30 protein-coding genes and 2 tRNA genes are annotated in these 44683 nt (G+C 66.3%); 7 read left to right on the forward strand and 25 right to left on the reverse strand.

The genetic code is table 11. The features are described from left to right. The 4 genes from tkt to lysF all read right to left on the reverse strand — a co-directional run. A partial coding sequence (gene tkt, locus QF819_08015) for a transketolase (protein ID MDP6803105.1) occupies positions 1-1991 on the reverse strand: 1991 nt, incomplete at its 3' end. Then, a complete protein-coding gene (locus QF819_08020) occupies positions 1988-3580 on the reverse strand; it encodes a citrate lyase subunit alpha (protein MDP6803106.1) in 1593 nt (530 codons plus the stop codon). The genes QF819_08020 and tkt, both read right to left, overlap by 4 nt. After that, positions 3573-4808 carry an aldolase/citrate lyase family protein gene (locus QF819_08025; GenBank protein ID MDP6803107.1) on the reverse strand — a complete coding sequence of 412 codons (1236 nt, stop codon included), beginning with the start codon at positions 4806-4808 and terminating at the stop codon, positions 3573-3575. The genes QF819_08020 and QF819_08025 overlap by 8 nt, the downstream gene beginning before the upstream one ends. Continuing rightward, positions 4805-6769, reverse strand: coding sequence for a homoaconitase (gene lysF, locus QF819_08030; protein ID MDP6803108.1), 1965 nt, complete (start codon positions 6767-6769; stop codon positions 4805-4807). The genes QF819_08025 and lysF overlap by 4 nt, the downstream gene beginning before the upstream one ends. 140 nt (positions 6770-6909) lie before the next feature. Here lysF and metX point away from each other — a divergent pair, with 140 nt between their 5' ends. Continuing rightward, positions 6910-8001 (forward strand): homoserine O-acetyltransferase, encoded by a 1092-nt coding sequence (gene metX, locus QF819_08035; protein ID MDP6803109.1) that lies wholly within the window; start codon positions 6910-6912, stop codon positions 7999-8001. Positions 8002-8004: 3 nt separating this feature from the next. On the opposite strand, the gene QF819_08040 is transcribed toward metX, so the two are convergent. Both QF819_08040 and QF819_08045 read right to left on the reverse strand, forming a co-directional pair. Beyond that, entirely contained in the window at positions 8005-9252 is a 1248-nt protein-coding gene (locus QF819_08040) for a glycine C-acetyltransferase (GenBank protein ID MDP6803110.1), read from the reverse strand. A 1-nt stretch (position 9253) separates the two neighbouring features. Next, positions 9254-9505 carry an acyl carrier protein gene (locus QF819_08045; GenBank protein MDP6803111.1) on the reverse strand — a complete coding sequence of 84 codons (252 nt, stop codon included), beginning with the start codon at positions 9503-9505 and terminating at the stop codon, positions 9254-9256. 187 nt (positions 9506-9692) lie between these two features. On the opposite strand from QF819_08045, the gene QF819_08050 reads away from it, so the two are divergent. Together QF819_08050 and QF819_08055 are read left to right on the forward strand one after the other, a co-directional pair. After that, positions 9693-11174 (forward strand): FlgD immunoglobulin-like domain containing protein, encoded by a 1482-nt coding sequence (locus tag QF819_08050; protein MDP6803112.1) that lies wholly within the window; start codon positions 9693-9695, stop codon positions 11172-11174. After that, positions 11171-12748, forward strand: a complete 1578-nt coding sequence (locus QF819_08055; protein ID MDP6803113.1) for an NAD(P)/FAD-dependent oxidoreductase — start codon at positions 11171-11173, stop codon at positions 12746-12748. Before QF819_08050 ends, QF819_08055 begins: the two co-directional genes overlap by 4 nt. Here the strand turns inward: QF819_08055 and QF819_08060 are convergent. Beyond that, positions 12741-15041, reverse strand: coding sequence for a hypothetical protein (locus QF819_08060; protein MDP6803114.1), 2301 nt, complete (start codon positions 15039-15041; stop codon positions 12741-12743). The two genes, QF819_08055 and QF819_08060, sit on opposite strands and share 8 nt — an antisense overlap. Before the next feature lie 120 nt (positions 15042-15161). Then, a complete protein-coding gene (locus QF819_08065; protein ID MDP6803115.1) occupies positions 15162-18398 on the reverse strand; it encodes a S41 family peptidase in 3237 nt (1078 codons plus the stop codon). Between the two features lie 212 nt (positions 18399-18610). On the opposite strand from QF819_08065, the gene topA reads away from it, so the two are divergent. Then, a complete protein-coding gene (gene topA, locus QF819_08070; GenBank protein ID MDP6803116.1) occupies positions 18611-21349 on the forward strand; it encodes a type I DNA topoisomerase in 2739 nt (912 codons plus the stop codon). Positions 21350-21380: 31 nt separating this feature from the next. Here the strand turns inward: topA and QF819_08075 are convergent, their stop codons facing one another. After that, positions 21381-23084 carry a hypothetical protein gene (locus QF819_08075; protein ID MDP6803117.1) on the reverse strand — a complete coding sequence of 568 codons (1704 nt, stop codon included), beginning with the start codon at positions 23082-23084 and terminating at the stop codon, positions 21381-21383. A 202-nt stretch (positions 23085-23286) separates the two neighbouring features. On the opposite strand from QF819_08075, the gene QF819_08080 reads away from it, so the two are divergent. Both QF819_08080 and QF819_08085 read left to right on the forward strand, forming a co-directional pair. After that, the gene (locus QF819_08080; protein MDP6803118.1) at positions 23287-24228 is read left to right on the forward strand and encodes a T9SS type A sorting domain-containing protein; all 942 of its coding nucleotides are present in this window, start codon (positions 23287-23289) and stop codon (positions 24226-24228) included. A 344-nt stretch (positions 24229-24572) separates the two neighbouring features. Next, positions 24573-24752 carry a FlgD immunoglobulin-like domain containing protein gene (locus QF819_08085; GenBank protein MDP6803119.1) on the forward strand — a complete coding sequence of 60 codons (180 nt, stop codon included), beginning with the start codon at positions 24573-24575 and terminating at the stop codon, positions 24750-24752. Positions 24753-24804: 52 nt separating this feature from the next. On the opposite strand, the gene QF819_08090 is transcribed toward QF819_08085, so the two are convergent. After that, positions 24805-27114 (reverse strand): matrixin family metalloprotease, encoded by a 2310-nt coding sequence (locus tag QF819_08090; GenBank protein ID MDP6803120.1) that lies wholly within the window; start codon positions 27112-27114, stop codon positions 24805-24807. 2 nt (positions 27115-27116) lie between these two features. Continuing rightward, positions 27117-27671 (reverse strand): hypothetical protein, encoded by a 555-nt coding sequence (locus QF819_08095; GenBank protein ID MDP6803121.1) that lies wholly within the window; start codon positions 27669-27671, stop codon positions 27117-27119. 243 nt (positions 27672-27914) lie between these two features. On the opposite strand from QF819_08095, the gene QF819_08100 reads away from it, so the two are divergent. Continuing rightward, entirely contained in the window at positions 27915-29717 is a 1803-nt protein-coding gene (locus QF819_08100) for a T9SS type A sorting domain-containing protein (protein MDP6803122.1), read from the forward strand. 62 nt (positions 29718-29779) lie between these two features. Here QF819_08100 and QF819_08105 read toward each other — a convergent pair. The 14 genes from QF819_08105 to QF819_08170 all read right to left on the reverse strand — a co-directional run. Then, positions 29780-29856, reverse strand: a tRNA-Asp gene (locus QF819_08105). 78 nt (positions 29857-29934) lie between these two features. Continuing rightward, positions 29935-31266: a SpoIID/LytB domain-containing protein gene (locus tag QF819_08110; GenBank protein MDP6803123.1), complete on the reverse strand. Its 1332-nt coding sequence runs from the start codon at positions 31264-31266 to the stop codon at positions 29935-29937. Beyond that, entirely contained in the window at positions 31263-32465 is a 1203-nt protein-coding gene (locus tag QF819_08115; GenBank protein ID MDP6803124.1) for an anhydro-N-acetylmuramic acid kinase, read from the reverse strand. Before QF819_08115 ends, QF819_08110 begins: the two co-directional genes overlap by 4 nt. Continuing rightward, a complete protein-coding gene (locus QF819_08120) occupies positions 32462-34255 on the reverse strand; it encodes a Na+:solute symporter (GenBank protein ID MDP6803125.1) in 1794 nt (597 codons plus the stop codon). Before QF819_08120 ends, QF819_08115 begins: the two co-directional genes overlap by 4 nt. Before the next feature lies 1 nt (position 34256). After that, complete coding sequence (murQ, locus tag QF819_08125) at positions 34257-35183, reverse strand: N-acetylmuramic acid 6-phosphate etherase (GenBank protein MDP6803126.1); 927 nt, start codon at positions 35181-35183, stop codon at positions 34257-34259. A gap of 34 nt (positions 35184-35217) precedes the next feature. Then, positions 35218-39213, reverse strand: coding sequence for a C25 family cysteine peptidase (locus QF819_08130; GenBank protein MDP6803127.1), 3996 nt, complete (start codon positions 39211-39213; stop codon positions 35218-35220). A gap of 179 nt (positions 39214-39392) precedes the next feature. Then, positions 39393-39992 carry an Ig-like domain-containing protein gene (locus QF819_08135; GenBank protein MDP6803128.1) on the reverse strand — a complete coding sequence of 200 codons (600 nt, stop codon included), beginning with the start codon at positions 39990-39992 and terminating at the stop codon, positions 39393-39395. A gap of 464 nt (positions 39993-40456) precedes the next feature. Then, positions 40457-40534: transfer RNA gene (locus tag QF819_08140), tRNA-Val, on the reverse strand. A gap of 54 nt (positions 40535-40588) precedes the next feature. Next, the gene (locus QF819_08145) at positions 40589-40804 is read right to left on the reverse strand and encodes a hypothetical protein (GenBank protein MDP6803129.1); all 216 of its coding nucleotides are present in this window, start codon (positions 40802-40804) and stop codon (positions 40589-40591) included. 45 nt (positions 40805-40849) lie between these two features. Next, on the reverse strand, positions 40850-41713 hold the full coding sequence (gene larE / locus QF819_08150) for an ATP-dependent sacrificial sulfur transferase LarE (GenBank protein ID MDP6803130.1): 864 nt from the start codon (positions 41711-41713) through the stop codon (positions 40850-40852). 59 nt (positions 41714-41772) lie between these two features. After that, entirely contained in the window at positions 41773-42795 is a 1023-nt protein-coding gene (gene mltG / locus QF819_08155; GenBank protein MDP6803131.1) for an endolytic transglycosylase MltG, read from the reverse strand. Beyond that, a complete protein-coding gene (gene ruvX, locus QF819_08160) occupies positions 42795-43217 on the reverse strand; it encodes a Holliday junction resolvase RuvX (protein ID MDP6803132.1) in 423 nt (140 codons plus the stop codon). The genes mltG and ruvX overlap by 1 nt, the downstream gene beginning before the upstream one ends. 11 nt (positions 43218-43228) lie before the next feature. Further along, positions 43229-43753 carry an ATP-binding protein gene (locus QF819_08165; GenBank protein ID MDP6803133.1) on the reverse strand — a complete coding sequence of 175 codons (525 nt, stop codon included), beginning with the start codon at positions 43751-43753 and terminating at the stop codon, positions 43229-43231. Then, positions 43750-44683: RluA family pseudouridine synthase (locus QF819_08170; protein MDP6803134.1), on the reverse strand; the 934-nt coding region annotated here is incomplete at its 5' end. The genes QF819_08165 and QF819_08170, both read right to left, overlap by 4 nt.

The raw sequence follows: 44683 nt of genomic DNA on the forward strand, positions 1-44683 counted from the left end.
CCCAACAGCGCCGCGACCTTCGCTCCGGGCGCGGACGCGCCGAACCGCCCGATCCCCAGATACGCGTCCTGCGGGCGCACCCACGCCTGCCATGTGGCGCCGGTCCCCGCCTCCACCACGACGCGCGGCAACCGCTCGGGGAGAATGGCCGCCCGGTCCGTCGCCGGGGCCGCCGCGAAGGTCTCCAGGCACGGAACGGACACGACCCTCGCCTTCACGCCGCACCCCTCCAGCGCCGCCGCCGCCTTCACGCAAAGCGACACCTCCGACCCCGACGCCACCAGCACCACCGCGGCCTTCCCGTCCTCCGGTTCCCGCACGATCCCGGCGCCGCCGACCGCGGCCGGGACCCCCGCCGCCTCCACGCGATCCAGCACCGGCAAGCCCTGCCGCGTCAGCACGATCACCGTCGGCCCGTCGGTCCGCATGAGCGCCGCGCGCCATGCGTCCGCGGTCTCGCGTGCGTCCGCCGGTCGCGCGACATGCAGCCCCGGAATCACGCGCAGCGAGTCCAGGTGCTCCACCGGCTGGTGGGTCGGTCCGTCCTCGCCGACATGCACCGAGTCGTGCGTGAACACATGGATCGCCGGCAGCTCCATCAGCGCCGCGAGCCGGATCGCGGGGCGCATGTAGTCGCAGAACACCAGAAAGGTGGATCCCACCGGACGCACGCCCCCGTGCAGCGCCAGCCCGTTCACGATCGCGCCCATCGCGTGCTCGCGAATGCCGTAGTGAATGTTCCGCGCGGAGTAGTTCCCCCGCGACACCGCGCCACTTCCGTCGATCCAGGTCAGGTTCGACCCCGCCAGATCCGCCGATCCCGTCGTGATCGCGGGGATGCGCATCGCCGCTTCCTGCAGGGCCGTCTGCCCCGCCTTCCGCGTCGGCACCATCTCCCCCGTGTCCCACGACGGGCCGGGTGCGAGCAGGTCGGGCGGCGTCTTCCCCGACAGCGCTTCCTCCCACAGGAGCGCGCCCTCCGGGTCTTCCTCCGCGAAGGCAACCCGCCTCGCGTCCCACGCCGACGACTCCCCGGCGCGCGCCTCCCGCCACGACGCGAACCACTCCGTCACTTCCTCCGGCACGAAGAAGTCCACATCCGGATCCAGCCCGAACGCCTTCTTCACCCCGCGGACCTCATCCACCCCCAGCGGCGCGCCGTGCGACTTCGAGCTTCCCTCAAACCGCGCGCTTCCCTTCGCGATCGTCGTGCGGCAGATGACCAGCGACGGGCGCTCCTCCTCCGCAAGCGCCTCCGCGATCGCCTCGTCGACGGCGTCCATGTCGTGCCCGTCCACCGGCTCGGCCACATGCCACCCGGTCGCCTCAAACCGCCCGCCGACATCCTCCGACCAGGTGATGTCGGTGGACCCGTCGATCGTGATGTCGTTCGAGTCGTAGAGCGTGACCAGCCGACCCAGCCCCAGGTGTCCCGCGAGCGCCGCGGCCTCCATGGCCACGCCTTCCATCAGGTCGCCGTCTCCCACGATGCAAAATGTCCGGTGTCCCGGTGCGCCATCCGGGTTGTCGGGAAACCGCGCCGCAAGCACCCGCTCCGCAAGCGCCATCCCCACGGCGTTCCCGAATCCCTGCCCCAGCGGACCCGTCGTGGTCTCTACGCCGGGTGTCATGCCTCGCTCCGGGTGGCCCGGCGTCCGCGACCCCCACTGCCGGAACTGCTTGATCTCCTCCAGCGGGATGTCGTGCCCCGACAGATGGAGCAGCGCGTACAGGAGCATCGATCCGTGTCCCGCCGACAGCACGAACCGATCCCGGCCCGGCCAGTCGGGGCGCTCCGGATCCACTCGAAGGTGGCGCGTCCACAGCACGGTCGCCAGGTCCGCGGCCCCCATCGGCATTCCCGGGTGGCCGGAGTTGGCCGTCTGCACCGCATCCAGCGCCAGCGTTCGCACGGTGGTGGCGATTGCCTGCTCGATTCCCTCCGGTGGCGTCTCGCGCCGCGCGAAACCCCTGCCCTCTCCCGTCGTCATCCGCTCTCCTTTGCGGGCCGTTCCACCCGGCGTACCGCGTCAATGACGGTTCCGTCCACCCAGTGAATGGCCGCGATGACCTCCTCGCCCAGGTCCGGAGGCGAAGGCGGGCCGCCGCACAGCTCTTCCACCTCCGCCTTGATGTCCGCAATGCTCCGAACGGGAAGGTCACTCCCGCACAGATCCTCCAGCAGGTCCTCCCGGCGCGGGTTCACGGCCACGCCGCGCTCGGTCACCACGACATCCACCAGTTCCCCGGGACCGGTCAGGGTCGTCACGCGGTCCACCAGCACGGGAATCCGATCGCGGAAGGACGGCAGCGCCAGCACCGTGCACTTGCCGAAGAGGCAGTTCTGCCAGCCGCCGATCCCGTGCAGGAGACGCCCGTCGGAATGGGTCACGACATTCGCGTTGAAGTCCGTGTCCACCTCGGTCGCGCCGAGCACCACCACATCCACCATCGACGCGAAGTTCCCCTTGCCGTGGTAGTTGTAGCTCGTGAACGGGCTCGTGTTCGCGTGCGCCGCGTTCTCGCGCATCGACCGCACGCCTTCCAGATCGAAGGTCTGCCCGTCCAGGATGCACTTCGTCAGGCCGCGCTCCAGCATTTCCACGAGATACTGCGTGCTTCCGCCTCGCACGAATGACGCGGTGATGTCGCGTTCCAGCATCATCTCCTTCAGCTTGAGCGCGAACGCCAGCGCAATCCCGCCGGCACCCGCCTGAAAGCTGAATCCGTCGCGCAGGATCCCGGAGTCGCGAACGAACCGCGCGACATACTCCGCAATCAGGAGCCGGTCGGGGCTGGTCGTGACGCGCGTCGTGCCGCTGACGATCTTCGACGGATCTCCCACGCGATCGACCACGACCACCTGGTCGACATCGTTCCCCTGGATCTGCCACGGGAGACACGGAAACGGCACCAGATTGTCCGTCACCACGATCACATGATCCGCGTACCGGCTGTCCGCCAGCGCGAATCCCAGGAGCCCGCACGCCGACGGGCCGCGGTCACCGGTCGCGTTCCCGAACGCGTCGGCCGTCGGCGCCGCCACGATCGAGATGTCGATTCTGAGCTCCCCGTCCTGGATCGCCTGATACCGCCCCCCGTGCGAACGAAGGACTCCCGTCCCGCGCATCCCGCCGCCGGACGCGAAGTCTCCGAGCGGGCCGTTCATCGACCCCTCGATGTGATGCACAACGCCGCTCTCCAGATGCTTCACGATCGGGGCGTGGCACGGGAAGGACGCGCTCGGCGCCCACACGAGATCCTTCATGCCCAGTTCCGCCGCGATGTCGAAGATCTGCACCGCGATGAGGTCTCCGTTGCGGAAGTGGTGATGCGTGGAGATGACCATGCCGTCGCGAAGTCCCGCCGCCACCAGTGCTTCCTTCAGCGACCCCGCGCGCTTGTCGCCATCCGCCGGGTAGTCCGCGCACGAACGCACCGGCGGCGCGTGTCGCGTGCCATCCGGGCGGTGCGCATGAACGCCCGCGAAGGGAGTGCGCGGCACCCCGTTGACGATCGTGGGAACTTCGCGCCCCGCGGCGTTCGTCGTCCGTGCGGCCTCCGTCACGCTCTCAGGCATTCTCTCCCTCCCTCCAGCCGGAGGAGAGAATCCCCGTCCCCACGGCAAGGTCCACCGTTCGAAGCGCGCGCTTCACAACCGGCGGATCGATCATCCGGCTCCCCAGCGCCACCACGGCCGATCCTTCGCTCAGCGCCTTCTCAAACGCCACGACCACCGCCTTCGCGTGCGCCAGTTCCTCCGCGGTCGGCGCGAACGCTTCATGCACCACGCGAATCTGCCGCGGGTGAATGCAGCCCTTTCCGTCGAACCCGAGCGAACGCGCCTCGCGCACGGCCTCGCGCAGTCCGTCTTCGTCCGCCACATCCGAATGCACCGAGTCGAGCGGCTGCACACCCGCCGCACGCGCCGCCGCCACCACGCGGCAACGCGCCCACAGGCTCTCGCGCCCGCCGGCTGTCCGCTGGGCGCCGATGTCCGCCGTGTAGTCCTCCAGCCCGATCGTGACCGCCGCCACCGTGGTGTGCGCCGCCGCGATTTCGGCCGCGGCCAGCACGCCTGCCGCGCTCTCCAGAATCGGCAGAATCCAGGGCGCACCCTCTCCGCACCCGTGCGCGAGGCGCGCGCACTCGGCCGCGACCTCCTCCACCTGGGCCGCGGACTCCACCTTCGGAATGAGGATCATCTGCGCCCCGTGCCCCACCGCAAACGGCAGGTCACGAATCCCCCCCGGCAACGGGTTGATCCGCACCATCCGCTCCGCGTCTCCCCAGTCCAGCGACCGAAGCGCGCAGCGCACCATGACCCGCGCCGCGTCCTTCTCGGCAGGGGCCACGCTGTCCTCCAGGTCCAGTATTACTCCATCTGGTGCGTGCAAGTGCGCGTTGGCCATGAAGTTCGGCCGCCCGCCCGGAACATACAGGCGGGTTCGCCGGTGTCGTCCCTTCTCCGAGGGCCCCCGGTTTCCCGGGCGGCGCGCAAGAAGAAACTCCGCGTTCGGGGTGCCGCACTCCGCCCGCCGGACGGCGGCCTCCAGCCGCGCCGCCAGCACAAAGGGGAGCGCGCCACCGTCGTCCACGATCACGCGCGCATGCTCCACGCCGAGCGCCGCGCATCCTTCCGTCATCTGGGCCGTGATCGCGTCTCCATAAAGCGACGCCACCTTCCCGCGCACCGTCACCACCACCTTGCCGGAAGTCTCCGGCTCCACGCGCACGCACGCGTCGGAGCGCACCTTCTCGCCCCGCGGCCCCGCCTCCGCCGCCGTCATGGTCTTCCCGTGTTTCATGCGGATTCCGTCTCCTCTCCCGCGAGCATCCTCTCACGAACGAGCGCCTCCGTCCCTCCCGCGACCACCAGTTCCTGCGGGACACTCCCGAGCGAAGGAAACGCGTACTCCGCGCCGTCCACGCGGATCACCGACGCGCGAAAGTCCACCTCCGCGTGGATTCCGGTTCGGATCGTCGGCGCGTCTCCCGTTCCCACTTCCTCCAGCAGCCATTCGACCAGCGCCGGGCACTCCACCAGCGGGAATCCGTTGTTGAATGCGTTTCGCTTGTAGGTCTGCGAATACGACGCCGCGATCACCAGCGGTATCCCGAAGTGCTGAATGGCGGTGGCCGCCTGTTCACGGCTCGATCCCGTGCCGAAGTTCCGCCCGCCGACCAGGAGATCTCCCGGACGCGCCGTCTCCTGGAATGCCGGGTCGTAGTTGCGAAACGCGTGCCCGGCCATCTGCGCGGGCGTGAGGTCGTCCCGGTAGGTGACATCCTTGCCGTAGATGCCGTCGGTGTTGAGATTGTCGCGCGGGAGCAGCACGATCTCGCCCGAGAGCGATTCCGGAAAGCCCGGGAGAATCTCGGTGGCCGGGCGTGGCACGCTCTCCGCCGGGTGCTCCACCATGTCCGTCACCAGTGCGCGTGACTCAAACTCCACCGGTCCGGTGATCTTCCCCGCCAGCGCGGACGCCGCGACCACGGCGGGACTGGCCAGATAGCACTTCGACTCGCGTGATCCCATGCGCCCCTGGAAGTTCCGATTCGTGGCGGAGATCCCCGTCTCCCCCGCAGCCAGCGTCCCTTCGCCAAGACCGATGCACGGCCCGCATCCCGGGGGCAGCGCAATGGCCCCCGCCGAGAGAAGCGCGTCCCATGCGCCGCTCTTCCGTGCGCGCGCCTCCACTTCCGCGCTGGCCGCCGCCAGATAGAACTTCACGCCGTCGGCAAACGACTTCCCGCCCGCGACCGCCGCCGCTTCCTCAATGTCCGACAACCGCGAGTTCACGCACGACAGGAGATACGCCCGGTGCACCACAATCTCCTCCGCCGCGATCTCCGGCAACGGGCGCACCGCCTTCACCTCGTTCGGTCCCGCCACCTGCGGCACCACGCACCCGAGGTCGATCGTGATCTCCTTTGCGACCGGCGCGTCTTCGTCCGCGGCGGGAACCGTCTCCCTCATCCGGTCGACCATGGCGCCCGTCAGCCTCGGCGACGCATCGCCGCGCTCCGCGAACACCCGCGCGCGTTCCCGCAGGTAGGCCTCCAGCGTGTCGTCGAACGGGAAGATCCCCGCCAGTGCGCCCCACTCGGTCGTCATGTTCGCGATCGTCATGCGCTCGTCCATCGTCAGCGCGGCCACCCCTTCGCCGCAGAACTCCAGCACATGGTTCAGCACCTCGTCGTTGCGGAACGCCCCGATCAGCGCCAGCACCGCATCCTTGCCGGAGACCGCCTCCGGGAGCGCGCCGAGAAGCCGGACTCGCGCCACCGGCGGAACTTCCCACCAGGTCTCTCCCGTCGCCCAGATTGCCGCGGCGTCCGTGCGCACCACCGGCGTTCCCACGGCGGCCATCGCTCCATAGATGTTCGAGTGCGAATCCGAGCCCACGACCAGAGTCCCCGGATGGACGAAGCCCTCCTCCGCCATGATCTGATGCCCGATCCCCGTGCGTGCCGGGAAAAACGCCACCCCGTTCTCTCTCGCGAAAGCCTCGATGCGGGCGTACTTCTCCAGATTCCCGGGCGATTCATTCTGAATGTCGTGATCCAGCGCAAAGACCGGCTGCTCCGGGTGCCGGACCGCGCCCGCACCGATGGCGCGGAACTTGGGAATGACCGCGCCCGTGTTGTCATGCGTCATCACATGAAACGGACGAACCCGTACGACATCTCCGACACGAACCCCGGCCCCGTCGGGGAGCCCGACCGCGAAACGCGCGGTCACCTTTTCGAGAAATGTGCGAGCCATGGCCTCCCTCTTCCGATGAGTTCCGGCAGCGTGTGCAGGCTATCAGGGGGTCGCGCGCGGGGCAACCGACGAGGGAGCGCCCGGGCAGAGCTTGGCGAAGCACGCCACCTGTGCGACGCTCCCCCACTCGGGAGGGGAGCATGGAGGAATACCGCGAACTCTGGTCTCCCACGGCCGCGCCCGAGCGCGTGCGGACGGTGCGGATCGAGCCGCCCGGGGGCTTCCCGGCGGCGTACGGCGGTCGGCTGGATTCCTTCCACATGGCCTATGAATCCTGGGGCCGCCCCGACGCACCCGGAGGAACCGTTCTCCTCGTCCACTTCCTCACCAGCGACACCCACGCCACCGGCGAATACGACGGCACGCCCCGCGGCTGGTGGGAGGATCTCGTCGGGCCCGGCCGGGCCATCGACACGGACCGCTTCTTCGTCGTCTGTCCGAACCTTCTCGGCGGATGCCACGGTTCCACCGGTCCGCGCTTTCCCGCCCCGGACGGAGACGCCTGGCTCGATCGCTTCCCCCTGCTCACCCCGCGCGATCTCCAGCGTGCGCAGCGGCTCTTCCTCCATGAAATCGGCGCGGGAAAGCCCACGCTGGTCGTCGGCCCCAGCATGGGCGGCATGATCGCGTGGGAGTGGGCGGCGGACCCGGGGGCGGCGGAGCGAGTCGTGTCGGTCGCGGCCCCGGCCGTGGCCTCCCCCCACCAGATCGGCCTCAACTGGCTTCAGCGACGCGCCATCGCGCTCGACGGCACGGAAGGCGAAACCCCCGCTTCCCGGCGCGGTCAGGCTGTCGCGCGCGGGGTCGGGATGCTGGGGTACCGCGCACCGGAAGGTCTGTGGGAGAAGTTCGGGCGCAGCTGGTTTCGCGAACCCGGACCCGATCTGGCCAGCCCCGGGCTCTTCAATGTGGAGTCCTGGCTTCATCATCACGGTCGGAAGCTGCCGAAAAAGTTCGACGCGCGGACCTGGCGTCTCTTCGCGCGTGCCATGGACCTTCACGACACGGGCGAAGGGCGCGGGGGCGTGGCGAGAGCCTTCTCCGAAGACGGCACGGCCGAGTTCCTCGCCGTCGGTATCTCCAGCGACCACCTCTATCCGGCCGCCGAAATCCGCCGCAGCGCGAAGGAAGCCGGAGCGACCTACCGCGAGATCGAATCCCCGCACGGGCACGACGCCTTCCTGCTCGAAACCGATGCGCTGGCGGGACTCCTGGCCGACTTTCTCGCCTGACGCCTAGAGTCCGAACTTCCCGACGATCCCCTTCTTGTCCAGCCCCAGAATGCCGTGCTTCTCCCCCACCTCACGGAAGGCCTGGAGCGCGTGGTCCAGCGTGGCGAGGTCGTGGTCGGCGGAGAGTTGCGTGCGAATGCGCGCCTGTCCCTGCGCCACAACCGGGAAGAAGAACCCGATCACAAAGACCCCCCGGTCGAAGAGATCCCGCGCGATATCCTGACTGAGCTTCGCGTTGAACAGCATGACCGGCACGATGGGGCTGCCCCCCGGTTTGATCACGAAGCCCGCGTCCACCAGCCCCTTCCGCCAGAAGGCGGTGTTCTCGTGCAGGCGGTCGCGCCGCTCCGTCGTTTCCGAAAGGATGTCGAGAACCGCCATGGCCGACACCACAATCGGGGGCGGCACCGAGTTGCTGAAGAGATACGGCCGCGCCCGCTGCCGACACAGTTCCACGATCTCCGTCCGTCCGCTCACGCATCCGCCGCTGGCACCGCCAAGCGCCTTCCCGAGCGTCGTGGTGATGATGTCCACGCGATCCATCACGCCGAAGTGTTCGTGCGTGCCGCGGCCCGTCTTCCCGATGAAGCCGCTCGCGTGGCTGTCGTCCACGAGGACCAGCGCGTCGTACCGGTCCGCAAGGTCACAGATGCCGTCCAGAGGGGCCAGGTCCCCGTCCATGCTGAACACGCCATCGGTCACGATCATCCGGATGCGCCGGTCGGCGTGGGCCGCCAGCTTCTGCTCCAGGTGCGCAAGGTTGGAGTGCTTGTAGGTATCGTGGGCCGCCTTCGAGAGCCGGATTCCGTCCACGATGCTCGCGTGGACCAGCCGGTCCGAAATGATGACATCCTCCGGGCCGAGCACCGCCTCGAAGACGCCCGCGTTCGCGTCCAGACAACTCGCGAAGAGAATGGTGTCCTCCATGCCGAGGAACGCCGTCAGCTTCTCCTCCAGTGTCCGGTGAATGTCCTGCGTCCCGCAGATGAAGCGCACGCTCGACATCCCGTAACCACGCTCGTCCAGTCCGCGATGCGCCGCCGCCACCACATCCGGGTGGCTGGAAAGCCCCAGATAGTTGTTCGAGCAGAGGTTGACGACTTGAGACGGCGCGGACCCCGCCGGAAACTCCACCGAAACGCCGGAGGCCTGAGGCGATCGGAGGAACCGCTCCTCCTTGAACAGCCCTTTCGAGCGAATCTCATCCAGTTCCGCCCGGTGCGTGTCCCGAACCGCTCCGGAGTATGCCATGTCAGTCTCCCTTCCGAAGGGTCTCCACGACATGAACGATGGAGGCCACCGTGTCGAAGACATCCGGCGTGGCGTCTTCGTCGGGGATGGTGACTTCGTAGTGCTCTTCCACGAATCGTTTGAGACTGACCATGCTGAAACTGTCGACAATCCCGCTGGTGATGAGTGGCGTTTCCGCCGTCAGTTCGATGTCCTCTTCGTCTTCTTCGTCGAGGTACTCGTTCCGGATGAAGTCGAGAATGTCCTGCTCCACGAAAGCCTCCCCGGTGGATGGGTCGTGAACGCTCCCGGCGCCACTGCGCCGCGACTGGCAAAGCTACCCGCTTCCACCGCCTTGCGCCACCGGTTCCCCGGCGCCTGCCCCGCTATGCCGCCACCCCCGCCGGATGATACAATCCGCTCAGCCCGTGCACTTCGCTCCTTCCGCCCGGAGGTTCCTCTTGCGTCTTCCCGCGGCGCTTCTCGCGCTTCTGCTTCTGGCTTCCACGGCCGCCGCCCCGTCCGCCCGGGCGGCCTCCCTGGTTTCCGCGCAGCTCATCTCCTCCATGTCGCGCCTGCAGGTCCGCAGTCTCCTCAACCTGTACGGGGCACCCGGACCGTCGGCTGCCAACGGCGTCGACCAGTACCACATCGTCTACAACACCACCGATGCGCACGGCCTCCCCACGGTCGCATCCGGAGCGTTGCTCGTTCCCACCGGCACCGGAGTCCCGGATCCCGTGCCGCTCGTTTCCTACACGCACGGCACGGTCCTCCTGAAGGCGTCGGTGCCGTCCCGACTCTACGCAAACAACGCGCAAGGCCTCTTCTTCGCGGCCTTCGGCTATGTCGCCACGATGACCGATTACCTCGGCCTCGGCGACAGTCCGGGCCTGCACCCCTATCACCACGGCGACACGCAAGCCTCCGCCGCCGTGGACCTCATTCGTGTGGCCCGCCCCTTCCTTGCCGACAGCCTCGGCGTCACGCTCGACGGATCCGTCTACCTCACCGGCTATTCACAGGGTGGGCACGCCGCCATGGCCACTCACAAGTATGTGGAAGAGAACGGCCTCCTTGGCGAGTTCGACATCCGCGGCTGTGCGCCGCTCTCCGGCGCGTACTACCTGTCGGGCGGGCAGTTCACCTTCGCGTTTGAGTACTACGCCTATCCGGGCTATGTCGTGTACCTCTTCGAGGGGCTGCAGACCGTGTACGGGAATCTCTACGCCACGCGTTCGGAGTTCTACGACGCGCCCTACGACACCACCATCCCAACCTATCTCGACGGGATGAGTTCCATGGGAGCGCTCCACGCGGCACTGCCCGACTCCGTCCACCTCTTCATGCAGGACAGCGTTCTGGTCAACGCGCTGGCGGACCCCTCGCACCCGGTGATTCTGGCGGTCACCGACAACGACAATCACAACTGGCTGCCCGCGCGCCCCGTTCGCATGGCCTACTGCGAAGGCGACGAGCAGGTGAGTTACCTGAACGCGATCGCCGCGGAAGACACCATGACGGCACTGGGCGCGGCGTCGGTCGAAGCCGTCCGCGTCGGGGGACCGGCCGTTGACCACTCGGGCTGCTTCTGGCCCGCCATGGAGGACGCGCGCAACTGGTTCGACGCGCTCCGCGCCGCCTCCTCGGCCGCGATCCCGGGTGCAACGCCCGCCTCGCTTTCAGTCCGGCCGAATCCCGCGACAGGCGACGCTGTGATCGCCTTCTCGCTGCCGAGCGCCGGGCGCGCCCGCCTGAGTGTCTACGATGTCGCCGGGCGCCGGATCCGAACCCTCCTTGACGCGGAATGCACCGAGGGGAACACCCGGGTCCGGTGGGACGGGCGTGACGCGTCCGGGCACCCGCTACCCGCCGGGGTATACTTCGTTCGCATGTCCACGAAGGACGCACGCGCCACGGCGCGCGTCCACCGCATCCGTTGACGAAGCGCGCCTCCGGCGGCGATCACTTCGACGCGATCGTCATCGGGTCCGGTGCGGGCGGATTGTCGGCAGCCATCACCATGGCGCATGGCGGGCTTCGCACGCTCGTCCTGGAGGCGCACTCGCTTCCGGGCGGGTGGTGCCATACCTTCGCGCTGGAGGGCTTCCGGTTCAGCCCGGGAGTCCACTACCTCGGAGAGCTGGGCGAAGGCGGAGCGCTCCGGGGGATGTTCGCGGAACTCGGGCTGGGCGAGGCCCTCTCCTTCCGCGAGATGAATCCGGACGGCTACGATCATCTCGCGATCGGCGGCGAACGGTTCGACATCCCCGCGGGGGGCGAACGCTTCCGCGACCGCCTGCACGCCCGCTTCCCACGCGAGAGGCGCGGCATAGACCGATACCTCCGCCGGGTCGATCGCGTCTTCCGCGATCTTCGTCGCTCCCGTCCCGGCACAGGCGCGAAGGCGCTTCTCTCCACGGCGGTCCGCGCGCCGAACTTGGCGCTGCACGGACTTCGCCCGACAGCGGGCCTCATCCGGCGCCACGCGCGGGATCCGCTCCTTCAGGCCATTCTCGGGATCCGCGCGGGGAATCACGGGGTGGCTCCCTCGCGCGTGCCCTTCGCGCAGCATGTCGCCATCGAGGGGCACTACCGCGAAGGCGCGTGGTACCCCAGGGGCGGGGGCTCCGCCATCCCAAAGGCCATGATCCGGCGACTCCGCGAACTCGGCGGCGAGATCCGGTTGCGCGCGGAGGTCGATGAAATTCTCGTCGACGGGACCGGCCGCCACGCACGCGCCGAGGGAGTGCGTCTGGTCGACGGAGAAGAACTTCGCGCGCCGATCCTCGTCTCCAATGCGGACGCGCACCGAACTTATCTGTCACTGGTCGGGCGCGAGCACCTCCCCGCGCGACTCCTTCGGAAGCTCCACCGAACGCCGCACTCCGTCTCGGCGGTAAGTCTCTTTCTCGGAATCGACATGGACCTCGCCGCCGCCGGTTTCGACTCGGGCAACTGGTGGATTCAGCGCGGCCCCGATGTCGAAGAGACCTATCGATACGCGGCCCGCGCGGACCTCCCCGGGGCGGGAGATCCACCGGGCGTCTTCCTCTCCTTCCCCACGCTCAAGGATCCGTCGATCCGCCGGGACGGGCTTCACACGGCGGAAGCGTTTGCGTTTGTCTCACGCGAGGCCTTTCGCCCGTTCGACCACACCGAACACGCCCGGCGCGGCATCGCGTACGAGGAGTTCAAGGCGGACCTTTCGGAGCGCATCATGCGCCGCATCGAAACGGTGGCGCCCGGGATCGGTTCGCGTGTGGTGTTCTCCGCACTCGGGACGCCGCTGACCAACGAGCACTTTCTACTTGGAACGAACGGCAGCCTCTACGGACCGGAGAAGACCGCGCAGTGGATCGGACCGTTTGCGTATCCCATGGAGACGCCCGTTGGCGGGCTCTTCCACTGCGGAGCCAGCACGCTCGGGCATGGCGTCATGGGGGTCGTGGGGTCCGGAATGCTGGCGGGAGGGCGCGCACTCGCACGCGCGGGACGCGCCCTCTCCGTCACCTGAGAAGCAGCGCTCTCCCGGTCGCGACCGCGTCGCCGGACTCCAGCCGCAGAAGGTAGACTCCCGGGCCGAGCCGCGATCCGTCATCGGCAAGGCCATCCCACTCCACGCCGCCGGACGCGGGCGCGACCCCGTCGAGAAGCACGCGCACACGCCTTCCCGCGATATCATGCACCGAGAGCCGTGAAGATGCGTTCGCCCCCGCGGACCATGAGACGCGTGTCGAACCCCGGAACGGATTCGGCGCGATGAGTTCGATTCGCGGAAGAACGCCCCCGGAGAATCCGGGCAGTTCCCCGGCACCCGTCTGCTCCGCATAGCCGATCTGCATCATGAGAAAGATCCCCGCCTCGGTGGAGATGGCCCCGTGTTCCTCGTTCGCCGTCGTCGTCGGGAAGTACACCGCGTCGAAGGGAGTCTTGCTCAACAGGTCCGGATCTCCCGCGACATCGTGGAAGAGATCCAGCGGATATCCTCCCGCCGTCTGAAGATCCAGCGAACTGATCGTCGGCACGAAGCAGTGATTGGGATAATTGGTGGTGATGTCCCCGAGCGTCACCGTGCTTCCGAGAATGTCGGCCGTCGGGGTCTCGGCCGCCGCTGTTTCCATCATGTTGAGCCACCCGCCCGGCGCGTTGTCGTACGGCTTCGAGTGGGTGAAGTAAACATCCAGCGAAGTGTCCGGAAGCGGCCAGATCTGGTCGATCTCTCCCTGGAAGATCCGTGTCTGCGGCAGGTAGTCCGGCACCGCCCACACATTCCCGATCACATCCACCAGCCAGTTGTAATACTCCCAGTCGATGATCCGGCTTCCCGGCGACATCTGTGACGAGTACCCCATCTGCGACGCGCCCGCCCCGGCCCCGCTTCCGTCAGCGATGGCCACCTTCCAGATTCGCGGATCGGACGGGTAGTTTCCCATCGCGTTCAGCTCCGCGAAGAGGTCCTGCTTCAACGGATCGACCCCCGGGTTCGGCGTCTGGTTGTAGTGGTAGTAAAGCATCTGCCTGGTGGCCGGACGATCCAGCAGGCTCAGGTAGTAGCTCGCCACATCCGACCAGTCCGCAAAGAACATGATCCAGTACTGAAGGCCGAGCGGAATGTTCGCGCCCTGCTGCGGACCATCGACCGAGATCAGCATCTTCGTGTTCGAGTCGAGCCCGTTGTCCTCCATCCACACCGTGGCATACCGTGCCACCAGTCCTCCCAGACTCGCTCCGCCGAGGAAGATCTCCCGCTCGACCGACATCTCCGCCGTGATGCGCTCCAGCAGCCCGGCAAGACCCAGTGCATTCCGCTGAATGTAGTCCGTGGCGTCGCCGAAGTTCATGAGCACCACATCGAACCCGGACGCCAGCAGAAGTGTCAGCATTCCCTCCGCGTCGAAGAGTTCCACAATCTCCGGCCAGCTCATGGTGTTGTCGATGTCGAAGCCTTCCACCATGACCAGCGGCACCTCGATGGAAGCATGCCCCGCGCCCAGGAAGACATAAGCGTCATAGGTGGCCGTGCCGCCCGCGTAGGAATACGGCGCGGTCTGGTTCTCCCAGTAGAGATCCGGGACCAGAACCATGGCCGCGCGAATCTCCAGCGGGAACGAACTCACGAGCGTCTCGCCGTCGCGCGTCGCCCGCAGGCGAAGCGTGCGCTCTCCCGGATCCGGGTAGGTCGTCTCGACGGCGACACCGGGCCGAATCGGACGGAAACCCCGTCCGTCCGCGAGATCAATGGCGTAGTTGACGGCGCCGCCCCCGGCGTTCGACAGAAGAAGCGACTCCTCCAGCCGAAGAGCCACCCGCCCGGCCCGCGCGGTTCCGGTGAGGGCGGATGCGGCGAAGACGCGAAACTCCTCGAACGCCGGGGATCCCCCGGCCGGGATCGCGTCGCGAAGGCGATTCATGCGGAAGTCGAGAAGACCAACGGCCACGACGCCGTCTTGCGCGGCGGCGCGCGTTCGCGTGCGCACTTCCACCGGTGCGGGCACCGACGAGGGGTCCGCATGCGAATTCCGCACTTCGAGGCAAGCCTGCCGCCAGTCACCCGCACGAACCGACGGAGCGTCCGCGCTTCCGTCGAGCGCACCGAGATTCATCAGGGAGACGGTGCGTTCGTGGAGCAGTCCGGTCGAGAGACGCGAAAGATCCAGGCTGGAAAGTTGCGCAGCTCTCTCCGCGCGGACTTCGTCCGGAAGGGCTCCGGAGATCCGCACCTGCGGAGGTTCGGTGGCGAATGCGGCCGTCGCAAGAAACGCGACTGTAGCCAGAATCGTCAGAGCCCTCTGCTTGTCCCTCACCATGACTGCCTCCCGCGCCGGTTCCCGGTCATTGGCCAGGGGCCTGTCCAGCCCCACGAAGAATCCATCATCCCCTATCCGCCCTCGCCAACGCAACTGCGGCGTTCTATGGCGGTTCTCCGCCTATTCCGGCAGGAAGGACTTGTCCGGATAAGGGGGTGCTGTCACCTCCTCCACCGGATCTTCCCGCATGCGGGCCAGCAGGTGTTCCACGGCGGCGTCCAACTGCGCGTCGCCCCCGAGGTGCGTCGCATGAGGGAGATTGTCCACCACGATGTCAGGGTCCACGCCGTGTCCCTCGATCAGCCAGTCACCCTCCGGCCCGAACACCCCCCACGCCGCTGCCGAAGCGATCCCTCCGTCCGCCAGCCAGTTGTTGAACGACAGCCAGATTTCTCCGCCCTGGGTCCGCGTGCCGACGATCGCCCCGATCCCGAGACGGCGAATCCCTTCCGTCAGGATTTCGCCGTCGGAGACCGTTCTCTCATTGCACAGCACCACGACATGCCCCCGGAAGGCGTACTGCATGTTCAAGGTCGGCCGCCCGACTCTCCCCTGCCAGAAAAACCACGCGGGCCGAAGGAGCTTCTCCAGAATCCAGCTGTCGATGTTCCCGCCGCGATTGTGGCGTGCGTCGATCACCAGCCCTTCACGACGAAACACGGGATAGAACCCGCGCGCCCAGCGTGTGTAGTCCGCGGTCCCCATCGCCCGCAGGTGAACATAGCCCACCCGCCCCGACCCGCGTTCCTCCACCCGCAGCCGCCTCGACTCCTCCCAGTCCCGATACCGAAGATCGCGCTCCTCGCCAGCCGTCATCGGTTCCACGACGACGCTCCGCGCGTCTCCCTTCCCTTGCGGGAGAATCCGCAGCAGCACCTGCTTTCCCGCCTGATTCCGCAGCATGGCGCCGGCGTCGTCGGCACCCTCGCACGACACGCCGTTGATCGCCGCGATCACATCACCGGAGCGAATGTCCAGATCCGGCCGTGCCAGCGGCGAGAAGCGTTCCGGGAGATCGGGATCGGACCGGAAGATCCGCTCAATGCGGAAGCCCTTCGCTTCGGGCGCAAGCGTCGCCCCGAGAAATGCCGGGCCGACATGTTCGCTTGCCTCGCGAATGTCCCCGCCGAACACATAGGTGTGCGACGCGGACAGCTCACCCACCAGTTCGCGCAGGAGATCGGCGAACTCGCGTCGGTCCGTCACGCGATCCACCAGCGGAAGGTACTTCCCCAGGATCGCGTCCCGGTCGATCCCGTGAAGGGCCGGATCGTAGAAGTAGTCGCGTTCCAGCCGCCACGCTTCGACGAACATCTGCCGCCACTCCTCGCGCGGATCGAGTTCGATCGCCCACCCGGACAGGTCCACGCGCCCGTCTTCCAGCGCCTCCGCGACCCCTTCGCCCGCATCCACCACATGGAGCGAAGCCTCCCGCCGCACCAGGAGCTTCTGCCCGTCGGCGGACAGTTCGAAGGAGGCCATGTCTTCCGCCAGTGTCACCGCTTCCGCCTCACCCGACTCGATCGACGCACTCCTGAGCGACTTCTCCCGATCGAAGGAGGTTGCCGTCTCGATCCAGAACAGCCGCTCCCCGTTGGTCGCAAGGGATCGCCTGTTGGCGGACTCCAGCGGCACGCGATGGATGCGCTGCGGCAACCCCGCCTGCTCGATCCGCACCTTGATGTCGTCCTCGTCTTCTTCGGAGTCGTCCTCCGCCTCCGCCTCATCCCGTGCGGCGGCACGCGTCAGTTCGTTCTCCTCCTGAAACGGCGACGCCATCCCGCCCGCGAGGTCCGCGACATAGACTCCCGTGGGACGATCGATGTGCGGTTCCGGCTGGTACGGACCCCACGGATTCCTCACGAGCGAGCGAAGGTCCCGGTCGGAGAGGAAGTACAGCCACGCGCCGTCCGGCGACCATGCCGGGCTGAAGCTGTTCACCCGGTCGCTGGTCAGCGCAAGCGATTCCCCCGTACGGATCCGGCGGAGATGGATACGACTGAAGTGATTCGGCGCCACCTTGACATACGCCAGCCACTCGCTGTCGGGCGACCATGCGAAGTCGCTGAAGCCATCTTCCTCCGAGGTGTCGATGCGTTCGGTGCGCCCGCGCTCCACATCGTGAATCCACAGTTCCTGGTTCTTGTCGTCGAAGACAAGGGTGCGCCCATCCGGCGACGGCACCCCATCCGCCCGGAAGACACGCGCGTCCCGCGTCAAGGGTTCCGCCTCTCCGGGACGCTCCGGGTCGAGCCGGTGGAACTCGACTTCGCCCGTCCGGTCCGAAAGCGCAACCAGCCCCCCTCCGTCCCCGAGGAACCGTGCGCTCCGCCAGCGTGCGCCTCCGTCCGGAGTCACCGTAACGATCCGCCCCGCCGCCGCCGGTGCGACGAACACACGCCCGCGTGCCGTCAGCGCCACCTGCTCTCCATCGGGCGAGACATGGGCGGAGGTCAGGTACTCCATCGGATCGGTGACCCACCGGGAACGCGACCGCTCGAAGTCGCTGGGGAGAGACACCTCGACCCGCCAATCTTCTCCGGTCACGAGATCCTGCACGCGAAGGTCCGCGCCGTGCTGGTACACCACACGGTCGCCGGAAATCTCCGGGTCCTTCGCATCAAAGTCCGTGTGGGTCGTATGCTGCCGGAGGTCCGATCCATCCTGCGCCATCGACCACAGGTTCATCACGCCATCGCGATCGCTCACGAAAAGAACGCGCCCGGCCCACCATCGGGGACTGCGGTCCGCCCCGTCGAAGTCCGCGGTCAAACATGCGGCTTCCGTATCTCCGTCGGCGAAGCGCCACACATCCTGCGCCATCCCGCCGCGGTACCGCTTCGTGCTGCTGGATGTCGGCGCAAACCGGTTGAAGAAGAGCGTCCCCGCGCCCACACACCCGTCCGACGCCTGATGCAGTGGATAGACCCGCGAACGCCCGGTCCGTGGATGGACGGCCGCCATCTGCCACTGCGGAAGGGTCGAGTGATGGCGCGTTGCGTAGAGCACCTCTCCGCCGGGGGTCCACCCGACCACGCGCGCTCGTTCCCCCTCGCAGGTCAGCGGCTTCGGCACCCCGCCCGCAAGCGGCATGACGAACACCTCCTCCGGCCCGTCATACGACGCGCTGAACGCCACCCACGCACCATCGGGAGAGATCGCCCCGCGCGACTCCTCCCCCGCGTGGGAGGTCATTCGCACCGCCGTGCCGCCGGAAACGGAGACTCGCCACAGGTCCCCCTCCGCCGTGAAGACGAGGGTGTCCTCGAAGATCGCCGGGTGCCGGTAATACCCTTCGCGTGCGAACGCGGGAAACGCAACGACGAGAACCGCCGCGATTGCCAGAAGTGGTCTCATGAAGCTCCTCATGCGCAAACGCGCAGAATCGGGTTCGTCGGGGTCTTTGACGCGATCAGACTAAACCAAGCGCGCCCGTCCGTCGCGCACTTCGAGAATCCGCACTTGACAGCGACTCGCCGGAGCGGCTACAGACTTCGCCCTTGTGTCTGGACGCACCCCTTGAGTTGAGATGGCTGAAGGGTGCGTTCCTCGCTCCCGTGGAGGCCTGCATGGCAAAGCTTGTCGTCGTCGAGTCGCCTGCCAAGGCTCGGACCATTTCCCGCTTTCTCGGGGATGGCTATGCCGTGGAAGCCAGCTTCGGCCATGTCCGGGACCTTCCCGGCGGGGCGAAGGAAATCCCCGCACGCTTCAAGAAGAAGGAGTGGGCGCGCTTTGGAGTGAATGTAGACGCCGACTTCGAACCGATCTGGGTCATCCCCGCCGGCAGTCGAAAGCACATCCAGATCCTGAAGAAGGCGCTGGCCGGAGCGGACGAACTTCTCCTGGCCACGGATGAGGACCGCGAAGGCGAGAGCATCAGCTGGCATGTCATGGAGATACTCAAGCCGAAGGTGCCCGTCCGGCGGATCGCCTTCCACGAGATCACAAAGACCGCCATTCAGGAAGCGCTGGAAAACCCCCGGGACATCGACTTGAACCTCGTGCAGGCGCAGGAGAGTCGCCGCATTCTGGACCGGCTCTTCGGGTACGAACTGTCGCCCCTCTTGTGGCGGAAGGTCGCATCGGGATTGTCTGCGGGGCGCGTTCAGAGTCCGGCCGTTCGGCTGTGCGTCATGCGCGAGCGCGAACGGATGGCATTCCGCGCGGCCGGGTACTGGGATGCCGAGGCCGAGTTCACGAAGGACAGCCGGAGTTTTACGGCCCGCCTCTCCCGGATCGACGGCACGAAGGTCGCGACCGGCAAGGACTTCGACCCGGACACCGGGGCGCTCAAGAAGCGATCGAAGGCGCTGTGGCTGAAGGAGGAGGGCGCGAAGAGCCTCGTGGCGGGGCTGGACGCGCAGCCGTTTGCCGTGACCTCCCTCGAAGAGAAGCCCGTGAAGCGTCGTCCCGCGCCGCCGTTCATGACCTCGTCGCTTCAGCAGGAAGCCAACCGCAAGCTCGGCATGTCCGCACGCAACACCATGCGCGTGGCACAACGCCTCTACGAAGGTGTCAACGGTCTCGACGGACTCATTACTTACCACCGTACGGACTCCACCACGCTGTCGAAGAAGGCTCTGGGCGAAGCCGAACGCACCATCCGCAAGCTCTACGGCGAAGACTACACGGACGGCTGGCGCTTCTACGCCACGAAGGCAAAGAACGCGCAGGAAGCGCATGAGGCCATCCGCCCGACAAATGTGGCGCGCACGCCGGACTCGCTGGCCGGGCGCCTCAAGTCGGAGGAACTTCGCGTGTACGAACTCATCTGGAAGCGGATGATCGCCAGCCAGATGACCGACGCGCGGCTTCTGCGGACCACCGTGGAGCTGACGGCAAAGGAGTCTGGAGGCGAGGAACGCGAGGCCGTCTTCACCGCCACGGGCCAGTCGATCGACTTCCCGGGATTTCTGCGCGCCTATGTCGAAGGCTCCGACGACCCGGACGCGAAGATGGCCGATCGCGAGGTGATTCTCCCTTCGCTCGCCATCGACGAGTCACTCCGGCCGGATAGCCTGGAGGCGTGCGGACACGAGACCTCGCCGCCCGCACGCTACACGGAAGCCAGCCTCGTGAAGAAGCTGGAAGCGGAAGGCATCGGCCGCCCGTCCACCTACGCCTCCATCCTCGAGACGATCCAGGCACGCGGATACATCACCAAGCGCGGGAATGCGCTCGTCCCGACTCCGGTCGCCTTCTGCGTGACCATCCTCATGGAGGACCACTTCGCCGAGTTCGTGGACATCGGCTTCACGGCCCGGCTGGAGCAGATCCTCGACGACATCTCCAACGGGGAACGCGACTCGCGCGACTTCCTGAACGCGTTCTACTTCGGAGATGACACTTCGCCGGGACTTCGCAGCCGCATCCACGATGAAGCCGACAGCATCGAGTACCCCGCACTGAACATCGGACAGGATCCGAAGACCGGACACGCTGTCGTGGTGAAGGTCGGACGATTCGGCGCTTATCTTCAGATGGGCGGCAACGGGAGTGGCTCGGAGGGCCAGGACGCTGACGACCGCGTCACCGCGCCGCTTCCCGAGGACACCGCGCTGGCAGACTTCTCGCTGGAAAACGCGCTCGAACTGCTGGAACTCAGCAAGCGAGGCCCGGAAAGCCTCGGGACGGACCCTGCAACCGGACTGGATGTCTTCGTGCTGTCGGGGCGCTTCGGCCCTTATGTGCAACTTGGTGAGACCCCCGAAGACCGCAACGCGGAGAAGCCCCGTCGCGCGTCCGTACCCAAGGGCCAGTCACCCGACGAAGTGCTCCTTGCCGACGCCCTTCACTGGCTTTCGCTGCCGCGCACGCTGGGAACGCACCCCGAGACCGGCGAGGAAGTGATCGCCGCGACCGGAAGGTTCGGACCCTACCTCCGCTGCGCCAAGGAGACGCGCTCCCTCACCGCGGACGACGATGTCTACACCATCGAACTGGAACGCGCCCTGGCCATTCTTGCGCAACCGAAACTCAGGCGGGGACAGCGTGCCGCCAAGGCTCTCAGGGAACTGGGGAAGGCGCCGGGAACCGAGACGGACATCCGCATTCTCGACGGCCGCTACGGTCCGTACATCACCGACGGCGAAGTGAACGCATCGCTGCCGAAGTCCGCTTCCGTGGAGGAGTACACTTTGGACGAAGCCGTCGCGCACCTTCGCGAAAACGGGAAGGCCCCGAAGAGTCGCCGGAAGAAGAGCGCCGCGAAGAGCAAGAGCAAGGCGAAGCGGAAGACAAAGGCGAAGGCGAAGAGCAAGACGAAAGCGAAGCGGAAGACAAAGGCGAAGCGGAAAGCGGACGACTAGCCGCCCGCGCCGCCCCACTCCTCCGCCGTACTCAGCGAACCCGCAGACAGCGCCCCGTGGCCTCCCCCGCCTCCGATTGCGCGCGCAGGAAGTAGACTCCCGCCGGAACGGCTCGACCCGCTGCGTCCCGACCGTCCCAGGTGTGCACGCTCTCCCGCAGGCGCACGCGATGCACGAGACGCCCGGAGACATCGTGGATCGTCAGCATGCTCGCCGGGTCGCTTCCCGCCGGGGTGCGGATCATCACGCTCTCCCGAAAGGGATTCGGGTGGATGGCGAGCCCCGGGGCCGCAACCGCAACTGCCTCGGCCGAAGTCCCGGTCACCAGCGGCGGGAAGGGGTAGGTGAACACCTCCACCGTGAGATCGCAGTTCCAGTCACCGGCGTTGAACGCATAAGTTCCGGCTCCCGTCACCGGTACCGTCACCGTCCCGGTTCCCATGGCGTCGATCTCGGAACCGATGCCGATCGTCTCCGTCACTTCGTACTCCAGGAGCCAGTCGAGTTCTTCCGCCCACAGGTCGATCCTCAGTTCCGTCTCGTCCTCCCGGAGGAAGTCGTCGAAGACGATCTGCCCGAGCACCTGTGTGTCTCCTTCGGCGTTCCAGTCGTACAGTGGCGCGTTGATGCCGTCCCGGTGGCGTATGGAAACGGGCCCCACCCCCTCCGCCTCCAGCAGCGGTGAGAACACTCGACTCTGCACGAGGATCTCCGCCGGGGTCCAGTCCCACCAGGGCAGATCCGGCTCGTGGATATCGGTGACCTGCATGCGGTCAATCCGCACCGTCACACGACGCGCCCCCGTGAGAAACTCCGCGGACTGCGCCCACGCCGCCGGGCAGTCCGCGAGTGTGTCGTGTCCCTCGTGGTACCAGCTTTCGGTCGGCATCTTCCCGAGAAAACGCGCAGCGGGAGCCACCGTGGAGAAGTGCGAGTCCGCGAGCGTTACGACGCCGTCGTTCGCCTGAGGTTCTCCTTCCAGAAGCAGCGCATCGGAAAGCGTACCGTCGTTGGTTTCTCCATTCACCGAACCCATCGACCCCATGAGGATCCCCGCGTACAGCGGACTGTCCGCGTCGGTGCGCGGCGAGTGCAGGTTGGCCTCGCACCACGCATAGTCCATCTGGTCGGTGTCGATGGAAGGCGTCCCGTACTGATCCCACAATCCGGAAAGGACCCCGTTGCTCGCGACCCAGTTCCCGCAGAGAACTCCCTCCGCCGACAGCCACCGCGCAATGGCCCCCGAACCGGCCAGGCCTTCCACATCTTTTTCGATCAACCAGTGCGTGACATAGGTCCCAAAGCTTCCACTGAAGAAGTTCACCTGTGACGCACCGGTCCGGGCCAGGAGGTGTTGCGCGTACTTCGCGACAATGAGCGCGTACCTCGGGATCCCTCCCCCCCACTGCGCGGTGACGGCATCCAGTTCCGCAATGTCCGAAGGCGTGTAGTAGGAAGGCACCGTGTCGCCGTAGTACTCCGTCGCCGCGACGACATTGGGCAGATTCTCCTCTCCCGGCTGGCCGATATTGGGAAGGCCCGCTGCGTCGCTGAAGGGTGTCATGCTCGCGTCCCAGGAATCTTCCCCGAAGACGCCGGCCTGCGCCGGCCCGTCGGAGTCGAAGCCGTGCACCCAGATGGTCACGGTGGTGTTGGGATCATGGGTGGCGAATGCGGGGGCCGCGTGGAGAAGAGCGACTACAACGGCCAGTGCCGGGCTCTGAGCAACGCGCATCAGGACCTCCTGCGTGAGCGGATGAACGGGAGGAGTCACGCGAGCAGCGTAGTCGATCCACCGGCGATATGGAAGGTCCCTGGCGTGCACAGCCCCTCGCGCGGATGAGCGGCGGATCAGGCCGATTGCCCGATCCGGGTGCGTTCGCCCGTGGAGGAATGCTACAATCCAGTGTCCTCGGTCCCGTTCACCCGTGAGGTAGATGATGCGTCCCCTCTTGCACCCCTGTTCCCTTGCCGCTCCGCTCTCGCTGATGGTGTGCCTGCTTCTCGTACACACTCCCGCTCCCGCCGAACAACTTGGTGCCTACGCCGAAGGATCTCTGTCGTTTCATTACCAGCAGTGGCCCTTCGGTTCCTTCTCCGGCGACTTCTCCGCAACCGGCACCGTGCTGGACACGACCGGATGGCAGAACGGCCAGACGGAAAGTTGCGGAGGATCGATCAGCGCCGCGGCGGACTCCTTCACTGTCTGGGGCTACGGAGCCACACTGAACGCGGACTCCACCACGGATCTGGCGGGCATCTGGGTGCGCACTGTCGGAGCACCGCAACCGGGGAACTACGCCGTCGACATGCAGGACTTCACCGCCGGTTTTATCTTCTTCGACAACATCTCCGGGTTCACCCCGCCGGCAGACTCGACGGACCCCGCCGCCTGGCTCGACGGCATTGTGGCCGATCACAAGTTCGCTGCAAGCGGCGGCTCCATTCAGGTGTCCGCAGTCGCCGACACCGTGTTCCTCGGTTCCTTCTCCGGGTCGATGGTGGATCCAAACACCTTCATGATCATCAGCGTGTCCGGCGGATCCTTCGACTTCACCGGGCCGCCTCTTCCCACGGCCGCGCCCCTGAGCGGAACCGCTTCCCTTGCGGACCACTCCGTGCATCCCAGCCCTTTCTCCGGGCACACGCGCATTCGTTTCTCGCTCGATGCCCCCTCCCACGCACGGGTCTCCATCTTTGATGTCTCGGGACGGCAGGTGGCCGTGCTCTTTGACAGGGCGGTCCCGGAAGGGGAGCACTCCGCACACTGGTCCGGAATGAATGCGGAGGGGTTCTCCGTGCAGCGGGGGTTGTACTTCTACCGAATCCAGACCGGGCAGGGAACCGTCGCCTCCGGGAAGGTCGTGCGGGCGCCGTAGGGCAGCTCGGGGCGGTTCCACTCTACCGCGACGGAAGCCCCCGGCCCATTCCGGGCGGCTCGACTCCTATTTGGAGATTCTGGACCTGTTTGGCTTGAATGGACCCCGCCGATTCGCTACGCTGTCTCACCGCTTCCCTTCCCCCCCTTTCTCCTTCCATGATCTGGAGGATTCCCCCATGACAAACCGCCCCTCTTGCAAGAGGGCGTGGAGCCGCTGGATGCTGCACGCGTGCGCACTTGCGCATCTCATCATCCCCGGCGCCTCATCCGCATTGACGCTCGATCTCTTCGTCCGCGAAGGCGTTCTCACCACGACCGACGCCCACCGGTGCCGGCCTGCGCGTGCTCGATGTTCGGGGGGCCGTCGTTCACACGGCGTCCATTCCGGCAGGCCGGACTTCCGGAACCTATCGCTGGGACGGGAGGAACAACGCCGGGCGCCAGTGCGCGGACGGCGTGTACTACATTCGTATGGAATCGGAGAGCGGACACGCCACGCGTGCGGTCAGCCTGCTTCGGTAAGCGACTACGGTGCGGGCGCCGGGCCAAACCCCGACGCCCGCCTCCCCGCAGTCTACTTCATGAGCACCATCCTGCGTGTGTCGGCGCCCTGCGGAGTGTCCAGCCGGTAGAAGTAGACGCCCGCCGATGCCGGCGTCCCGTCCGCTCCCGTTCCGCGCCATACCACCGTCCGAACGCCTCCGACCGACTCTTCGTCATCCACCAGCGTGGAGACGAGGCGGCCGGCTACATCGTACACGGACAGCCTCGCGGGTGAACCCGCCAGCACCGCGAACCGGATGACCGTCGAACCGTCAAACGGGTTCGGCGAGTTGCCCAAAAGTCCACTGAGCCCGGACACTCCGGCCTCCCCCGCGCCCGTGGCGCCGGAGAGGTCTCCGCCACCCCTCGGCAGGAGAACCGGCGTACCCCCCATCACCGAGACGACCCCGAAGATGGTGTAGTAGTTCCCCTTCTTGATCGAGGTGGGATCGATTCCGGTATGAGGATCGATCACGACCTTGATCCCTGTTGAGGGATGCAGAGCCATCTCCTGCACAAGCGGGAAGTCCCCGGGAGCGCCATCCGCCCCCGCGTATCCACGCACACCAATATGCAGCCCGATGTGCTCGCACAGCTTCGCGGTGCCCGGCTCCACGATCGGCGCCTGAATCGGGGCCGTAGGCCCGAACTTCTGGACCTGGTAAATCTGGCTCAGCATGATCTCCCCGAACGGTTCGACCACGACACCAGACACCTGCACCGAATCTCCGATGTCCAGCATCGGCAACTGCGAACCCTCGACGCGAATCCCGCCGGTGCAGTTCTCCACATAGATCACGCCGGGTCCCAGCGATCCGTTGCGAACGGTCACCGTTCCCTGAACCATCGCTTCCGTCCCCGACCAGGGGGAGTTCGCGAAGCAACGCCCGGGAGCGCCCGTGTACTCCTGGATGGCGTCGATGTTGTTGCCGCCCGGGTAGCAGTCGGGCGGGTTGCGGCGGATCTTGCCGGTCCGCCCGATGTGGGTCTGGATCGCCGCGCGGGCCTCGTACAGGTTCTGGGAGGAGGATGCGTCAAAGTACAGCCCCCCCGTGCGCGCCGCGAGGTCTTCCAGGTTCTCACTGTCTGTAGCGCGGAACGGCGCCACATCTTCCGTCACGGGAAGCCCCGGGTTTGCGTCCGGACCGTAGTAGTTGGTCATATCAATCACATAAACAACCACATCCGCGGCAGCAGCGGCGGTCGCCACATCCGCGTAGGTCGTGCATCCGCAAGTTCCGTCGCTGGAGTTCTCCCCGGTGTCCGTATAGACCACGAGATTCGCCGGAGCCTGTTCCTGTGCCTTCGTGATGGCGCAGCACGCGGACTCCCACAGCGGGGTCATCCCGCACGGGTAGGTGGACTCTACGGCCGTGTGCAAGAGGGCCGTATCGGTCGTCCAGTCCTGCAACAGTTCGTACCCCGGTCGGGAGACGCACGAAGAGCAGCTCGACGCCGTTCCCTCTCCGAAGGCGGCCACCGAGATCAGGTTGTCCGCAAACGCATCCACGAACGCGTGGGCGGACGCCTTCGCGTCATCCATGCGAGAGGACACGCACATCGATCCTGTCTGATCGATCAGAAGCGTGGTCGGGTACTCCGGATAGAGACAGACCGCCGCCTCTTCGTCGTCCGGCTCCAGGCTGCGGCCCGCCGCCGTACCGGCATTGCAGAAGTAGTACGCGTACATCGTCGGACGAAGGTCCTGGTCTGCCGAGTACTCATCGGAGTGGTGAATCCCGATCGAATGTCCGTACTCGTGCGTCAACACCGTCTGCAGCTCAAACTCGGAACAGTCGTCGTTCCAGAGCCAGGTGTCCGCGGAATCCATGAGGACATCCACATCCGTGATCTCGCCGGAGGAGACGATCTCAGTGATAATCGTGATCGCCAGCGTTCCGGAGGCTGATCCCACGACTCCGTCCACGCAGTCTCCCGCGTCGGACGCCGCGTTGTAGAACACGGTGGTGTTGGCGCCGTCAAGACCGGACAGACGCTGCGAAGTGGCCCCCTGGTAGCTGAATCGAATGATCGCGCCGTCGACATCTTCCCACGACTGATAAGCCGCCTGGGCCGCAGACTCAATGTCCGCCTGCGTCAGGCCCGCGTCGGAAGCGTCCGCCTCTGCGTCCACATTGACCCAGAAGGGGACATTGTATTCGAAGAACCGGACAAAGGTGTCCTCGGAGTCACAGTTCAGAAGGGCACCTGCGCAGTAAGTGCCGTCTTCGCCCATTGCGCCGATCAGGCGGAACGCAGACGACGGAACCGCGACGGCCAGAAGCAGCACGGCCGGAAGAAGAAGGGCAAGAGTTCGCATCTTCAGGAGAGAGTTCTGCATGATCACTCCACCTCCTTCTCGGTGCGCACCGCCGTGCGGACTGCGGACTCCAGCGACGCCAGTGTCTCCGGGATCACAAGTTCCGGACGGCGTCGCACATAGGCGATGCCTTCCAGATCCCGCTGCACACGAGGAGCGCCCGCATCGCGCACGACCTCGAACTTCCCTTCCGACAGGTTCACGACATGATGAGTTCCAGCAGGTCCCTCACGCAGAAAGAGCACGACCTCGTCGCCGGTGGAAAGGCATGGCGCACCAATGACGGAGGTCCGCTTTCCTTCCCACTGCCCGCCGAGCATGCGAAGCGTGACCGCTTCCGCCGGTGCTCCCTTGAAGGAGCCGGCCACGGTGACATGCAGTTCGGTGAAGATGTTCCCGCGTTCCGCGAAACAGCGGACGGCGCCGATTGTGCCGTGCACGACAGCATCCGACAGACCGCTGAGCTCCCCGATGGAGAGCGGTTCCAGGGCGGTCGTGGCCTCTGCTGAGGGCACAACCAAGAGAGTCACGACAGCGGCAATCGCCGCTCCGCGCAGGCAAACAGAAAGTTGATTCATGATGAACTCCGAGCCGGGGGGATGAGTCGAGCGGCGTCGGGCAGGAGGGTGGACCCTGTGTTCCCGTCCTTCGGGTCAGCCGGGATCCATTATAGCCGATCCGCGGCGCACCGCGCAACCTCTCGTGAATGCCCCCCCCCTGCCGCCGCCCGCCGGTTGCGCACCCCGCCCATTTGCGAGGTCCGAGGCGTATTTGGTATACTCATCTCCCCTCGTCATCCACCGCCCTCGGAGGCCATCCCCATGCCGCGTCCCGATATCGCTTCAATCGCAGCCTGGTGCTGCGTCCTCTTCGCCGTTGGAACCGCCCCGGGCGTCGCCTCTCCCGCGAACGCCGGGTGCTACTCCTTCGCTCCCGACAATCCCGGCTACTGCTCCTGCGCCGACCTTTCGGGCGAGTGGCCACTCTCTCCGGTCCCGGGGGATCCGTCGCTCACGGGCTTCAGGACAATCGGCACCAAGACGACCTGCTACCGCCACCGGGGTCAAGCCTACTGGCAGATTCAGAAGGGGTACCACTCCGGCGCGACCGTCGATTTCATCGGGTGGCTGTATCAGGTGACGGGATTCCCGCTCCCCGGCCACAACGAGGAAGCATGGTGTTCTGAAGGAGTCGCCTATTGGCACTATGCTGCGGAGTATCCCTACCAGGACGGCTATTCAGATGGACTCCTCCACCCGACTCCCATCCTGAAGAACACCACGCAACTTCGCGAGTGGTATCAGGCGGAGGCGCTCTTGCGGATTCTGACCTTCGGGCTCTATCCCGGACGCGGCTGGTGGGTCTCGGGGACGCAACTGGACTACGGGGACTTCCGTCCCGGCGAGACCGGCCCGTGCCCGGGCGCCTATATGCAGATGGCGAACTACAACGCCTCCACCGGCGCATGGTCCAACCACCACAGCGTGCTCATCGATTCGATGACGGTCTGCATCAACTCGGCGGGCGATGTCGAGCGGATCGACGCTCAGTTCCTCAATCCGAATCAGGGGAACGGCGTGTCCTTCGTCGACTTGGATGGAAACTCCGCAAGCCAGGCCCACATCACCGGAAGCACCTGGTCGGACCTCTACGATCGCACCATCATGGGCACGACCACCGGCAAGATGATCCGCGGCTGGGGAATCCCCCTCACCACCGGAGGCAATCCCGACTACGACCCGGCCCGCATCGACACGGTCGTCTGCTCCTCCGGCGGGGGCCCGTGGACTCCGTGGGAGCCGGAACCCGCGGACAGCGTGGCGCTCGGCCGGTTTGCGTCCTTCTACAACGCGAATCAGGGATCGCCACTCATCGCGAAGAACTCCCCCTACCTCGTGACGGGGGAGCGCCTGCCCTCCCGGCAGAGTCCGTGGGTCTTCCCGACCGGACCGCAACATCCCGAGGATCCGGTGCGAATCGAAATCGACTTCCTCGCCGACCATCCCTGGCCCGCGGACGGGGTGACGCTCCGCTGGAAAGGCGGCCGAATCCCCGGCCTGGTGAAGGTCGGGTGGGCCTCCTCGCAAGGAGCATCCGGGATGGCGCAGCGGCCCTTCCCGAACTTCGACCCGCCGCAGGTTCCCGATCTGCCGGAAGAGGTGCCCTTCGGCGGCCCGCCCGTCTTCCTGCAGAAGCTCAGCGTGGCCATCCCGCTTTCGGCGATGACGCAGAACTTCGAACTGGTCGGACTGCATCCCTCGTTCGTCTATGGCGAAGAGGACGAACCCATCGGCACGGTGGATGACGACACCGGCACCGTGGGCGTTGCCCCGCCCGCCCCGTCGGAACGAAGCCGCTTCCTCGGCGCGGCCCCGAACCCGACCGGAGGCGGCACCGAGATCCGCTACAGCGCCCCGGGCGGAGTCCCGGTCACCCTGCGGATTCACGATGTGCACGGAAGGGTGGTGCAGGAACTCGCGAACGCGCCCTCCGATGCGGGGCGGCAGACCGCCTTCTGGAACGGAGAGGACGCCCACGGCCATCCGGCCCCGTCGGGGGTCTACTTCGTGCGGATGGAAGCGGGGGCGGAGTCGCACACGACGAAGATCGTCCTTCGGAAGTGAACGGCGGCAGTGGCGCAAGAAACGCCCCCCGGCGCAGGCCAGGGGGCGTTTCGTCCAGCAGATGGCGGGGTCGACGAGACTCGAACTCGCGGCCTCCGGCGTGACAGGCCGGCGTTCTAACCAACTGAACTACGACCCCGCAAAACCCGGTGCGCCCCTGTGTCCACCTCGTTCGGAAGCGCAGCGGCGCGCAGACTAGCATTCCCCCCGGACCCGATCAAGCGGTTTCGAGGCCTCCGGGCTTCGCCGCCCGACCCTCGGGAAGGTCCGACCTCAGGATGGGGCGAATCCGGGTTCCGGGGAAATACGCCTTCAGGATTCTCACATACCCCTCCCCCGCCCGAGCCCTGCCGAGCGCCCCCATCTGGCACAGCCCGACTCCGTGGCCGTTTCCGCGCCCTCTTGCGGTCACCTTCTCCACGCGACCGTCCCGCTTCTCCACCTCCAGTTCCGCCAGCACGCTCCGCAGGATCCCCCCGCCCGGGCGGCGCAGAATCCACCGGTTGCGGTCGCCCGGGACCTCCCACACGCCATCCGCAGTCCGGTACTCGACGCTTGCCATCCTTCGCGACGGTCCCTTCCGCACAACGCGAAGCCCCGTCAGTTCCCCCGTAACGCTCCCCGCCGGAAGCTCCCGCTGGTCGGGCAGATGGTGGCGAACGAGCGCGGAGAGCTGCTCTCCCGTCCAGGTCTCGGTCCACTCGAAGTACTTCGACACGCGGCACCACTCCCGGCCGGGCGCTCCGTCCGGGCCGCCTCGCAACGCGGCGGAGGACTCCCGCCACGACCACACGGCTTCGATGTCGGCGCGGCGTCCTCCGCAGGTGGAGGAGTAGTACGCGTCCAGAAGTCCCTCCGGTCCGCAGAGAACCAGCCCGGCTGTTTCGCGAATCGCGGCCGTCGCGACTTCGTCCTCCGCGTCGACACCGCCGTAGACCTGATCCCGGACATCGGCAAAGAGATCAAACGGCATCAAGGGATACTGGCCGAGCTTCCGGACGGCATAGGTTCGCGCGGCCACGGCCTGCGCCGCCACGGCCTCGTGTTCTTCTTCCCGCCGGGGGCCGATCTCCCGGGGGACGACCCCGCGCAGGTACTCCTCCAGCGGAAGCTCGTTCACCGCGAGGAGCGTGTCTCCACGCGTCGTCAGAATGATCTCCCCGCGCACCGTTCGCGTTCCCGCGCGCAGGAGTCCACCAGGCGGTGCCGTCAACACCAGCGGCTCGGACGACTCCGCAAGACGCGTCCCGTCCGTGGCGTTCACCAGGATCCCGATCCCCGGGGACGAGGACACGCGAAAGACCTCCGTCGCGAAACCCACCAACAGCGTGTCAGCCGGACTCTTCCCCCGCGTTGACAGCACGAACCCCGCGCGGGAACCGATCTCCAGCACGGAGTCCTGCGCGTGAAGCGCCACGCGAATCAGAATGTCCGAACCCACCGGCACATCCATCGCCGAATCGGCGGGCCGGCGCACTCCCGCCGGCGGCCCCACACACGACACCACCAGCGCCCATGCGGCCACGAACGCCCACTTCCAGCGTCTCACAACTCCCCTCCCCCCTCCGCCCCTTCGGGCGGATGCGTGACCTTGCCCAAGATCGCGGGGCCGCGCGCTCCCGTTGCGGCAGGAACATTGCCCGGCCGCCCGCACACCGTCTCCCGCGCCAGCAGGGCAAACGCCAGCGCTTCCTTGGCATCCGATGAAAAGCCCTCGCTCTCCAGAGAACACACGCGAACCTCCGGCAACTCCCGTGCGATCCACGCCATCATGGTCGCGTTGTGAACGCCGCCTCCACTGACCAGCATCTCCTCCACCCGAACCTCCGGAAGCACAAACCGGTGCACAGCCGACGCCACGGAGGCCGCCGTGAAGGCCGTCAGCGTCGCCACGAGATCCTCCATCGACTCCCCGCGACGCGCCCACTCACCCAGGGTCAGCCCCACAAACGCGGCACCGAACACTTCCCGCCCCGTCGACTTGGGCGGCGCCTCGAGGAAGTACGGGTGTTCCAGGAACCCCGCGAGCAGCTCCTCGTCCACCGTTCCCGCCGCGGCCATCCGCCCGCCTTCGTCCATCGTGAGCTTGCCGCCGGTCGCCCGGCGCACGAACTCGTCCACCAGCAGGTTTCCCGGACCCGTGTCGAACGCAATCACGCCTTCCATGCCGCGCCCTGCGGGAAGCACCGTGACATTGGCAATCCCCCCCAGGTTCAGGAGCGCGCGCCCACGGTCCTCATGCCGAAGAAAGAGCGCGTCGAAAAGCGGAACCAGTGGCGCCCCCTGTCCGCCAAGCGCCATGTCCGCACGACGAAAGTCGGACACGACGGGAGCCCGGGCTGCCGCGGCGATCCACACCGGTTCCCCCAACTGCAGCGTCTCCCCGACATCGGGTTCATGATGAAGCGTCTGCCCGTGCGATCCCACCAGATCCACCTGCCCCGGAGCCAGCCCGGCTTCAGCGAGAACCGCCACGGCCGCTTCGGCAAACGCCTTGCCGACCGCATGATCCAGGTGGCACAGGTCGCGGGCGGACCGGGCTTCTCCGGATGCGACCGCCAGGATCTCGTCGCGAAGCCGACCAGGATAAGGCACGGTAAGAAACGCACGCTGGCGAATCTCCGGTCGCCCGTCAGGCCGAGCCGTGAAGTCCGCCACCACCGCATCCACACCGTCCACCGAAGTACCGGACATCAGCCCGACGACCGTCATGTGCCCGTCTCTTCGCGAACCCCCGCGTTCGTTCATGTCGCGTCCTCCAGCCCGCGCATTCCGCGCACCATCATGACAAGCGCAACCGCTCCCGTCAGCGCCAGCGGCACGCCCGTGCGAAAATCCGACAGGAGAAGCGACCCCAGTCCGAAGAGACATCCATAGAGCGCCACGATCGACACCCCCCAAAGTGCGAAGCGGCGCCCGGTCCCTGCGTCGGCATTACGACCGTCGCCGTCGGTCCGAACCGGGCCCCACAGCCCGGGCGGCCGAACGCGAGTCACGAATGCGGCCAGCCGTTCCCGATCTCCGGTCGGCGTCACCCATGCAACCGTCACCCAGACCACGGCGGACAGCGCGACATTGATGACGAACACCTCTGGCGACGAAAACTCGTGCGCAATCCACTCGCCCCGATTCGACGCGTTCAGCACCACCGCAATCACCAGCGAAGCCAGCATGGCGGAGAGTTCGCTCCACGCATTGATCCGCCACCAGAACCAGCGGAGAAGGAACACCGCCCCCGCTCCGGCGACCAGTTGCAACAGGAACTCGAAGAGGCCCCGGATGGAGTCGCTTGACATGGCGATGGCACCGCCGATGGCCAGAAACATGACGCCCGAAAGCCGCGCCACCAGCACGCCTTCACGCGGACCCATGTCCCCCTTGCGAAACCTCCCCCACAGATCCACCACGAAGTACGAACTGGCCAGATTCATGTGCGTGTCGATCGTGGACATGAACGCCGCGAGCATCGCCGCCATCATCAGGCCCAGCCAACCCGGCCCGAGATAGGTGCGCATCATGATCGGGTAGGCGGCCTTGTGGTCCGTCAGGTCCGGCAGGACAATCAGCGACAGGAGCGCCACCAGGAACCACGGCCACGGGCGCAGAACATAGTTCGCAAAGGTGAACCAGAGCGTCCCCTTCAAGGCATCGCTCTCGGACCGACACGCACTCATGCGCTGAATGAGAACGCCACCACCGTCGGAGTACTTCCACGACCACCACTGAACGCCGATCGCGACGAGAAACCCCCAAAATGCCGCAGAGATCGCCGGGTCCGCGAGATCGACCGCACCCGTCCGAAGCGGGAACATCTCGGCCGCCGGACGACCGTTGGCGGCCGTCACTTCCCGCAGACGCGGCCCGAGCGCGGCCAGACCTCCGTTGGCGCGAACGGCGGCGGTGACCAGAACGATGGACCCGATCATGGCCGTCGTGAACTGCACGATGTCCGTCACCACCACTCCCCACAGCCCCGAGAGGCTTGCGTAGAGAACCGCGATGGAAAGCCCGACACCGATGGCCAGCCCCTTGGACGACACGACCATTCCAAACACACGCACCGTCTCCGGCAGACCGAACACTTCCACGATGATCGTGGACATCGCCAGGATGACCCACCCCAGAACCACCGAGTTCGTAACGAATGCGAAGAACACTCCCTTGAAGGTCCGGAGAATCTCCGCGCCCCGCCCCGAATAGCGCAGCGAGATGAACTCCACATCCGTGGAGATCTTCGCGCGGCGCCACAGTCCCGCCAGGAAGAAGGTCGTCAGGAGGTGGCTGATCGCGAAGTTGAACCAGATCCAGTTCGACGCGATCCCCGAAGAACGCACATAACTGGTGACGACCAGCGGGGTATCCGCTGCGAAGGTGGTCGCGACCATGGAAGTGCCCGCGATCCACCACGGGAGGGACCGCCCGGTGAGGAAGAACTCGTCGATGCCTCGCGAAGCCCGTCCGGCAAACGCCACGCCCACGGCGACCATCCCGAGCGCGTACACGCCGATGATGACCCAGTCGATGACGGCCAGGCCCATGTCACGCCTCCATGGCTCTGCGCACAAACCCTCCCGCGCGCGCCAGGCGTTCTTTCGCCTCTGCCAACCCCACGGACGCGACGCCCATCACGATGGCCACCTTGACGCTCCCCTCCGCGTCCTGGAGAAGACCCGCAGCCTCCTCGTAGCCCACCCCCGCCACCTCCATCACGATTCTCCGGCTTCGCTCGATGAGTTTCTCGCTCCCGGGTCGAAGGTCCACCATGAGATTCCCAAGCGTCTTCCCGCGGCGGATCATGGCTGCGGTGGTGATCATGTTGAGCACGAGCTTCGTTGCGGTTCCTGCCTTCATGCGGGTCGATCCCGAGATCACCTCCGGCCCGACGACAGGCGCGATGAGCACATCCGCCGCGTCCTGTGCGTCTCCCCCGGGATTGCAGGTGACAAGCGCCGTCCCGGCCCCGAGTTCGCGCGCGCGGGACAGAGCCCCCAGCACGAACGGTGTCCGACGGCTGGCTGCAATCCCGACGACCGTGTCCCGCGCCTCCACGGAGTGCTCGTCCATGGATGCTCCCCCGGCTGCCGCGTCATCTTCGGCACCTTCCTGCGCGCGGAAGACGCTCTCCGCTCCCCCCGCGATGACCCCCACCACCTCGCGCGGGTCCGTGCCGAAGGTGGGCGGGCACTCGGCCGCATCGAGAATCCCGAGACGCCCGGAAGTCCCCGCGCCGACATACAGGAGCCTGCCCCCACGGTCGAACGAGGTCACCACCGCGTCCACCACCTGGGCGATCTCGGACAGACACGCCTCCACGGCTGCCGGGACGCGGCGATCCTCCGCGTGGATCACGCGAAGCACTTCGGGAGTCTCGGCCAGGTCGATCTGGGACGACTCCGGCAGCGCACCCTCCGTGACAAGCGAAGAGAGCTCGGCGAAGAGCGGGGTTGGGCGGGGTTTCCGACTCATGGTCGGGAGTCTACCCTCAGACGAGGCGAATGGACTATCGGATCTTGACCGCGCGGGCGACTGCCTTCGAATCTCCGCCGACTCCGCGCGCCTTGACATGAACGATATATGTGCCGTTTGCCACGGGAGTGCCGTTTGAGTCTCTACCGTTCCAGACGACATGATTCATGTCCGCGGCTGCCGGAGCGGAGTCCGACTCCCAGACTTCTCGTCCGGCAAGCGTATACACTCGCACACGAACGTCATCCGCGCCTGCGGCCAGTCGGTAGTAGAGGCTCGCTTCCTGACTGAAGGGATTGGGGTAAACGACAAGATCCTCCACAGCCACTTCCAGGCGAATGCTCAATGTGAAGCTGGAACTCCATCCGGTGCCGTTGTCCGCCTGGAGAAGGACATCGTAGTCCTCCGGGCGGGGCACCATCTCGTAATCCACCGTGATCGACCGGGCAACCCCCCCGGCGGTGGTGTCCGAAGGTGTCACCTCAAACTCCGATTCCGGGACCGCACCTAGAATCGTGTCCACAATACGGAAGTCGCGAATCCCGTGCGCGTCGGTCACTTCCACACGGATCGCAATCGTCTGCCCCTGCTCGGTGACATCCAGGTACGACCCATCGCTCACCGCATTCCCGTTGACGGTGACTGTGTACTCCGGCTCCCCGACCCGCGGAGTCACCGCCGGGTCCCCCAGAAGGACAAACCGCTGCGCGGCCTGCCGGGTCTGCCCCGGCGACGCATACCTCATCTGGAAAAGCAGGCGGGCTCGAGTGGCAGCCTCTCCCAGAGTCCAGGCGAAAACGCCCGTCTGGCCGACATCAGGGAGATCCCCTCCCACACCCGTGGAGCCGGGATGGAAAAACGCGGTGAACAGATCTTCATTGAACACGAGATTCGGCCCGAGGAATTCATAGCCGGAACTGGCGAAAACGCCGATGGCCCCGCCCGGCGCCGCGGCGCTGAGCGGCCGCACATTCATGAGCTTCTCCGCGACGCAGTCCCCAAAGTCCCCTTCGTCCGACCGGTCAAACTCCGCGAGGTGGCAGGCAAAGCCGAAGAAGACAAACGGCATCCCCTCGTTGGAGAGACTCTCCACATCGTGGATCCCCCCGATCGGGAAGTCCTTGAACACCTCTTCATGGGCCAGCCAGTACTTGTTGGCGTGGCCCTGATAGTTCCAGAAGAGAGCGCCCCGGTTGAGCTTGGACCGCAGGTCCGGATGCACGGCCTGCCGGGTCTCCGTCCGCATGCAATAGTATTCGCCGTTGGGATCTTCGGAGTTCCGGCAGTCGTACCAGATGCCACAGTCATCGCCCTCGCTCTCGCACTCCTGAGAGTATTCCTTGTAGCAGTCGTCCGCACAGGGATGCGTCCATTCCCCCACATACACGCGTTCGGAGAACATCGGGCTGAACGGGTGCGTCTCCAGCGCCACGGCCAGTTCCTCCGAGGTCTCCCGGAATCCGGATTCCGATGTTCGGAAGACATACCCCGAGGCGCCTCCGCCCAGGCTCCCGCTGAACTGGTCGTCTGCCAGAAAGACGCCTCGCTCCGTCCAGTCTCCCGCCGAGTCCAGGGCCTCGTAGGCCGCGATGCGTTCTACATTCCAGGCGGCTTCATCCGCCGTTCCTACCGCAAGCCTTCCCACAAAGATGTCCGGGAGATCATCGAACGCCGCGCCGGGAGCGGTTCGGGTAAGTTCCGCGTAGTACTGATCGGACTCTTCCGGCGCCCCTTCATACTGCGCCCAGAGGCTGTGGCTGGGGATGAAGTCCGGATCCGACCGCCCTCCCACCGCGCGATGATCCTCGCTGGCGTCGCCGAAGAGGCAAAGGAACGCTAGGGGCGAGCCCCACCGATGGAAGGCATACGCCGCATACGACTTGATGGCTTCCGGCGTACGATGGCCGTTTGAGAACAGGTCGTAAACTTCGGAGACCGGGGCCAAGACCGAGCCGTACTGCGCGGCGCGAAGCCCTGCCAGTTCGCTGGCTTCGGTCAGGAAATCCTCGTGGGCCACGACGACATACCCGGCGCCCGCGCCGGCCGCCAGAATGCCGGTCGGAGGAACGCGCTCCACCTCCGCCGGTGCGACTTCCGAAACAAGCGACTCGCGAACCGCCAGGTAGACGGCCAACCCGGTCGCGTTGTCGTGGTCGAAGTGAAGTCCGTAGCGTCCACCGCCTTCGCTCACAATCTGGACGGCCTCATCCACCCCTACTCGAGCGGGGTCCGATGGATCCGTGATATCGTAGAGGGACAGATCCGATCCTCCAAAATCAGACACTCCTGCATACACATTGGACGAAGGGCCACTGCCCGTGTCCACGGCCAGGTGGCCATTCCTCGCGAGGAGGCTCCGCTCCCAGGTAATCTCGAACCAGTCAAAGAAGAACCGCGACTGGCTGTACCGGGTGGAGGTGTCGTCGCCCGAATAGGTGATGCCCTCCAGAAGGAAGCGATCCGTCCCGTCACCCGCGAGACTCCCTGCCGGAATGGGATGCGTGGAGAGCATGCTGTCGGGCACGCCGATGAAGCCGCTTCCGCTCGGGTACAGACTCCAGTTGTAAAAGAGCCTGGATCCCACGGTGGTCCCGTTGATCTCGAACCGGATGGAGTTGGTAAACCCGTCATCGATGGGGTACCCGCCCGAGACCACGCGAGCCGTCAGCGTCGCCACTCCTCCGGGCACGGGATCCGGAGCGGTGAAGTCCTGCTCGATAATGAGGCCGGGGGCCCCCTCTTCCAGAGAGATGCTGGTCTTGTGGTCATTCCAGTAGTAGAACTCGGACTCGAAGCCCCCCTGCCCGGGTCCGAAGTCCGGGGGGCGCAGATAGTAGCGGATGTCTCGCTCTACATGAACTGTGGAGAGCGTATGCGCCAGCGTGTCCGCGCTCCCTCCCGACAAGCTCCCCGTCGGTCGCACAATCCGCATCCTGGAAGCAACCGACGAATCGACGGCCACCCAGTAGAAGTTGTCCGTGTCAAAAAGATCTTCGTGCTCCCAGCCGGAAGTCATCCACTGATCCCGAAAGGACCGGCCGTAAAACCGGAAGGCGTCGCCGGTGTCGAACACGCCGTTGCCGTTTCGGTCCAGCACTTCCCCGGGCACCGCAATCCGCTGAAACAGGTCCGCTGCCCCCACCCCGGCGTCGTCCACGGAATCCAGATCGAAGTCTCTCTGATAAAGGACGGGTTCCTCCACGGAAACCCCGGCCGGGAACCCTGCCGCAGCCAGGGCGGCATACGACAATTCCGTCAGTCCGGTCTCGGCAATACGGATTCTCCACTGATCCCCTGCGCCCCAGGGTGAGTCGCCCACCATGAGCGCGTCGCCCGGCCCGCGGGTACTCCACGCAACGGCGCGGTCGGCATTCAGAACCGTTCCGCGCAGCGTCCTCTCTGCCAGCAGTTCGGGCCTCGCGGGAGGCCCTCGACGGGGACCGCCTCGACCGGGTTCGGGCTCAAAGCGAACCTCCACCACTGCCCGGCGAAGCACCCGGTATGACCGCCGGAAGACATCCGCGCGGACCGCACGCACCACGACGGACACCAATCGGTGATGACGCAGCCCCGCAGGGGTAGAGAGGGAGAAGGCCGGGTCCGGAGATGCCCCGCGGCGATGATAGACTTCGCCTTCCACGGGGGGGAGTTCCCGGACAAAGTCCACACCGAAAGGTTCATGCACTGCCTCTCGGACCGGCACCGGCGTGACGGCACCCTGCTGCACCGATCCCCACTCTTCGGAACGGACGATCAGCCGCGCGCGGTTGCCCGGGGGGAGGCCCACCGGGAAAGCACGAATGGGGATCTCGGGCTCTCCGATTGCATCCGTGTGCCCGTATCCGTCCAGAAACAGCCGCACGAAATCTCGTGAGTCGGACGGGACCACATCCAGCCGGGCTTCCCCCGGCGTGATCTCCAGCACGACATGAGCATCATCGGATGCCAGAACGCGCACACCTGCGGGAGCGGCATGAGCCAGCGACGCGAACCCGAGGATCCAGCCTGCCACGGCGAGACCGGCAGACATTCCCTGAGAAGCGAATCGGATGGAAGAGATCATTCGGTTCAACCGGGGTGAATCGGGTGGAGGGGCTCACGACCGGGGAAGTATAGGAAGCCTGCGGACAAGCGTCAATCGACACAAAAAAGGGCGCCCGGTGAGGGGCGCCCTTTCCGGAAACCGAAGCCTCCGGGTCACTGCAGGTTTTACGGACAGCCGTTTCCGAGACCACCGGCCCAGAAGCCGAGGTCGACCACGCCGACCGAGCCGTCGCAGTTGTAGTCGCCAAACAGACCATAGCTCGGCGGCAGCGTCCCGGCCCAGAGACCGAGATCGACGATACCGGTGGAGTTACCGGAATCGCAGGAGCCGTCGAGGTCCGGGCTCGTGTAGAAGTGCGGGCCATTGGTGCAGATCAGAATGTCGCCCACGCAATGGGAAGTGACGGCAACCTGAAGGTCGCCACCGTATCCGCCAAGCACCGTGAAAGAGAGACTCACGACGCCAGAAGCATCCGTGATCCCGGTAGTGGTCTCTCCGCCCGGGCAGGCGCAAAGGCCGGCACCCGTGACGGTGGCGCTGGTCGAACAACCGGCCACCGGAACGCCAAAGGCATCAAGAAGCGTGACCGTGGCGACGAGAACATCAGCAGTTCCGGTCGCGTTGAACCGGAACTGGGTACCGGCGGAGCCGGTGAGAGCACCGGTGACGACACAGCTGGACTGCGTCGGATCAGGAACGCCCGCAAAAGAGGCGGAGCTGCAGACGAGAAGAGCAAGGATTGTGAAGACCAGGGTCTTCCGCATTTCGATTACCTCCGAAGCACCAGAACTTGATGAAGTGAAACCTCGGACTACTGACTCCCAATCAGGGACCACCAGCGTCCGCGCAGAAGATGAACAATCGGTGAGCTGCACCCCCTTCCCTGGCCATTCAAGACTGAAACTTTACCACTGAGAACCTGAACCCGTCAAACCGAACTTCCTCAAGGGAGCATCGGCACGGATCCCCGGAGCTTGACCATGAACCCGCGCTCAATGCGGATTCAGCCCCTCTCAACTCGCAACATGGGGGGAATGATATCAGCTGGCAGCTCCCCAGGTCAAACGGCTTTCAGTGAGTTATGCGGTTCTGGCTGGGAGTTTTGGTGAAGATTGCCGATCAGACCTCACCGCCTCCAGGGTGAAGTTCGCGGCTCCCGGCGGGGATCTGCCCGTCCTGCGCCCGACATGGGGCCGGGCCTGCAGAGGTCGATGAGATCGCGGAAGGGTGGTGGGCGAAGAGGGACTTGAACCCCCGACCCCCTGCGTGTAAAGCAGGTGCTCTAAACCAGCTGAGCTATTCGCCCTGGTCCCTCTGCCCCGGTCAAGGCCGCTCTGGGGCAGCCCGTGAGGAAGGTCGGCTACAGAATGAACGCCAGCGGAATCAGTACGCAGTAGCCCAGCACCAGAAGAATCGGGGCCATCGTGATGCTCCCGCCGGAAAGCAACAGATAGCCGATCGCAATCGCGCCCAGCCCCCCAAGGAAGATCCCGACATTGCGCCGCTCCCAGCGCACGCGACCCGCGCTTCCCGCAGGCGTCGTCCGAGCCTTGTCCCGCGCAGCCTTCGCCGCCATGATCCCCTCCTGTGCAGACATCCGCCGCAAGCGCAGCGGACCGTATCAGCCTGTTTCTCCGCCGTCAACGCCACCCCCGGGGGGAGACGCGCGCCTCCCGGCCACCTTCGGCTCCTGAAGGCTCCCGGCGCGATACCCCTCCAGATCGAGCGCGACGAACCGATACCCGGCCCGCCGAACTCCCTCGGTGGCCTCTCGCCGAACTTCGGCATCCAGGAAGCGCTCCAGATCCGCCGAAGCCACCTCCACACGCGCAACATCGCCGTGGTGCCGCACGCGAAAGCCCGCAAACCCCATGGCGCGCAGCGCACCCTCAGCCGCTTCCACCTGTCGCAACGCATCCAGCGTCACGCGAATGCCCTCCGGAAAGCGAGACGCAAGACACGCCATCGCCGGTTTCTCCGCAGTCGGAAGCCCCATCTCCCGCGACCACGCCCGGACATCCTCCTTCGTCGCGCCTGCCGCCGCCAACGGACTCACCACGCTCTTCTCCCGCGCGGCGACAAGCCCGGGCCGATGCCCACGACAATCGTCGGCATTGGTCCCGTCCACGACCCAGGGGATCCCTTCCTCCCGCGCCACTGCGTGAAGCCGCGTGAAGAGTTCCGACTTGCAGTGGTAGCACCGGTCACCGGCATTGGCCGCGTAGTCGGGATCGTCCACTTCCGCCGTCGATACGATCCGGTGGCGCGCCCCGATCCCGTGCGCCAGCGCCTTCGCTTCGTCCAGCTCCCAGGCCGCCACAGATGCCGACTTTCCGGTCACTGCCAGCGCTCCGTCACCCAGTTCCTCCACGGCCACGCGCAGCACGAGCGTGGAATCCACACCGCCGGAGAAGGCGACCACAACGCGCCGCCGGGCGCGCAGATCCGCGCGAACAGCGTCCAGTCCGGCAGGGCATGCAGTCACGGAACTGCCTTTCGAGAAAGGGAGAACGGCCCGGAGCATAGGAACGCTCTTCCGTCAGGTCAACTGCGCCGGGAAGTGCGCGCGCGATTCGCTGCGCGTTCATGCTCTTCCCGCGTCACTGAAAATGTGTGGCCGCCACTTCCATCCGCCACGAAGAACATGTCCTCGCACGGGGTGAGCGGGTGCAGGACCGCATCGATGGAGGCTCTCCCCGGAGCGCCGATCGGGCCGGGCGGAAGGCCGTGATTGCGGTAGGTGTTGTAGGGAGACTCGATCTTGAGGTGCTTGTAGTAGAGGCGACCGCGGAACCTCCCGATTCCGTACCGCACGGTCGGATCCGCCTCCAGCTTCCACCCCTGCCGCAAGCGGTTCAGGTACACCGCCGCCACATGCGGCCGTTCGTCCGCCATGCGCGTCTCCGCCTCCACAATGGACGCGAGCGTCAGCACCTCGTGCCGTGAGAGGTCTGGAAGCGCACCGTCTGAAGGTGGAGGCAACGCGGCGGTCACTTCGTCCAGGCGCGCAACCAGCGCGTCCACGATCTCCCCGGCGGACATTCCATCCGGAAGGCGGTAGGTGTCCGGGAACAGGTAGCCCTCCAGCGTCTCTGCGGTGCAGCCCGCCGAAGCCCGACGCATGGAATCCGCCGCCGCAATCATAAACTCCTCTTTCGGCACATCGAACTGCTGCTCCACTTCATCCGCGATTCGCCCCAGTCGCCACCCTTCGAGAACCCGGAATCGCCGAAGGACGACTTCGCCCCGAAGGAGCACGCGGAGCACCTGTCCGGCCGTGGCCCCCTGCGGGATGGCGAAAGTGCCTGCGGGAACGCCCCGATCCGCTCTCAGCACTCTCGCGAGGAGCGTAACCCGCTGCCCGGAGACGATGAGACCGCGCTCCTCCAGGAGGCCCGCGACTGTCGCAAATCCCAGCCCGTCGGGAACCCGGACCTCCATCGGGACGCCGGGCGCACTCGCTGCGGGGCGTTCGTGGAGCGTTGAACGCAGCATTCCCAGCGCCATAGACAGCGCGAGCAATACCACCGCGCCGACGGTGAGAAGAGCCTGCCGAACGAGGCGCATCACGAAGAGGCGTCCGTGTCGGCCCGGTCGAGCCAGCCGCGCAGAATGAGGATGGCGGCGACACGGTCCACATCGGCTTTGTCCTGGCGCTTCCCGCGGGAGCCGGGGTCGACCGAAAGCGTCCGTTCCGCCTCCACCGACGAGAGCCGTTCGTCCTGCAGGTCGACCGGGAGACTCGTTCTCCGGCCCAGCTCTTCGGCGAACTCCCTGCAGATCGAAGACCTCTCCCCTGGTGTGCCGTCCATCTGGAGCGGATCCCCGACCACCAGTTGCACCGTCTCCGCGCGACGAATCGTTCGCACGACTTCCTTCCAGGGGATCGTGTTCCCGGGGCGAAGGATCGTGGGGAGTGCCTCCGCCGCGATGCGCAACGGGTCCGACACGGCCACGCCAATCCGCCGGTCCCCGAAGTCGAACGCCATCACGCGCCCCTTCACAGCGAACCGCCGCGATCCGTCACACGGAGCTTCCACACCAGACGGCACTCATTGCCGCGCCCTTCGCGGAAGGAAAACGACACCTCGTCCATGCACTCGTTCAGGATATAGAGACCGCGTCCGTGTTCCGCGAACTTCTCGCGGCCACATGTCCGCGCGTGGGAGGGATCGGGACGAAACTCGCAGTCGGAACGGTCGCGCACAAGCACGGTGATCCGGGACTCGTCCTGCATGAACACGACCTCCGCGGGTGCGCCTTCGTCACCGCGGTTCCCGTGCCGGATGGCATTGGTCGCGGCCTCCACGACCGCGATGGCAAACCGGTGCGCGTCTTCGCCCACAAGCCCCGCCGTCTCGGCGACCTCTTCCGCCACGGCGTTCACCATCGCCACCGATGCGATGCGGCTCGGCACGACCAGACGGATCTCGTCTCCAGGATTGTCCACGCACTCCTCCTGCGTCGCCTCCGAACGGGACTCTGCCGGAAGCCTCCCCGGGGCGCAAGCCCCACGCGGCGTCATTCTCCCGCCCTCCTCCGAACCTCCCGAACCAAGGCCGCCAGATCTTCCGGGAGCGGCACCTCGAAAGCCATCGCCTCGCGCCGGAAGGGGTGTCGGAATCCGATGCGCCCCGCGTGGAGCGCCGGCCGTTCGATCATCCCGAGATACCGCCGTGCCGTCCCCCGGTCCGGCCCCTGAAACCGCCGTACCGAGCGATCCCCGCCGCCATAGTCCGAGTCCGCGACCATGGCGTGCCCGCGATGCGCCAGATGCACGCGAATCTGGTGCGTACGGCCGGTCTCCAGTTGAACGGTCAGGAGCGATGCAACGGAACCCGCGGCCTCCACTTCGATGTGGCTTCTCGCGTCCCGGCCGCCCTCCACGACCGCCATGCGCTTGCGATCGCGCCGATGCCTTCCGATCGGTGCGTCGATCGTGAACCGGTCCGGCCCGACCCGCCCCCACGCGACTGCGGTGTAGACGCGCGAGAGCGTCCGGTCCTCCAGTTGTGCGGAAAGGAGGCGGTGGCAGGCGTCGTCTTTCGCGACGACAAGAAGCCCCGTGGTTCCCTTGTCCAGACGATGGACGATGCCCGGCCGCAGCACCCCGCCGATGCCCGACAGCCCATCCAGCCTGAAGAGGAGCGCGTTCACAAGCGTCCCCGTGCGCAGCGGCCCCGCAGGATGCGTCACCATGCCCGCCGGTTTGTTCACGACGGCCAGACGATCATCTTCGTAGACCACACCGATGGGAAGGTCTTCCGCGGTGATCTCGGACTCTTCCGGTTCCGGTGGATCGATCGTGACGGAATCACCCTCGGCGACCGGCGCTCCGGCCCGGGCGCGCCGACCGTTTACGAGAATGCGGCCGTCCCGGATGAGTCGCGCCAGTCTGGACCGGGAGTACTCCGCCGACAGAAGATCGGCGAGCACACGGTCAAGCCTCGTGCCC

Source organism: Gemmatimonadota bacterium (assembly GCA_030747075.1).
Classification (GTDB): domain Bacteria; phylum ARS69; class ARS69; order ARS69; family ARS69; genus ARS69.

Bases quoted from the DNA above. Each gene is read 5' to 3' on its own strand.
- QF819_08020 (MDP6803106.1), bottom strand. From the start codon at position 3,580: ATGCCTGAGAGCGTGACGGAGGCCGCACGGACGACGAACGCCGCGGGG.
- QF819_08025 (MDP6803107.1), bottom strand. From the start codon at position 4,808: ATGAAACACGGGAAGACCATGACGGCGGCGGAGGCGGGGCCGCGGGGC.
- lysF (MDP6803108.1), bottom strand. From the start codon at position 6,769: ATGGCTCGCACATTTCTCGAAAAGGTGACCGCGCGTTTCGCGGTCGGG.
- metX (MDP6803109.1), top strand. From the start codon at position 6,910: ATGGAGGAATACCGCGAACTCTGGTCTCCCACGGCCGCGCCCGAGCGC.
- QF819_08040 (MDP6803110.1), bottom strand. From the start codon at position 9,252: ATGGCATACTCCGGAGCGGTTCGGGACACGCACCGGGCGGAACTGGAT.
- QF819_08060 (MDP6803114.1), bottom strand. From the start codon at position 15,041: ATGGTGAGGGACAAGCAGAGGGCTCTGACGATTCTGGCTACAGTCGCG.
- QF819_08065 (MDP6803115.1), bottom strand. From the start codon at position 18,398: ATGAGACCACTTCTGGCAATCGCGGCGGTTCTCGTCGTTGCGTTTCCC.
- topA (MDP6803116.1), top strand. From the start codon at position 18,611: ATGGCAAAGCTTGTCGTCGTCGAGTCGCCTGCCAAGGCTCGGACCATT.
- QF819_08075 (MDP6803117.1), bottom strand. From the start codon at position 23,084: ATGCGCGTTGCTCAGAGCCCGGCACTGGCCGTTGTAGTCGCTCTTCTC.
- QF819_08080 (MDP6803118.1), top strand. From the start codon at position 23,287: ATGATGCGTCCCCTCTTGCACCCCTGTTCCCTTGCCGCTCCGCTCTCG.
- QF819_08090 (MDP6803120.1), bottom strand. From the start codon at position 27,114: ATGCAGAACTCTCTCCTGAAGATGCGAACTCTTGCCCTTCTTCTTCCG.
- QF819_08095 (MDP6803121.1), bottom strand. From the start codon at position 27,671: ATGAATCAACTTTCTGTTTGCCTGCGCGGAGCGGCGATTGCCGCTGTC.
- QF819_08100 (MDP6803122.1), top strand. From the start codon at position 27,915: ATGCCGCGTCCCGATATCGCTTCAATCGCAGCCTGGTGCTGCGTCCTC.
- QF819_08115 (MDP6803124.1), bottom strand. From the start codon at position 32,465: ATGAACGAACGCGGGGGTTCGCGAAGAGACGGGCACATGACGGTCGTC.
- QF819_08120 (MDP6803125.1), bottom strand. From the start codon at position 34,255: ATGGGCCTGGCCGTCATCGACTGGGTCATCATCGGCGTGTACGCGCTC.
- murQ (MDP6803126.1), bottom strand. From the start codon at position 35,183: ATGAGTCGGAAACCCCGCCCAACCCCGCTCTTCGCCGAGCTCTCTTCG.
- QF819_08130 (MDP6803127.1), bottom strand. From the start codon at position 39,213: ATGTCTGCCGGTCTCGCCGTGGCAGGCTGGATCCTCGGGTTCGCGTCG.
- QF819_08135 (MDP6803128.1), bottom strand. From the start codon at position 39,992: ATGCGGAAGACCCTGGTCTTCACAATCCTTGCTCTTCTCGTCTGCAGC.
- QF819_08145 (MDP6803129.1), bottom strand. From the start codon at position 40,804: ATGGCGGCGAAGGCTGCGCGGGACAAGGCTCGGACGACGCCTGCGGGA.
- mltG (MDP6803131.1), bottom strand. From the start codon at position 42,795: ATGCGCCTCGTTCGGCAGGCTCTTCTCACCGTCGGCGCGGTGGTATTG.
- ruvX (MDP6803132.1), bottom strand. From the start codon at position 43,217: ATGGCGTTCGACTTCGGGGACCGGCGGATTGGCGTGGCCGTGTCGGAC.
- QF819_08165 (MDP6803133.1), bottom strand. From the start codon at position 43,753: ATGACGCCGCGTGGGGCTTGCGCCCCGGGGAGGCTTCCGGCAGAGTCC.